A 57438-nucleotide genomic window follows, 5' to 3' on the forward strand; every position below is an offset into this window, starting at 1 on the left:
ACTGCCACGCACAACGAAATGTTCATGCAGCTTACCGACTTGATTATTGAATACTTTTCGAAAGTTTCGCACTACGATATGGGACCTTTCAGTGTAGAGCAGTGGGTCCAAAATCACTTGTCCATTGTTGATGCGTTGGAAAAGAAAGATGAGATCCTTGCCAAGCAGGTACTTCGCGATCACTTGGATAACTCCCGCCAATATTTGATAGATATCGATGGGGTCGTCTAGTATTTTTCCTATCAATCCTTCTTAAATGACTAATGGCTTCGCCCTTTGTGAAAAAAGAGCGAAGCCATTTGGTTTTTTGGAATTTATTAGATTTTTTATATTTTCTGCCTCGGTGCAGAATGAAACGGACTAGCGTAATGTCGAACGCTAGTCCGTTTTTGTTTGTTCATTTTTCTGCTTTATGAGCTGCTTTCGCTCGATATGGGCCACTCCCCATTGATGTAAGGTTTCCAACACCGGAGACAGGCTCATGCCGTATTCCGTGATGGAGTATTCCACTTTAGGCGGGATTTGCGGATAAATGACTCGTTTAACGATCTCTTCCTCCTCCAATTCACGCAGATGGAGCGTAAGCATCCTTTGAGTGATATCGGGCAGCAATCTTCTTAGCTCATTGAACCGCAAAGGTTTACCTTGAAGCAAATGATAAAGGATAATCGGCTTCCATTTGCCGACGATCGAATCCAGAGCCGCAACGAATTGACATTGGACAGGGTTCTTTTGCATACGTTGGCCTCCATTACAGTACCTTTTTTAATACTATAGCACATTAATGATCCTACTTACCATAAGTAAGTAAATATTATATGATCAACCTTGAAAGTGTACTTAATTTAATTACAGAAAGGAAGTTTTGATTATGGAAACTGTACTGTACATCACCGCTCATCCCCTTGATCCTCAGGAATCTTTTAGCCTCGCGGTAGGAAGAGAATTTATTGAAGCGTATCGTGAGGCAAATCCAACTGATGAAGTTGTTCATTTGGATATGTACAAGGAGGATATTCCGCAATTTGATGCCGATGTCTTACGCGGTTGGGGAAAACTTCGATCGGGTTCGTCTTTCGATCAATTGTCTGATGCCGAGAAATTAAAAGTAGCTCGTCTTGAGGCGATTGTTGATCAATACGTGGCTGCCGATAAGTATGTGTATGTTTCTCCTATGTGGAATTTCTCGATCCCACCGGTTTTGAAAGCATACACGGATGCGACTTCAATTCCGGGCAAGACGTTCAAATATACCCAAAATGGTCCTATAGGTCTGTTGTCCGGCAAGAAAGCCTTACACATTCAAGCTAGCGGTTCCGTTTATTCGGAAGGTCCTCTTGCTCCAATTGAAATGGGATACAGTTATCTTACTAAGGTTTTACAGTTCTATGGGATTCAATCTATTGAGGCCATTTTTGTTGAAGGAACGGCCTCATTAGAGCAAGCTCCAGCTATTAAAGAAAAAGCAATTGCAGCTGCTAAGGAATTCGCCAAACGTTTCTAATAAAGGGGCATTAAAGTTCTTTAACAGGCTGAGGGCGCTCAAAAGAGTGCCCTGTTCTGCGTTTATATCAATGCGCTGTTTCTGTTCGCCGGAAAGATTCACCCAATTAAGGTTCATTAAAGGTTCCAGCCTTATACTGCGTACAGGCAGATAGGGAGGCAAACGGAATGAAGAAAATAAATGATGTTAAGTTGGCGCTTGATGTTGTCATGGGCGTATTGTTCGTCTTGTTTTTCAACAAAAATGTGTTAGGCGGGTTAGCGTTTCATGAAATTGCTGGCCTCTTTTTTGCAGGCGCATACGTCACTCATATTCTTTTGAATTTGGGTTGGGTGAAGCGGGTCACATTAAAAATGTTCGATCGCAGATTGTCATGGAGAGTGCGCGGCAGTTATGCATTGAATTTCTTGTTGTTGGTGTCCATGACGTTCATCATCGTCAGCGGGATCATGGTTTCCCATGTGGTATTTCCGAATATTAACGTGGGCGATGAGGGTTGGTTTAAAATGACGCATATCTCGGTATCTTTCTTGGTGCTGGCGTTAATCGGGATCCATGTCGGGCTTCATTGGCAGTGGGTCGTGAACATGTGCAAGAAAATGACCAGCGTAAAGAAGAGCCGAGCTTGGATGCGGTATGTTGCTCAAGGCGTAACTTTAATCGTGTTGCTGTTCGGTCTATACCAAATCAATCAAACATCGTATGTTACTCATCTAAAAAGCTCGGTTTCGGCATTCGGGTGAACACGCAGCAAACAGGCATCGAAGGCAGGGAGTCTTTCCAAAATGGTGAACGAAGCGGAATGAATGGAGGGAGTCGTTCCGGCGGAGAAGGTCAATCTGGATTCCGTCGAGGGGGAAAGGGAGGTAACGTGAACGTGAACGTCGCGAACGTTATTTTGACTTATACCGGAATCATGGCCGTGTTCGTCATTGTAGCCTATTATTTGAGAAAATTGAGCTTATACCGTAAGAATAAGACTGTTGCAAACCCGAATTAAGGAACTGATAATACGAGGAGTGTTCATACATGAAAAACAAAAAGCTGAAAAGCATAAGCGCCATTACTTTGGCCGCATTACTTACCGTGTCCGCCGTGGGGTGCTCTAAGGCACAAGTCGGCAGCGAGGATGCTGCTGCAACCACTCAAACAGCAACTTCGACCGCGTCATCAAACGCAACGTCAGCAGCTGGAGCTTCCGTTCTGGACACATCGGAATTATTCAGTGATCGGGATTTAGAACAGTCGGCGGATCTTGCAACGGCAACGCAAATGAATTTGGTTAGCAATCAAGACGTGACACTGAATAAGGAAGGCGTTTATGTCTTAAGTGGCGAGGTGGAAAATGCGACGGTGGTGGTTGATGCTGCCGAGGATGCCAAAGTTCAAATCGTCCTCAACGGCGTCCGTATAACCAATGAAGATTCACCTGCCATTTATGTGAAAGCAGCGGATAAAGTATTCGTTACATCCACTGACAGTGAGAACAACATGGAGGTTTCCGGAAGCTATGTGGCGGATGGCGATACCAATTTGGATGCGGTCATTTTCTCAAAAGCGGATATAACCCTGAATGGAACCGGAACCTTAGAGATCGTATCGAATCAAGGTAATGGTATCGCTTCAAAGGATGATCTTAAAATTACCGGAGGCGTGTACACCATTCATTCATCTGCGGATGCTATAGAGGCCAATGATGCCATTCTTATTAGTGATGGAACGATTACAATTGATACGGATAAGGATGCCTTGCATAGCGAAAACGATGAGGATGGTTCCCTTGGAAATATCTATATAAAAGGTGGAGTGTTAAATATCACCGCTGCCGATGATGCCATCACCGGCAACAACGTTGTTCAAATAGATGGCGGCACCATTAACATTAAGACCTCTGAAGAAGGTATCGAGGCAAACAATATCAAGGTGAATGATGGTCAGATTACATTGTATGCGAATAATGATGGCATCAACGCCACACCAAAAGTCAATTCTAATGCAGCGATTGAAGTCAATGGCGGTACGATTGATGTAAGTATGGCTAGCGGTGATACGGATGCATTTGATTCAAACGGTGATATTTATATTAATGGAGGTACCATTAATGTAAAAGCAGCATCCGCCTTTGACGCGGATGGTACAGCTCAATTGAATGGCGGCAATGTCACGGTCAATGGAGAACAAATCACGCAAATCACGCAATCACGCGGGGGTGGAGGTCGAGGGGGAGCAGGCGGTGGTGGAAGAGTGCGCCAATAGTGTAGGAGCCAAGAAGCGCCCGAGAGATCCCTCGATGAAGAGGATCCCTCGGGCGTTTTTGCTGATCGCGAGACGAAACGAGATACTGTGTTTATAATTAAGCTAGTAGTTAATATTTGTAAGTTGATATTGTGAGCAAGGAGGAAGTCAATCGTGCTGTTTCGAAAAGCGATTACAACCGATATACCGCAGTTAATTAAATTTCGTAAGATATTGCTAGGTCATGAGGACAACAGCAGTATGGATGAAACATTCGGAAACTACTTTGATTCCTCATTATCGGACAAGTCACTCGTTGTATGGGTTGCCGATGATGACGGAGTAGTTGTATCAACAGTATGTTTTTGCTTATGTCGACTTGCACCGCGCTTTGAAAATCCTTCTGGATTAGTTGCATACATGGCTAATGTTTTCACAATCCCAAATTACCGTCGTCAAGGTATAGTATCCAGACTTATTAGTGAAGCCATAGACGATTTGAAGACGCAAGGAATTAGAAAAATTCTGCTGCATTCGTCTGATATGGCTAAACCGATGTATGAAAGTTTTGGTTTTGTTGAAGGAAATAACTATATGTTCATAAATATTTGATGCTAGATGTAGAAATCAGAGCAGCTGAATCGACATAATAACGAAACCAAATTCCAATAGGGTTAAGGAGGCTTTAGTGTATGAGTTATGTTGCAGACGGTGCTCGGAATCGATGCAGCTCGAATTGCGTCTGCCTTCATCACCAAGCCCTCCACCATGAGTCAGCGACTTACTCGGGCAAAAGCAAAAATTCGTGCCGAACGCCTCACTTTCGAAATGCCTGATGCAGAAGAGATTCCGGATCGTCTCGGGCCCGTTCTGGAGGCCATTTATGCTGCTTATGGGAGCGGGTAGGATGAGGCGGCTATTGCAGATTCGCCTCGCAGGGGATTGGCAGAGGAAGCCATTTATTTGGGAAAGCTGCTTCTCCAATTCGCCCCCCGCGAACCGGAGGTTTACGGTCTTCTGGCGCTTATGCTGCACTGCGAAGCGCGCCGCGAGGCGCGGCATGACGACGAGGGGAACTATATTCCCCTCTCCGAGCAAGATTGCGCGCGATGGGATCAACGCTTGATCATGGAGGCGGAGCGTTATCTGCATACCGCCTCGCAGGCCGGGGGAATCGGTCGCTTCCAACTCATGGCCGCGATTCAGTCGGTACATGCGCAGCGCTTATGGACGGGGCGTATCGAGTGGGCTGCAATTGCTCAGTTGTACGAGGGCCTCGTTCGTAAATACCCCGCGCTGGGAGCGTATGTCGGTCGAGCCGCCGCAGTCGCGGAAGCTTTTGGACCGGAACACGGCATTGCCTTATTGGAAGCTATACCATCTGAAGATGTTGTCAACTGCCAGCCCTATTGGGCGCTTTCCGGTCATCTGTACAAGCAGATGAATCGGCAAGAAGACGCCCGTTCTGCTTATAGCCGTGCTATTGGACTAAGCTCGGACGTTCCCGTTCGACAATTTTTAAGCCGCAAAGCTGCCGAGATCGAAATGCGGCAACGATAAGGGTTTTCGGAGGGCACCCGCTTAGGGTGCCTTTTGCTATTGTACCAAACTATCCAAATCCGGCTGCAATTTGTTCCGCAGAACATACAGCATGATAGCTCCAACAAGGAATGCGACGGCATCTGCAATGACGATCGACCAGACCACCCCGTGGAAGCCGTTCATTCGATTGGCGATATACAACACAGGAATTAGAGTAATTCCTTGAATAACTGACATAATAAACGCGGCGGTTCCTTGCGCGGTTGCTTGAAAGATTCCCGTAAACAACGAGGTCATTCCTGTAATGAACAAGGATAAGAACGTCACATGCAGAATGTAGCTGCCCATTTCAATTAATTTCGGGTCATTCGTGAATAAACCAATTAAGTGGTCGGAAATCAGATAGACGATAACGCCGAACACGACGGCTAACGCCACAATCGTTTTGATCGTGAATCCAATGGTATGCTTCATGCGTAATTTATTGGCTGTAAAAGAAAAGGCAATTAGCGGCACGACTCCCTCGCATAAGCCCATCAGAATAAACTCAGGAAATTGCAATAAACGCGATGAAATTCCGTACCCCGCTATGGCCTGATCCCCGTATTCGACAAGAAAATGGTTAAAGATGAGCGACATTGCACCCAAGAAGATACTCATAACAAAGACGGGAACTCCGATTTTGAATACATTGCTCAGAATGTCTTTGGTAGCCTTGAACCATTTTACGGAGACGGTTAAGAACTGGCTCTTATATCCCATATGGAAGGCGTAGAATGCACTTGCAGCCAAGTTAGAAATGACCGTAGCAGACGCAACGCCGATTACGCCCCAATGGAAGACGAAGATGACGAGTGCATCGAGAATAATGTTCACGATAACACTGAGAATCATACCGATCATCGACGTGATTGCTGCACCCTCCGAGCGCACGATATTCTCCAGCGTGAAGAATAATACGACGAATGGTGAACCGATAAGCATAATCGTGACATAGTCCTTCGTGAATCCGAAGGATTCAGGCGTTGCCCCCAGGCCGTGAACGATTGGATCGATCAACGGGAGGCCAACGGCCATCACGATAAGACCGAGAACTATGCTGCTGTAAAAGGCGAATGAAGACACGTGCTTTAGATCGTCATATTTTTTCTCTCCCAGCAACCGGGAGATGAATGTACCGCTGCCCATACCAATCAAGTTGCCTAGCGCCATAATCACCGCGAATAACGGCAAGGTCAGTGCGAGTGCGGTTAACATGGCAGTATTGTGGAGCGTACCAAGGAAATAGGCATTCAAGATGGAATAGATGACACTCATTGAAGTGCCTAGCATCATCGGTATAGCGAAGTGAGCTACGGCTTTTGCGATAGGTGCTTTTTCAAAGTAATGGAGGTTTTCTGCTTCCATGCGGGTCACCGCTTTCTTCGTTGTATTTTGGCCTTATCTAACAGCGTTAGATTGAACCTTACAGTGTTAGATGATATCATGACACTATGAACCTGTAAAGTATAAACTTACACTGTTAGATAAAAGGGCGGATACCGATGAAAAAGCAGCAGCCTCAGATTTCGGAGGATAAGATTTTGGAAGCTTCGTGGGCGCTTCTGGGGGAGGAGGGCATCGAGAAATTCAGCCTGAGACGATTGGCCGATCGGCTGGGAATTCAAGCTCCCTCTTTGTACTGGTACTTCAAGAGCAAGCAGAATCTTTACTACCGTCTGGCCAATCAGGTATCGAAAATGATTCTGGAGGAGTTCCACTCCGAAGGGGACTGGAAGGAGCAGATGACGGAGCTTGCGATAACGGTACGGAGTGTGCTCAGCCGGTATCCCTGCTCCACTCAGCTCATGATGTTGACATTGCCCCACGAGCCGGACATCATCCGGTTCACCAACCGTATGCTGCTCTGCATGGAGTCGACGCCGCTTGAGCAAGAGCAGAAATTACAAGCGGTTCTTACGCTCGCGAACTATGTCTTCTACTTCGTTCTAGATGATTATGAGCATCAGCGCAATGTGTCCGCTATCCTTAAGGAGCAGGGAGATAATCTTCCAAGCGGGGAGATGATCCACCTTCTGGATTCCATGAGCGAGTCGGAAGCGGGGCTATTCCGGAGGATGTACAAGAGCGGGCTGTTCGAGGTGATGGGGACCGACGGGGCGTTTGAGTTCGGCCTGAAGCTGATTCTGTTGGGGATTGAGCAGGTGATAAAGGAGCAGGAGAAGTAGTGAGGTTATGGGAAATATTGAATTTCTTTCATTTTCTCTGGTATTTTAACTATAGAGAGATGAGAGGGGTATACTTATGAAATTAGTGAAAACAAGAATTTCGCTGAGTAATAAAGCAGTAATACGAATAGGGTTCCTATATTTATTCACTTCGCTTTGTATACTGTGCTCGAATATGATCGATATTTGGATATTGGACGATGATTTATTAACCAATGATTCATTCCCAGACATTTTATATACTACATTTAACTTAATGGGGTTCTTCGGCTTAATTTTGGGGCTGTTTGCTCTTTTTATCATTCATCATAAGGATCTAGGCAAGTTAGGCTATGCATGTTATATACTTGCAGCATTGGGAACAATGCTTTATGCAGGTGACGCTTGGTTCGAAGCTTTTGTTATCCCGTTCTTATCAGATGAGATGCCTGGGCTCAAAGATATTGATCCTGGCATAAGCTTGATGGTTGGAATAGTAATAACCTTCTTAACATTTAGCATCGGTTGGATTACTGTGGGTGTAAGTGCATTCAGGGTGGGATTAATTCCAAAATGGATTTCTTCATTGATTATTATAGGTGGAATATTCGGTTTCAGAGCGCTGACGCCGCCATACTTCGTTCCATTAGCTATAGCAGTCGGAGCAATGGGCGTGTGGTTCTTACGGAGTAAATCTTTCACTAATAATCTCGCCGAAATTTCGAATGATACGGGTGAAGTATCGATGGTAGACATTTGAAGAAACGCAACGTATGCACCGAATCGCCAGCCTGTCGTGCAGATTATCCCACACCATCGCTCTCTAACAAGGAATAAAAATGGTCGCGGTCTTCGTCATCGAATTTGCCGAGCGTCCGTACCCTGACAAATTCATGTCCGCCATACATGTCTATTTCCTCGCCATACCTATTGTAGAGCGCGATCATATTGCCGTCCCGATTCATCTCCATGTACCCATAACATATTGCTTCAGGCGCTTTACCGTAAAGGAGCACATATCTGATTTTGTCCACTCTGTTCATAAAGCTCCTCCTTTTCTGTTTACCTGAAGGAAATTTTACGTGAAACCGGACGAATTGGAAAAAGCGATTTCGCTCTGTATATTCGGAAATTCATTCTTATATGGAAAGCATAAGGGGGGATCCACGTTATGTCGCTCATTCGCACATTATCTCTTGACGAGATGAGGTTTGGGTATTATGATAACGTGCCGGTCAACTCAACAAGGTAAATCAATATATGTCCGAGGATTTAGCCTGCTTGATCGAAATCTATTTCTTCAGGCAAGTGTGCTTCGACATATTCCATTGATATTGGAGGAGTAATAATGGGAAATACGGATAAGTTTGAAATGATAGCTAATACGTATGACACTCCTGAAAGAATCCACATTGCAAAGGTATCGTCGGATGCCATTCGTAACTATTTAGTTGACGCTAAAAGTAAGAATGCTATTGATTTCGGGTGTGGAACGGGTCTTGTCGGAATGAACCTGTTAAACGATTTTAATTCTATGCTTTTTCTGGATACCTCACCAAACATGATTAATCAAATACAGCAGAAAATTTCTGATTCTAATATTCAGAATGTAGATACCTTATGCTTTGATTTTGAGAAAGAAGGTCTGTCGGATTTACATGCCGACTATATTTTTATGGCCCAGGTTCTCCTTCATATTGAAGATGTTGAATTCGTTCTATCCAGGTTATTCGATGTTCTGAATGAAGGAGGACATTTACTAATCGTAGATTTTGATAAAAATGAAAAAGTAGCCTCAGATATCGTTCATAACGGCTTTAATCAAGATGAGCTAGCCGGCATTATGACTAAAATAGGGTATAGGGATATTCAATCCCATACTTTTTATAATGGAAGTAAACTATTCATGGGACAAGATGCATCCATGTTTATTCTTGATTCTCAGGTCAGGAGAGGTTGAAGTCAAATGGCAGCTAATTGGTGGTTGGCTCTTATTATTATGGTAGTTTTAAACGGAATTGTGGTTTGGAATTTTATAGTAGGGCAAGAACGCGTAAGCCGAAGGGCCAAAAAGTGGTTTTTTATCGTCGCGAATGTTATTGGGCTCTGTCTCGCTGTCTCTCAGTTTTTCTGGATGGATTTTTAGACTTGGATTGCCTTTGGACAGGGGGGCGACTCCCCTTGCTCCCGCCATATAAAACCACAACCGCATGAGGTTGTGGTTTTTGTTTTTTTCATAATTATTTTCATTTGTTTGAAGGGGATGTTTAGTCAAGCTAAACCAAGTCATTTTGGGTATATCGGAAGTAATAGCGGTAATGTATAATTATGGAATACATTAAGTATTGGAATAATTCTAGCGGGAGGTTTCTTTTGTGAGCAAAGGTAAAGGCAGCATTCTATTTCGTAAAGTAGGAGTAACTGTGCTGGTCATAGTGGGTATGACTCTCGCGGCAGGTGCGGGAGCCTACGCCGCAACGAAAATGACCTTGTTTGTAAATAATCAGAAATCGAAAGTAGATCCTGTATCCATTAAAGGTGTTACCTACGTCCCTCTACGTGCTGTCGCTGAGATGCTCGGTGCAAACGTCAACTACAATTCATCATCGAATTCGGTCGTTGTTACTAGCAAATCAGTAAAGCCTCCGCTCGGCGGTGACGGCAACAAAGTTGTGGGTTCAGTTAATGGTGTTTCCATTACGAAAAACCAGCTGTATGATGCAATGGCTGCAACTGCCGGGGAGCAAACGCTGAACAACCTGATTCAAGAAGAGCTTGTTAAGCAAGAGGCACAAAAAAAAGGGATTGTTATCAGCGACAAAGAGGTCGAAGCGGAAATTGCGAAAATCAAGAAGCGGTTCCCGTCCGAGTCGGATTTTGAAGCTGCTCTGCAACAATCGGGCTTGACGCTCGAAGATTTGAAGAAGCAGTTATCGATGCAGCTTCGTATTTTCAAACTTTTGGAGCCGCGTGTGAAAGTGACTGACGAAGAAGTTAAACAATATTTCGAGGCGAATAAAGCTTCCTTCGATCAGCCTGAGGAGGTGAGAGCTTCGCATATTTTGGTCTCAACGAAAGCAGAAGCTGACGAAATTATGAAGCAGTTAAAAGCGGGTGCGGATTTTGCGAAGCTGGCGAAAGAAAAATCAATTGATGAAGGCAGTAAGAATGCTGGTGGCGACCTTGGTTTCTTCGGCAAGGGGGTAATGGTCCTTGAGTTTGAGAAAGCAGCGTTCTCGCTTAAAGTCGGAGAACTGAGTGAACCGCTAAAGACGCAGTTTGGCTACCACATCATTAAAGTGACAGGCCGCAAGGAAGCGAAGGTGGCGACCCTTGAAAATAATAAAACGGAAATCCGGGGTCAGATTCTTCAACAGAAGGTTGATGAGCTTTCTGCTGCGTGGCTGAAAGAATTGAAATCCAAGGCTCAAATTACAAATACGCTTACAGTAAAGTAAGGGACATCACCCTTCTGCGAATTGAGGATTTGAACTCCCACGGCTCGCTCCCGCCATATCAATCCACAACCGCATACGGTTGTGGATTTTTTCGTTCCCGCGTACTACGACGGCACAAATGACGGCAACCTTGTGCATATGGAGCAGTTGACGGTAAAGACTACCCATGATATATTGTGCATGCACAACATACACAATTTTGTTAGGGGGTACGGTATGCTGGCAATAGACGTTCGAAATTTAAATAAGACCTATCAGGGCTTTCAGTTAAAAGATATATCGTTTCAGTTGGAAAAGGGCTATATTATGGGATTTATCGGTGCCAATGGTGCAGGAAAAACAACCACGATCAAATCGATCTTGAAAATGATTCATATCGATAGCGGCGAAGTACGCATTCTGGGCAAGAACATAGCCGAGCACGAAATCGAATTGAAGCAAGAAATCGGATGCGCGTTTGGCGGTATCGATTTTTATACTCGAAGCAAGATGAAAACGTTGACCGACGTCATTAAGAAGTTCTATAAGAATTGGGATGACGGGGCGTATTACAGCTATCTGAAAAGATTCAAATTGGACGAAAACAAAAAAATCGCCGAGCTGTCGACGGGAATGAAAGTAAAGTACGGCTTGGCTCTTGCCTTGTCCCATGGCGCGAAGCTTCTCATCCTCGATGAACCGACAAGCGGGCTCGATCCGGTCGCGCGCGACGATCTGCTGGATCTCTTCCAAGAGCTTGTCGCGGATGGCGAAATCAGCATTCTTTTTTCCACTCACATTACGTCCGACTTGGAAAAATGCGCGGATTTTATTACGTATATCGAAAACGGGAAAATCATCAACAGCTCCGAGAAGCACGAGTTCATGGAGTCCTATCGATTGCTGAACGGCAGCGTAAGCCAGCTGGATCAGGTGAAAGAGCGGTTGATTTCCTACAAGGTTAATTCGTTCGGTTTTACGGGATTGATTCATTCCAAGGATTTCATCCCCTCCTCCGACATCAAAGCAACTACGCCGAGCCTGGAGGACATCATGATTTATTTCGCGAAAAAGGAGGATACGAATGTATAACCTGGTGATGAAGGATTTGAAGTTGGGAGTAAACCCCTTCTTTTTCGTACTGCCTCTTCTGACAGGCGCTTTAATGCTTATTCCCAGTTGGATCTATTTTCTCGTTCCTTTGTACTTTTGCTGGCTCACGGTACCGAACACTTTTGCCGGACTGAAGGCTCAGAACGATTTGCTGTTTACCGCGATGATGCCCGTCACCAAAAGAGACATGGTGAAAGCTAGGGTAACCGTTCTAGTCATCCTTGAATTGTTGCATATGGCAGTGGCCATGATCTTTGGTATGCTCACGATTCGTCTGTACCCGGACATGATCTACTATTTCTTCGCGCCGCATATGGGCTTCTGGGGACTATGCTTTGCGATGATGGCGATCTTCAATTTGATTCTTCTGCCCATGTATTACAAGACGGCGTATAAGTACGGTAAGGCAGCGTTCGCGTCCATCGCCGCCGCTATGCTTTTTGCAGGAATGGCTCAGTGGCTGGGGATACGGAGTTCTTATGTGGCGGACATTTTCAATGGGACCGGAGCCGACAATACGGCGCTTCAAGCCTCCATCCTGATCGCGGGAATCGTCATATTCATTGTATTCACAATGATTGCTTATCGAATGGCGTTCAAACGTTTTCTGAAAGTGGAGATCCAATGAACATAGCCATTTCGAACACATCCGAAAAACCGATTTATCAGCAGCTCTTCGAACAAATCAGTGCCCAAATTCTGAAAGGCGAGCTGGAAAGCGGCTACTGCTTACCACCAATTCGCCAAGCAGCCCAGGAGCTTCGCATCAGTATCATCACCGTCAAAAAAGCCTGGGAAGAACTCGAACGATGCGGCTTGATCAACACGGTAACGGGCAAAGGATGCTTTGTCGCCGAATTCTCACCCGACGAGATGCTGCGAATACGCAACGAAACGATCTTGAAGCAGATGGTTAGCGATATTGAGTATTACAAGTCTTTTGGGCTTACTTTGGATGAGGTTGTTTCGTTGTTGCGGGGGGTTTATTAGCGGTTGTTCCGGTGACTAAGGGTGTTGTGGGAGGTTGGTGCGCACCTTTTAGCGTCTTAGGTAACTTTGCTTTGCGTTTAGCAGTAAAGAGGCAGATTCAGCAGCATGTTGCTCCTCCTGAGTAACGTACAAATATTAACGAAGGAGCATGCCTGGGCAGCTCCTTTTTCATTTTTCACCGATAGAGGCGTTGAGTTGAGTCTTATCATAAATGATGGCTAACTTTTTGGGTTAAGCCTTGTAGGGTTATACAGGCTGTTAGTTAATAAAATATTTTATCTAAGCTTAGAGTCTTCTCAGAACATGAGGAAACTCTTTCTTCTGTTTGTTTAGCAAAAGGTAATAAAATTCGGTTGCGTCGTTCCTCTTATCAAGAATAAGTTAGTTATGGCTTTATATAAGCCTTGTAAAGTATGAGTTTTCCAGTAATGAAGGAATATAAGGGATTTAGTCGAATAAAAGTACTATCTATAGATAAAATGGACTAGTTAGTTTTTGTATATGTTTATGAGAAGAGTTTAAAGGTTAGTCGAAACATAGCACAACTTAGAAAAGTTTATTCTTTAGGACGATTGGCACCGTTCATTGCTGCAGGAGGGAATTTATGGTTATAAAATGCGAAGTTCAGAATTTTAAAGGATTTACAAATAAGACTGTTATATTCAATTCGTTTTCTGTAGTGGTTGGGCAAAATAATATTGGTAAATCTTCTATTCTTCACGCCATATTACTGGGTCATGAGATCATAAAGAGGGGGATTACTAACACTCGTAGAGGATATGAGCTGAAAAATACTACTCTAACACTAGATGATCTTAAAATCATACCATTATCTACAGTAGATTCAATTTGGCTAAATAATAAATTTACACAGACAAATGAGGCGAAAATTAAATTATATTATACCGAGACCTCTTGGATAGAGGTTTCAATGACACGAGGAAAAAATAGAAATGTATCAATAATTTTTCAACAAGAAAATATCACTGATGAGCTATTAGTGGATTTAGTAAACGAATTAGCTCCATTTGCTTTGCTCGTTCCGGGTCTGGCAGGCATACCCTCTAAGGAAGCATATGTCGGTAAGTATTCTAGGACAAAGTCTATAACAGTCGGTGATGCTAATCTTGTACTAAGAAATGTTGTTGCATCACTAGGAATGAATGATGAAAAAAAGTTTGATTTTGAGCGGCTTCAATTAATCTTAAAAAAAATGTTCCCTGAACTAAAAAAAATTAAAACAGAATATAATGAGAAAATAAATGAGTTTCTTATTGTCGAATATGAAAGAGAAGGCTCAACTGAGCTCTTTGATATTGTTACTGCCGGGACGGGGTTTCTTCAATCCCTTCAAATACTGTCGTATATTTTTGAATATAAACCCAAAGTACTTCTACTTGATGAGCCAGACTCACATCTGCATGCAAACAATCAGGTTTTATTAATTGAGGAACTTCGTTCCCTTTCAAGAGAGATGGGGTTCCAAATAATTATATCAACCCATTCGAGGGAGATTCTTCAAGGCACTCCCCCAAATTCGATTGTATGGGTAAATTCAGAAGACACAGCTACTCCAGGAGTAGATGAAGGAACATTAGTTCAAGCTTACATAGACCTCGGAGGGTTAGATAAGCTAGATAAAATTAGATTAAATCAACATGCAGCTACGTTACTTGTAGAAGACGAGGATTTAACAGTATGGAATAAGCTTTTTGCCAAAAGACTTGGAGATGACTGGGAATCTTTTGTTTTGATTAGTACATTTAAAGGGAAGAGTAATAGAGTGGCATTATTCCTAACGAGTGAATTTTATAGAAAGCATTTTGCTACACGTAGAGTGGGGTTTGTAATCGACCATGATTACGATTCTGAAACAAAACTGCAAGAGTACTTTGATGAAGCTAACAGACAACAGATACAGCCCCATATTCTTAAGGCTCATGAAATTGAAAATTATTTTATTACTCCGGATGTTATCCGAAGAGCATTACTATCAAATGGGATTAGATTAGAGATTGATGAAGTTCGAGAAATCATTAACAGTGCGATTCAGGAAACTATTACTGATCATAAATATAAATTAATGGACAAGTTACAAATTGAAGATAGAAGAATTACACCATCATATGCGGATTCAAAAGCACATGAAATCATTGAAGAAAAGCTTAAGGATTTTGATGAAGCAATCTCATGGCTTAGAGGAAAACCGATATTAAGAAGAATACGAAGTCTAGTACAAGAAAAATATTCAAAGAACTTACCTGATAGCATATTAATTGATAGTTTATATGAAACAAATAATCCTGAAATACTTAGTATTTTTAACTGGGTGAAAGTTATAGAACCGGAAGCTGTTACTGCGAACTAATAAAGGGACATTTATTAACTACGAGGGAGACTGTAACTGAATATACAGTCTCTTTTTTGTTCATCGTTAGAGTGTTACGGTGACCGCATCACAAGTAGTCACACCTTTAGAGACAATTGCAGTAAAGATTGTGGGTTAGAGCAGTCTAGAAGAATAATAATAATATAATGGCGTCAAATAATTGACGTCCTCTTTTGCTTTGTGTTATTGTTGGCGCAAGAGGTGAATTACATGAGATTAGTAGATTTATTTGCAGGTTGTGGTGGAATGTCGCGTGGCTTCGAGAATGCAGGACATGAAGTGCTTGCTGCTTATGAATATTGGGATAACGCAATTGAATGTTACGTAGCAAATTTTGAGCATCCTGTTTTTCAACAAGATTTAAGTAATTACATAGAATCTGCTGAACAAATAAGTTTATTTCGACCTGACATGATAATTGGTGGTCCGCCATGCCAAGATTTTTCACATGCCGGGAAACGAACAGAAGGTGACAGAGCCGATCTAACGTTGTCATATGCAGAAATAATTAGTAGGGTAAATCCACGTTGGTTTGTAATGGAGAATGTGGATCGGTCAAAAAACAGTAAGGCATACTCAAGAGCAAGAAAGGCATTTAAAGATGCTGGCTATGGTCTAACTGAAAAAGTTTTAGATGCAAGCTTTTGTGGTGTTCCTCAAAAACGAAAACGTTTTTTTTGTATTGGCTTATTAGGCGCGGAAGATGGTTTCTTAGAAAATACCTTAACACAAAGATTATCCACCGAACCAATGACTATACGTCAATATTTTGCTGAAAGACTTGAAGTTGAATATTATTATAGACATCCTAGAAATTATAATAGAAGAGCCGTTTTTTCGATTGATGAACCGGCTCCAACGATACGGGGAGTAAATCGACCAGTCCCAAAAGGATACACAGGTCATCCAAATGATGTAGCACCTGTTACACCTGAACTTAGAGAACTTACAACACTAGAAAGAGCACAAGTGCAAACCTTTCCAATAGATTATAATTGGGTAGGAAATAAGACAACAATGGAACAGATGATAGGTAATGCCGTTCCTGTAAAGCTAGCCCAATTTGTTGGTGGGGCAATCAGAGCTTATGAAGAAATGCTTCAGCAAAATGCTGAAGTTGTCAGGGAAGGTGTTTTACATGGATGAACTACAGTTTGATGAATGGCTAAAGGGGAAATTCGGGTATGCTGAGAAATCAGCTAGAGATATCAGAAGTCGTGTAAAGCGAGCTAAGTATTTAGTAGATGTTTCGGCTAAGCTGTCTGATGAGGAAGTAATTTTTAAGTTAAGTCAACATCCAGAATTCAAAGATTTTAGTGTTTCTGTAAAATCCCAATTAAAACGAGGGGTGAAGCTTTATAGAGAATACGCACGTGAGAGTAGTAAGGAATATAAAACAAACGAAGGCTCAGATTAACTCCGAGCCTTCGTTTTTTTCTTCAAATAGATGTGCGGTAGTAAAATAAACAGACTGATCAAATCTTCTTTCAGGGCTTAAAAGTTTAACGCCACCATTTTGAATTATTTTTGTTAATACTTCCTTCTTGACTGCGGGGTTAATTCGTCGAGGGTGTTTCATGTAATCTCGAGTCATCTTTCCATTCAGAGCAAATTCTTTATCAGTTTGCAAGCCAAAAGCCATCTCAGTATAGATTTCTTCAATGTTGGCTTTACCACGTGTGGAGAGTTCATACAATATTTTGGCTAATCTAGCTGAACTCCTGTAAAATCTAGTGATTTCTTGAATGCCTTCAGATCTGTCGAGGAACGTTCTGCATAGAGCAAAATCACTCCATACAAATATATCAAATGCATCGTCACTTAGAGTGGGATTCACTCCATTTGTTTTCCAAATTGGTTGCATTAGAAAAGGTTTTTGCTTGGAATGATATGTCTTTTGAAAGTCATTTAATACACCAAGTAGATCAGTCCGCCTATTAAAAATTTCCTCGTGGTTACTCCAATTTCGAATTCTGTGGCAAACTGGTTCAAACATATCTCTAATTTCCCTTAAGACATCTTGGCATGAATGCACTATGCCTAACGCACAATACAAAGTTGAGGCGGGTCTAATAACCATTTCAGAGCCCCAGTTTGATTCAGGCTCTTTACCTGTTGTATTGTCAGGCAAAACAGTCAATTTTACTTCTAATGGTCGTAACCATTCATCTTCATGTTTTATTACTAGGTCAATTCCTTTGATGTCATTATAAGCAAACTCTTGGTACGGAGTGTATTTTGATTCAAAGTCAAATCTAAGTTGGTCATTTGGTAAACTAGAATTGAAAATTTCATCAAAAGATACTTCTTTACTTTGTACTTTAAGGTTTTCATCTAAATACAAATAAACTGCTTTTTGACCCTGATCTCTCATATAACAAGCTAAAGAAAGAGGAAATGCACTGTTAAACTGATTTTTTCCGAACAAGTCTTTGCCATGCCTATTTGAATTGGTAATACCGTATAGTGTTGGTTGTGTTCTATTCATCGTAACTTACCTCTCTGTTCATTCAGACTGGTTAAGGTAAGTTACCCTATTCGACATTTAGGATAAATTTCCTTCATTTATTGTGAATGGTGGCGATTTTCCCTGAAATAAGGATGAAGTTTGAAGAACTTCACTCAAGTCGTGCTTTCATGTGCATAGTGGTTGATCATTGCCATCGATTTTTTGAAAGGGATGCAAGAAAACTAGGTGTCGAAGCAGAGGAGCTAAGCATACTAAGTTGGAGTTACTCTCCGAGGGAACTCAACCGACGCACTTTTCTTCGTACACACCTCGCTACACACTCAAGGTTTAGTTTCAACTAAATCAATAATTTCACGAATATCGTGAATATCAAAGGCTTCAGCTATCTTTTCAATGTGATTGAAGTTAATGTTTTGACGTTTTTGGCTTGAAAGCTCACTAAGTGCGGCATGGCGAATATCTGTAAGTCGGGAAAGTTCTCGTAGGGAAATTCCATGCTTTTTGAGTAGTTCGGGTATTTTGATAACAACCTTTTCCCCCATTGTTCCCCCTGTGCCTCTAGTTTTTGTCTATACGCAAAAACGTACCACACAATAAAAAATAGGTTGGTACGTGTAAACGTAACAACCCTAAATTTACATATGAGATATGGACTGAAAGTGGTGATTAACGAAGCCTCCATAGGATGCTTGCGCATGAACTGCTCTCAAGATAAAGGCTACCATTTATCGGGATTGCCCATTCGATTTCAAATCAATAATTTCACGAATATCGTGAATATCAAAGGCTTCAGCTATCTTTTCAATGTGATTGAAATTAATGTTTTGACGCTTTTGGCTCGAAAGCTCGCTAAGTGCGGCATGACGGATATCTGTGAGCCGAGAAAGTTCTCGTAAGGAAATTCCGTGCTTCTTGAGCAGCATTGGAATTTTGACAACAACCTTTTTCCTCATTGTTTCCCCCGTATCTCTAGATTTATTTGACTATACGCAAAAACGTACCATATAATGAAATATAGATTGGTACGTATAAGCGTAACAATCTTGCATTTGTATGTTTACTCAAAGATTTTTTTCAAACATCGGGGCAGCATGATATTCTAGGAGGCTAAGAAAGGATGAGCCTATAGCAATACTTGGAGGTTGCCCGCCTAACGTTAGTTCGGAGGGTGGATTTCTGACTCGATCTACAATGGAGTCACCGGAGGATGTGCATAGGGTGTTCCGTCAATTTATTTCAGATGAGTTGTAGCGGGAGCATCTGACCCTGCTGTTTCTGGACACGAAGAACAGATGATTGCGATTCAGGTTGTCGCCGTGGGAACGCTGGACAGCTTGCTTGTCCATCCTAGGGAAGTATTCAAAACCACAATTCTGGCGAATACAACTCACATTGTTTTCATGTTGACTATAGTCTGTAGACCACTTGCCTCAGCAGAGGAAATAATAAAACTCAAGGAGTGATTGCCTTGAGTCTCGAAATCGTTTTTGGTAAACAATTTCCAAAAATACGTGAAAAACGCAAGCTTAGCCAAGAAGCATCGCGGAGGAACAACATGCTAAAGATAAACCACTGTATACCGAAACGGGTAGATGTAGTTAAAGTTAAATTGGTCCGAGAAAAAAGCTTTCTATCTCTTCAGAACGTGGGGTCGCCGGAAGAGGCTCATCAGCTGCTTCGTAAGTTTATCCAATTCGAATTGGATCGTGAGTATTTCCTGTTGCTTTGTCTGGATACCAAAAACAGACCTACGACGATACAAGTCATTGCGGTTGGGACACTGGACAGTGTGCTGATCCATCCAAGGGAAGTGTATAAGACAGCCATATTGGCAAATGCCGCATCTATCATATGCGCGCATTGCCATCCGAGCGGCGATCCCGAGCCAAGTCCCGAGGACTTGAAAATCACGCGAAGATTGATGAGAACAGGGACGATCATCGGTATATCGTTATTGGATCATTTGATTCTTGGCACGGACAATAACTATATTAGCTTTAAAGAAACAGGCTTGATGGAGCTGCAAAATCCTCCGAATTCGGGTAAATAACCTTTCGGTAATTGTTCGCCGATCATAGGGAATATTTCAGGTATAATAGGGTCAACAAACCTCCACCGCAAAGGGAGTGTCTGATGCTCATTCAACGATTTCCGCCCTCGCCAATTCTGTACCCTTATATTGACGGTATTCTTGTGCAGGAGGATTTTAGCCAGACCAATTTTGCCAATCGGAACCCTGTTAAGGTGTTGCCTACCTCGATGACGGTCATCGGTATTCAATACGGACAACCGATGAACAGATTGGAAAATAATGCTGCGGTGTCCATGGGCTCAAGCGGCATTACCGGCCTACATGCGACTGTGAAGGAATATGTCAGTACGGGCGCCATCGGGACGATTATTATTCCGTTCAAGCCCGGGGGCTTGTCCCATTTTACCAAGTATCCGCTTCACGAATTTCAGAATGTCGATGTGTCGTTGGAGCTTGTTTTTCCCGGTCGGAGCGTCCGAGAGATGGAGGAGAAGCTGATCGGCGCGTCTGGCGCGGAAGAGCGGGTCGGCATCGTGCAGCAATTTCTGATCGCGATGCTGCGAAGCAAAGAGGAAGATCGGCTGATAGCGCTGGCGGCACGTCAAATTATGATCCACCAGGGGGCCTTGTCGATTGAGAGGCTGGCCGCCCAATTGTATATGAGCAAGCGGACTCTGGAACGCCAATTTAACGCCTTGATCGGCGCGTCTCCGAAGCGGTTCGCGAGTATTGTTCGTTTTCAGCATACGATTGAGCTTCGCAATGCCGGTTACGACTATCTGGACATCGTTCAGGCATGCGGCTATACGGATCATGCGCATTTTGCCAAGGACTTCAGGGCGTTCGCGGGGTGCAGCCCCGAGCAGTTCTTCCGCAGCGAGGTTCAACCGGAGTTAAAAAAATCCTTCAACGAAAGCGAAGCCGCTTCCCGATCCAATCAGCATCTATACTTTTGACTTTCAAGCCCCCTATGCGTTTGCCCGGAGGGCTTATTTCTTGTTTGCCGAAGTTGTCGAGTTTAATAGAGATATGTTTATCTCCCTAAGAGATTAGAGTTCAAGGGGAGTTCAAATTGTAAATGAACTACAATGTTTTCCATTTTTGTGGTACGATTTTCGTAAGTGTGTGGGCGTTGCATTGGCAAACACACACGAATTCATATTGTCAGTGAACAACTTCGCAAATAAGACGTTTGATGAATTTATTGCTTGTTAAGTGTAGGAGGGGCATTGTTGTATGGTTAGGGGAAATAGATTGAAAAAACGGCGGTTATTAATATTAGCATGCGCATGCGTAATGATTTCTGGATGTACTACATCCAATGAAAACACAAACACTCAAACCAGTGGAAGTCCGGCTGCTTTATCAAGCCAAGTAAGTGATCCGAGCATTGCTGATATGACAAACGAAGATCTTGATGTCACATACAATGGAATAATATTAAACGATCAAATCCCATTTGAAGAACTAACATCTAAATTGCACCTTTCAATGGAGGAAAATAACGAGAGTATTACTACTAGGGTGGCCGGTGAAGCTAAAGGTAAAGATTACGCGTGGTATCAAGTTTCCTATCCGAATAAAGAGAATACGGATTTTATATTTGATTATTTATACAATGCTACCGATAAATCAGGGCGTATTGTGTCGATCAAATTAATAAAGGTGCCAACAAAACGAGGCATAAGTATTGGGGACTCATTGGAAAAAACCAAAGAAGCATACGGAAAAAATCTTGTTTCAGAGCCCGAAACGGAAACAACAAATAGCCTTGCTTTTTTAGTCGAGAACAAAGGAATTAGTTTTACATACGATAAAAAAACAGAAAAAATGGTCGATATATTCATTGATTACGATTCAAATAAAGCAATGGACGAAATGGATATTCCTAGCTTAGAAGATTAATTAAGCAGCGGCTAGACTATCTGCATGGAAGGGCCCCCGATGCGTTTGCCCGGAGGGCCTAGTTCTTGTTTGCCGAAGTTGTCGCATTTGTACAATGAGCTGTTCGGGGCAGGATGATAAGATCCGAATATCAACCAACCACCCCCAAAAAAGGAGCCACACCCCCTATGTCCAACCTTGAAGCACTGCCGATCGGCAAGGAATATCCGTTCGAGTCGCGCTATATGACGGTCAACGGCCATCGGCTGCACTATATCGATCAGGGAACCGGAGACCCTGTCGTGTTCCTTCACGGCAATCCGACTTGGTCGTACACCTTCCGCAATATCATTCCCTACGCTCAGAGCTCGAATCGTTGCATTGCCGTCGACTTGATGGGAATGGGCCGTTCCGACAAGCCGGATATCGGCTATACGTTCCTGGAGCAAGTCGATTATGTGACCCGGTTCATTGAGCAGCTGGAGCTTACGAACATCGTGCTTGTCGGACATGACTGGGGAGCGGCTATAGGGCTGCACTATGCGATGAATCATCCCGATAAGATAAAAGCGATAGCGATGCTCGAACCGCAAGCGTTGTACCCCAATCCCACTTGGTCGGACTTTTCCCCGCCGGAGGCGCAGCCTTTGTTCCAGACGCTGCGCGATCCGGAGAAGGGTTGGCCGTTCATGCGAGACAACAGCGTGTTTATTGAAGGAATGACGACTACGATCATTAACCGGGCGATCTCTCCCGAGGAGCATGAACAGTATCGGGAGCCTTTCCGCAACCCGGAGGAGCGGAAACCGATGTGGGTATTCCCGAACCAAATCCCGATTGAAGGCCATCCTCCTGAAGTCGTGGAAGCGGTGAATGCGCGCAACGATTGGTTTACGGCCTCCCCTATACCGAAGCTGTTGTTCTATGCGACACCCGGCTGCACCGTACGAGAGCCGCAGCTCGATTGGTGCCGGAAGCATCTGCATAACCTGACGCTCTGCGATATCGGGAAAGGGTTCCACTATTTGACGGAGGAAAATCCTCATGCGATAGGTCGAGAGCTGCGGCGATGGCTGGATCAAGTTAACGGCGGGGGCTGATTTCGTTCACCGGGCGGGGTATACTATTTACATTCCTGAAGCGGGAGGTGATACGGATGGCAATCAGAGATTGCCGGATTGGAACAGCCCCATGCAAAGCCTAATTAGGAGGCGATACTTTGCATGGCTGGCTAACCTTCCATCGCCGGTCGAATTGGCAGCTATCGTTTTCTAATAGATGGCTTTGCACCTTATTTTCTTTTGCATTATAAAAATAAGGGGCTGACGTCCATGTGTGAACCATTTATTAGAAACCATGAATATAACTTTATCAAAAAGCAGGCAGACTACGTGCTGTATGCGCTCCGAACGGTTGGCGACCCCAAAGTATTGGAGTCCGTTCGATTGAACGCGCAGGCCAAGGTGGCGGAGCTATTCCCGGACTTAAGAGACCATCGGAGAACGATGTTGGAATCCATCTCGGATTTGCGGACGGCGGAGGATTTTCAGAAGTATTTGCAGGCGCTTGAGCCGTATCTCATCGAGTTCCCTGCCATTACGAATAAGCAGATTCAGAAGCTCTTTCCGAAGAACAAAAAGCTGAAGCTGCCCGATCTCGCGCAGGTCGACTTCCGCTACGTTTCCTATTTGAGCTGGATCGATATTTCGACCAATAAAATGTTTATCGTGTACCCTGCTGCGGGCGGACAATTTGTCGGCTTGGAAGGCAGGTTTACGGCAAACAACAAAAAAAGCTACTGCTTCGCATGCAACAGAATCGAAGAATTGGCGTTGTTTTCGGCGGTATCCAAGAAGAGGCCCGCGAATGCTTCGCCCGACTATTACAAATCGGTCGGCAATTATATTTGCATGAACGGCCATGAGTGCAACAAGAACATGACGGACGTGTCATCGTTGGAAAAATTCATCGACTCGGTTCTCGGATAGAATCGAGAGCGCAACGCAAGAGGAGGGGCGGCTTCGGCCGCCTCTTTTTGTCGTATCAGAAAGAGCCGAGCTTGTCGCCGACCCAAACCGAGCCGGACTAACGCCGAATGATCGACGAACGACCCGCGCGCCAAGCCTAGCCCGACGTTCAACTGCAAAACATACCTTTATTTTGAGGGTAGATCGGTACGCTAGCGATATTACCTGCAAAAGGTACATTTACTTAAGGCGCTTTTAGCGTTCAGCACCGAAATGGAAAAAAATAACGGTGCTTTTTGCAGTTCAATCCCAGCGGTGCGGCTCTACGGGATGAATAGCGGTAGCTAGTGCAGTTAATCAAAAGCTTCGACGTACAAAGGACGCCGGTCGAGGGCGTATGTGCTTGCCGCTTTATTACAGCAAGATTCGGAAAGCTCATCTGAAGCCATTATGTTATCTTGTGTTCATGGCGCACGGAACGCCGCTAACAATCCGAATCAATAGGAAGTTTCTTGATGGGCGCGTAGATGTGGTAGGCCGAATCCAGATTGTGAACGTCATCGAAAAATTGAATAAGCTCAATATGCGAGTCGTCCGTTTCCTGCCTAGATACCTTCAAGAATCGGGCATAGTCGGTTGCAAGCACGTCGCCTATATCCAGGAGGTCGCCGGAATATTTGAACTTGGCGCAGAAGAGCTGCGGCACATCGACGGTAAAATAAAAGGGCTTTTCAATCTGAATGCCGGATGGAACCCCGAACAGAACCTTGAAGCAGGTCGAATCGGGCTGGCAGTTCGAATAGACGACATAACAGGGACCGTTTACCGTTGCATCAAGCTCGTTCAGCAGCATGTTGGAGTGGGCTCGAATTTTCGACTTGTAATCGTCCGTTGCCAGATCGACCTCGAAGGCTATGCCGCTCAATCGGACAGGTTCAAATTCCGTTAGAGTAAAATCCGTGACAATATCGCCGTTGATGTTTTTAATCGGCCTTTTGACGACAGCAGGCACTGGACTTTGGGCAATGCTCAAATGCCCCGCTCTTAGAGAGCTTGGAGCGATGCCGTATTGACGTTTGAAAGCGCGGGTGAAGGAGGAGGGAGTTCCAAAGTTTAGCCGGTAGGCTATATCGGTTAGCGGTAAACGATCGGTTCGAATGAGTTCAAGCGACGCGTTCAATCTTCGGGATAGGATGTATGGGTTTAAAGAACAGCCCATCATGGCGGAAAAAAGTCTGTGAAAGTAAAATTTGGACATGTTGGAGGCATTGGCTACAGACTCCAGCGACAAGGGCTGATCCAAATGGTTCTCAATATGGATTAAAGCATTTTCTACGACCTCATAATGGTTCATAATAACCCTTGTTATCTTTTTTCGAAATATTCAGTAATTATTATAACATTGGCGATTGGCCAAAGGAGATAAGGTTAATGACGCAACATAGAAGAAACGGGATCATTATCGGAATTTTTTATTTCGCAGCTGCGGTCACTTCCATCATTGCCGTTATTTTGTATGAGCCAATTTTGTCGGAGCAATGGGTTATGTCTGTGGCGAATGGGTTTAAAACGAAGGTTTTGCTAGGTGTCATTAACGATCTCTTGCTCATTCTGACGGCGGTAGGCACAGCGGTTATGCTATTTCCTTATGTTCGTCGTTGGAATGAACAGCTGGCGCTAGGATATTTATGTTTCCGATTCATGGAGGCTGTTCTGATTGCAATCGGCGTGGTGAGCATACTAGGTCTATTGCAGCTTAGTATACAATTTGAAGCAAACGGCTTGGCAAATCAAGAAAATGTTCGCGAGCTCGGCTACACGCTGCAAGCTTTTCATCGTTGGACTTCGATGTTAGGCCCGAATTTTATGCTGGGTGTCAATACGACAATGTACAGCTACTTGCTGTTCAGAACAGGCTTAGTGCCTAGACCCTTAGCGCTGTTCGGTATAATCACGGCTGTACTCGTATTCGCAGCAGGCCTGTTGGAAATGTTCGGTATTGTAGAGCCTCTATCTGCGGCAAAAGGACTGATCGCTCTCCCCGTCGGCGTCTATGAGCTGAGTTTGGCAGTCTTCTTAATAGGGAAAGGGTTTCGCAAGCCAAACCTCGAAAAGCTAATGCAAGTCATGTAAGGCGGCGGCTATGCCTATCAAAATAAGCTCTGATGCCGCAGTTATCGTACTGCAACATCGGAGCTTATTTAGGATGAGGCCGGTATGAAGCCTCATAAGCCGTATTCCTGAAGCTTACGGAATAAGGTGGCTCGCCCGATCCCCAAGAGCTCGGAAGCTTTATCCTTCGATTCGCCTCGCTCTTTTACAACGATAATGGCTCTTCGAATCGCTTCCTTCTCCATTGACCGCAAGTTTAGATCCCCGTCCGAAAGCAAATCCAGCGAATGATAGTCGATGTCCCTCAAATAGGCGGGCATGCTCGCTTTAGTTAGCTCTTGATTGCTTTCAATGTTCACTGCATATTCGATAACGTTGGATAATTCCCGAATGTTTCCCGGCCAATGGTACGAGACCAATGTTTTTTGAAACCCGTCGTCCATGGAGCGGAACGTTTTGCTGTTCGCGCGGGCGTGTTTGTTCAAAAAATACCTGGCCAAGGGCAAGATGTCTTCCCGCCTGTCTTTAAGGGAAGGTACGAACAAGGGGATAACGTTGAGCTTATAGAAAAGATCCTGCCGGAAAGAGCCTTGGGCTACGAGGTCTTCGAGATTCTTGTCCGTAGCGGCAATGAGGCGCAATTCGAGCGGAATGGGCTTCGCGGAATCTTCCTTCCGAATAGCTCGTTCCTCCAATACTCGCAATAGCGTCAGCTGCGCGGACAAGGGCATCTCTGCAATATCGTCTAAAAATAACGTTCCCCCGCCAGCTCGCTCCAATGCGCCGTGGGCAGCGTGCTTGGTTCCTCTCACAGGCTCTCCGAACAATTGGCGTTGAAGCGCATCTTCGGACAATACGGCACAGTTCAGCGTAATAAACGGCTTGTCCCGCCGCTCGCTGAAATAATGGATGCTTTGCGCGAAAAAATGCTTGCCCGTGCCGCTTTCTCCGTGAATCAATATCGGGGAGCGGCTGTTGGCCGTCTTGCGCATCAAGTCCTTTAGACCGATGATCGCCTGGTTTTTTCCTATAATTTCCTCAAACCCGAGGGCCGAGCCCTCCGTGATTTGCGATGCGGCTGTAGCGATTTGTTCGGGATCCTGAAGGACGATAACCGTGTTCCACTCTTGCTTCCCGGCGTCCAGATGGTGGTAGTTGACGTATAGCTGCCGATATCCGTTCTTCGTCAGGAGAAATAGAGTCTGACCGATCGATTCGCCGGCTCCCGAGCTTTTCGTTCCGAGGTTCTTGGGGAACTGCGCAATCAGATCGGAGTCAGGGTAATCTTCCTCGCCGAGATGGAGCAGCTTTCTGGCGGCAGGGTTAATAAAGTCGCAGCGGCCTTCGCGGTCGATCATGACGATTCCGTGGTCGAGGTAATGGATGAGCGTCGATATTTTCTGCTTAATCAGCAGTTGCTCTTGGTAGTATTGGTGCTCGATCATCTTGGAGGCGATGAGTGCGGCCATTTGTTGAAGGAAAGACAAATTGGCCGGCAAATCCGCAAACAATCGCTCTTTCTGTTCAGGCTGAAGGGCGATTAATCCAATCACGCCGATGGTAGAATCTTCAACCTTAATGGGACAACACACTTCCCCCAGCTCCGGGCATTTGCCGAAATGCAAGCAAGGCCGGCACAGCTCATGATGTCCCGGAGCCTCTATGATGACAGGCTCCCCGGTATCCATACAGCGTCGATAGACATAATCCTCGTCGCGCATTTCCTGCCACACATTGGATTTGATGGCGCCCGTGCCCGCCACTCTGAACAATTGCCGGTCGGCGACTTCGACTTCGATCTTCAGAGCGGAGGCGATCGCGACCACTACCTGCTGGATCGAGTTTTGAATGGATTTCAGTTGCACCTGATCGCCCCCTTCGACTCTTTTGTGTAATAAAATATAACACCAATACTAATTCGATACAAGGCAAACGAAGGGTAAAAGTCCCGCTAAAGTCTCATATAGATACCGGATATCATAAAGAGACTTTCGTAAAACCCTTTAATATCAAGGGTTTATAGCAAAATTTTGGTCAAGTTAGTATCGAATTGATACTTGTTCGGATGGAATTCGAGGCGTATATTTAACGTCATATTAGTTGACGTAAACAAGCCTGCAATCGTCAAAAATTTATAAATTTAGCATAGGACAAGGAGTACCTCACATGATTCATTCTTTAAAAACGGTTGTTAACCCGAGGGTGAATAAAGACTCGAAAGCGCGAATTGCCGAGCTATTCGGCGACGAGGAGATCGGGAAGGCTGTCCGTTTCCATCGAAGCTTCCCGCAGTACGAGCCGACGCCTTTGGTCTCTTTAAGCCAACTGGCGCAGCGTTTGGGAATCAAGGGTGTCTATGTGAAGGACGAGTCCTTCCGGTTCGGGTTAGGCTCTTTCAAAGTGCTTGGCGGATCTTATGCGATTGGTCGTCTTATCGCGGAGAGAGCGGCGGTGGATTCGGGGAGCATGACATTCGAAGAGCTGAAATCCGATGCGGCCCGGGAGAAGGCGGGGGAAATGGTGTTCGCCACGGCTACTGACGGCAATCACGGAAGAGGCGTAGCATGGACCGCGTCGCAGCTTGGTCATCGGTCTGTCGTCTACATGCCGAAGGGCTCTTCGCTAACAAGATTACAGCACATTCGGGACGCTGGGGCGGAAGCGTCGATCACGGACTGGAATTACGACGATAGCGTGAGAATAGCGGCTTCGGAAGCGGAGAAGTACGGTTGGGAAGTTATTCAAGATACTTCATGGGAAGGCTACGTGGAAGTGCCGCTTCACATTATGCAAGGCTACGCGACGATGGCGCAAGAAGCGTTAAGCCAATTGCAGGAAAGCGAAGCTGCCGGTCCGACCCATGTGTTCGTGCAAGCGGGAGTCGGCGCGCTGGCGGGAGCTGTAGTAGGCTATCTGAACGCAGAGATGGAGAAGTCCCCGACCGTCGTTATCGTGGAGCCGAACAAGGCGGATTGCTTGTACCGTACTTGCAAAGCGGACGATGGGCAGCTTCATCGAGTGGAAGGGGACATGGACACGATCATGGCCGGACTAGCCTGCGGAGAGCCGAATCCGCTCGGATGGGAGGTGCTCCGCGAATATGCGGATGTGTTCGCATCCGTGCCGGACGGTGTAGCCGCATTGGGAATGAGAGTGCTTGGCAATCCGCTCCAAGGCGATCCAAGAGTGATCTCGGGCGAATCGGGGGCGGTGACGGCGGGGCTGCTGAGCATGGTTATGGAAGACGAAAATTATGCCCGGATTCGAGAAGAGATCGGGCTCAATGCGGATTCGGTCGTCCTTCTTTTTAATACGGAAGGAGATACCGATCCCTATATGTACCGCAAGGTTGTCTGGGACGGGTATGGCAAGGTGCCGAAATCGGATGGAAGGGGGGAGCAGCAAGGATGAGCATAGAGCTAATTTTGCAGTCGGCCGAACGGTATCGCGAGGACATGTTCCGATTTCTGAGGGACATCGTTGCGATTCCGAGCGAAAGCGGCCGTGAAGGACGAGTCATTCAACGAATCAAGGAAGAGATGGAGAAGGTCGGTTTCGATCGCGTTGAGATCGATCCAATGGGTAACTTGCTTGGCTATATTGGGCAAGGTTCGACCTTGATCGCCATGGATGCTCACATTGACACCGTTGGGGTCGGCGATCCCGGCAATTGGGACTTCGATCCCTACGAGGGCTGCGAGGACGACGAGATTATCGGGGGAAGGGGGACAAGCGACCAGAAAGGCGGCATGGCCTCCATGGTCTACGCTGGAAAAATCATTAAAGAGCTCGGTCTGGAGGGCGACTATACGCTGCTCGTTACCGGTACCGTGCAGGAAGAAGATTGTGACGGTTTGTGTTGGGAATATATCATTCGGGAAGACAAGATTAAGCCGGATTTTGTCGTATCCACGGAGCCGACCTCTTGCAGAATCTACCGCGGCCATCGCGGCCGGATGGAGATCAAAGTCAGCACGGCCGGTATTAGCAGCCATGGCTCCGCTCCCGAGCGGGGAATTAACGCGATCTACAAGATGGCCCCGATTGTTGCCGAGCTGCAGCAGTTGAACGAGCGATTGGCCGATCATCCTTTTCTAGGCAAAGGAACGTTAACGGTATCCGAGATCGCATCGACCTCCCCCTCGAGATGCGCCGTTGCGGACGGCAGCACCCTATCGATCGACCGTCGGTTAACGATCGGCGAGTCATGGGAAGAGGCTCTGGAGGAAATCAAACAATTGCCTTCCGTTGCCGCTGCGGGAGCAACCGTGGAAATGTTCGATTACGTCAAGCCTTCCTATACCGGCTTGCGGTATCCGAAAGATTGCTATTTTCCGGCATGGCTGCTGGAGGAGGATCATGAGGTTTGCCGCACGTTGGAGCAAACGTACGTCTCGTTGTTCAAGGAACCCCCATTATCGACAAGTGGACCTTCTCGACCAACGGAGTAGCTATTACGGGACTTCATGGCATTCCTTGCATCGGCTTCGGACCGGGCAAAGAAAGCGAAGCCCATGCCCCGAACGAGAAAACCTGGAAGAACGATTTAATCCGCTGCGCCGCCATGTATGCTGCAATTCCCGGTTATTATATGCAAAGTCTTCATAAAAACCAACCTAGCTCCTAAGGAGAGTCGATTATTATGACAAAAAAATCAATGCTAGTTGCCGCTCTTGCTCTGTCCGTCTTCGCTGTAGTCACCTTGGCCGGTTGTTCCAGCAATAGCGACGGCAACAGCAATAACGCCGCTGCCTCTGGGTCTAGTCCCTCGCCTACGGTCTCTTCGCCGGTGGCCGGCAAGCAGTATATCATCGCGACGGACGCGACCTATGCGCCATTCGAATTCAAGCAGGGCGATAAGTATGTGGGAATCGACATCGATTTGCTGGACGCCATTGCCAAGCTTGAGGGCTTCACTTATGAGCTGAGGCCTATGGACTTCAAGGGAATTATTCCCGCTATTACGTCGAATCAGATCGATGCCTCGATTGCGGGCATCACGATCACGGAAGAACGGAGGAAGACGATTGACTTCTCCGAAGGCTATTTTGAGTCGGGAACTTCGGCTGTCGTTCACAAGGATAATACGAGTATCGAGTCCGCAGAAGATTTCAAAGGTAAGACGTTCGCCGTCAAGAAAGGTACGGTAGGGGCGAAGTATGCGGAAGAGCACAAGGAAGAGTTCGGCGCGACGATCCAATATTTCGACGATACGCCAACCGCTTTCCAGCAAGTGGAGAACGGTAATGCGGATATAGGCTTCGAGGATTACCCGGTTATTGCCTACATGCTGTCGGTTAACAAGGATTCCAAGCTCCGAATTGCGGTTCCGAAGCTTGCTGTCGAGTATTACGGATTCGCCGTTAACAAAGGCAAAAACCAGGAATTGCTCGCTGCGTTTAACGATGGCTTGAAGAAGCTGCAACAAAACGGAGAATACGATAAGATCGTCGCAAAATATTTGGGCGAAAACAAGTAAGGAACGAACCTATTTGGCAAGGAGGGTTAAAGCATGTGGGATTTATTCGTCAGTAGTTTTCCCAGCTTGATGGACGGCATGCTCATGACCTTGAGAATCACGGTAGTGGCCCTTTTGGCCGCTTCCGTGATTGGCTTTATCATCGGTTTGATGAATATTAGTCATTTCAAAGCTCTGAGAGCGGCGGCAATTGCCTACATCGACTTAATTCGGGGCACACCGTTGATCGTTCAAGCATTCTTCATATATTTCGGTCTGCCGAGCGTCTTGGATTTCCGCATTACTGCACTCACCGCGGGTACAATTGCGCTCAGTCTAAATGCAGGAGCGTACATGGCCGAGATCTTCAGGGCGGGCATTCAATCGGTAGATAAGGGACAGATGGAAGCCGCGCGCAGTCTGGGTCTGCCTTATCGCAGAGCGATGCTGAAGGTCATTATGCCGCAAGCGATCCAGCGGATGATTCCGGCTATCTTAAACCAATTTGTCATCTCTCTTAAAGACACGTCGATATTGTCCGCCATAGGCATACGCGAATTGACGCAGAGCGGCGAAATCATCATCGCAGGGAATTACAAATCGTTCGAAATATGGGGCATGGTCGGGCTGATGTATTTTGTCGTCATTACGATGCTGTCTTACGTATCCCGAAGAATTGAGAGGTATTACCGCCTATGATACAAGTGACGAGTTTATCGAAAAGCTTTGGCAAAACGAAAGTGCTGAAAGAGATCACATTAAACATCAACAAGAGCGAGGTCGTTTGCATCATTGGGCCCTCGGGCTCCGGTAAGAGTACGCTGCTGCGTTGTATGAACAAGCTGGAGAACCCGTCAGACGGCGACGTCGTCGTGAACGGCCGAAGCTTGATAGATCGAAAAGTCGATATTAATAAGCTGCGGGAAAATATCGGAATGGTGTTTCAGTCCTTTCATCTCTTTCCGCATATGACAGCGCTGGAAAATGTCATGCTTGTCCCCGTCGAACTGAAGAAGGCGACAAAGTCTCAGGCCAGGGAAAATGCGCTTCGTCTGCTGGGGAAGGTCGGGCTGAAGGATAAGGCGGACGAATATCCGGATCGTCTGTCCGGAGGTCAGAAGCAGAGGGTGGCCATAGCCCGGGCGTTAGCGATGAATCCGGATATTCTGCTCTTCGATGAGCCGACATCCGCACTCGATCCCGAGATGGTGGGCGAGGTGTTGCAGGTGATGAAGGACCTTGCGCAGGAAGGGATGACGATGGTCATCGTTACTCATGAAATGGGATTCGCCCGGGAGGTTGGGGACCGCGTTATTTTTATGGACGAAGGAGCTATCGTGGAGGAGAATACCCCTGCAGAGCTGTTTTCGAATCCGCGTAACGCGAGAGTCCAGGAATTTCTCAAGAAAGTGCTGTAAGCTTGCCCTTGAGGGGTATTGCTCCTTTAATTAAGAAGTAATTTCATCGTTAACATGATAGCGTCCCTTTGGTATTACCAAGGGAGATCCCGAAAGGGGATCTTTGATCACCGTGCAATCAAGCCCGAAAATGTCTTTAACCAATGCGCGAATGATTTCGAACGATCTGCATATAGGAGAGGATTCGAGCCGATAGCACAAACGATGTTTTTTGAGATGGGGACAGCTCCCGTAACGAATGGTGTAAATGCCAATTTTGTACGAGAGATGATTCCTCATCATGAGGGTGCCGTACGAATGTCGAATAACGTTCTTCAGTTCAATATCTGTCCAGGGCTAAAGCTTATTCTTTATGCAATCATAACTACCCAATGCGAGGGCATACGTCAATTGAAACACCTCTTGAATCACCTCGATAATTGCTAATCTAGCCGGCATGCTTTAAAATGCAATTATTTAGGAGTGCGAACACAATCACATACTATTTGGAAACAAACGCGCTGTATAATCTTGCAAACCAATTAGAATTAATACGCCCGAGAGGTATAAAGGCATACACTTCCTTCTTCACGGTTCTTGAGCTTTTGGCTGGAATTGTAGATACAAACTCATACATAAAAAGAAAGTCTATTTTGAATAAATTACATAAGTCAAAAATAGATATTCATTGGAAGACCCCAACCAAAGTGCTGTATGATTCTTTTGGCTTACCTTACGACGATAGTATAGATATTAGAATTGTAGAAGACATGTATATGAGGGTATTAGAGTCAGACTCCTATGATGAATTTATAAGAGCGGCAGAAAAAGGGGGAGACAGTGGAAAAATACAGTCCTATGATAAGACATTGTCGAATTTTGGTGTAGAAACATCAAAATTATTTATTGATTCTTTTTCTAAGAATAACTCAAAGGATAGGAAGAAAGAATACAGGAAAGCAATGTTCGAAGATAAGCTGCTGCATGCGCAGGCTCAAGTGAATAGTGAGATTCTTGTCAGAGAACACATAATAGATATGACAGGATTTAGTCCGGCAAATGAGTATGAGCAGTATATTAAAGTTGCTATGGCGTATGATCGATCTCTAAAAGTGTATTTTTATGCGGAGGCTTTTCATCGATTGCTGAGTACAGTCAAAGGAGAACCCTATGGTAAAAATGATATAGCCGACCATTTTCACCTCTTATATATCAGTGGATCGACTGCGATTGTATCCGATGATGGCTTGTTAACGAGTCTTGCCGAAGGCAGTCGAATTTATGTCTGCAAAACGGCTGCAGAGTTTCGAAAAATGATAAACGAGGCTTAACCATACGACCGTCTCTGAGGCCAAGTGACTCTTATTGCTGAACGGACAATATATGTTTCAAGGAAAATGAAAGGAGCTGCTGCGGCAGCTCCTTTCATTTTCCTTTCATAGCCTTTTGTTAAAATTCCAATGGAGAAAATATTACCGAAATAGGTTTGGAACAAAGGAGCGAATACATCTTGTTATCGTTTAAATGGAGAACGAGGATTAGCCTTGTTATGAGCCTCGTATTGATGCTTGGCTGGCTGGTTCCCTACGGCTCGCATTCCGCTTATGCGTCACAAGAGGGAGTTCGAAGCACGGAAGGAATACGAATGGCCGCGGGAGCTGCTCACTCCCTCTTGTTGAAATCCAATGGTACCGTCGTCGCATGGGGCGCCAGAAGTAACGGTCAATCGACCGTGCCGGGGGATCTGACGGATGCGATAGCCATCGCTGCCGGAAACTATTTTTCGCTCGCTCTGAAATCGGATGGCACGGTCGTCGCATGGGGCGACAACGGATATGGTCAGACCGCCATTCCAGATGAAGCGGCAACGGGCGGAGTCGTGGCGATTGCCGCAGGAGGCTCTTATTCGCTTGCGCTCCTGTCGAATGGAACGGTTATAGGATGGGGGGACAATAGCAAGGGTCAAAGGTCTGTGCCGGCAGGCTTGACGGATGTGATAGCCATCGCCGCCGGAAACGAGCACTCGCTCGCGCTGAAATCGGACGGTACGGTCGTCGCATGGGGAGACAGCAATCAGGGACAAACGACAATACCCGCCCAATTGGCAACAGGCGGAGTGGTGTCGATCGCCGCAGGAGCCTATCATTCGCTCGCGCTGAAATCGGACGGTACGGTCGTCGTTTGGGGACTCAACAATCAGGGACAAACGACAATACCGGCCCAATTGGCAACAGGCGGAGCGGTGTCGATCGCCGCAGGAGGAGATTCTTCGCTTGCGCTGAAATCGGATGGCACCGTCGTCGCATGGGGGTCTCAGGGTCAAACGGCTGTGCCTGCTGGTTTGACCGATGTGGTGTCGATGAGTGCGGGATGGTCTCATTCGCTCGCGTTAAGATCGGACGGCACGGTCGTCGCATGGGGAGACAATAGCGAAGGTCAGACGACGGTGCCTGCGGGTCTTTCTTCACCAATCAAGGGGAAGAACATCGCATCCGGAGGAAATTCTTCCATAGCGCTGAAGTCAGATGGTACCGTGATCGGCTGGGGGAGCACCGGCAGCGGTCAACTCAACATACCGGCGGGCTTAAGCGGAGTGGCGGCAATCGATAAAGGAAATCTTCATGGGCTTGTACTGAAATCGAACGGTACTGTGGTCGCTTGGGGATACAATTATGATGGTCAAGCGACGGTGCCTGCGGGCTTAAATGGCGTTGTATCCATCGCCGCAGGAAATGCTTTTTCATTAGCGCTGAAGTCGGATGGCACCGTGGTCGGCTGGGGTATAATCTGAATGGTGAAACCAATGTGCCAGTGGGCTTAACGGGAGTAGCGGCGATTGCTGCGGGAGATCATCATTCGCTCGCCTTGAAATCGGACGGCACCGTGGTCGCATGGGGAGCAGTGCCGATGGTCGAAACCATGTGCCCTCGGGCTTAGATGGAGTAGTGGCCATCGCTGCTGGAACTGCCCATTCGCTAGCGCTGAAGTCGGACGGCACCGTAGTCGGCTGGGGGTACAATACTAATGGTGAAACCAATGTGCCAGCGGGCTTAACGGGAGTAGTGGCGATTGCCGCGGGAGCTGCTCATTCGCTCGCCTTGAAATCGGATGGCACCGTAGTCGCCTGGGGGAAAAGTGACGTTGGTCAAACCAACGTTCCGGCAGATTTAGACGGAGTAGTGGCGATCTCTGCAGGCTATAATCATTCGCTTGCTTTAAAAGCAGACGGCACCGCGGTCGCTTGGGGACTTAATGGTAATGGTCAAGCTAATGTACCCGGGAATGCAAAACTGAGCGATCTTACGCTGCAGCAAGGGGACTTTACGGAATCCTTTCAGCCTTCAGTCACGGCCTACACGTATTATTTTGACGGGCATTCGCTGTCCAGTGTCGATGTTACGCCGACGCTTGCGAGCGGAGCCCGGGCAGGTATATACATGAACAATGAGTTGCTGCCCAGCGGCGGCACGAAGACGATTAACATAGCGGGAGCGACTACGGATACGGTTATTCCGGTTCGTGTCGAGCCCTACCTGCTGTCTGGCCAAACCTATACGATTACGTTAGCGATCGACTCTACGGACCCGGCCGTGTTGTTTGGCACTAACGGACGGGCAACGGCAGCGACATCCGCAGCAACCAAAGTAACGGTCACCGATACGCAAAGCGGAGTCGATGGCAATTCCTTGCAATATGCGTGGACGCAAAGCACAGCCGTTCCGACTGGAGGATGGGCAGCTTTCAGCAATGAGGATACGTTAAGTCGGACAAGCGGCGACGGCAACTGGTACCTGCACATTCGAGCATCGGACGCGGTAGGGAATGTTGTAGATGCCGTATCAAGTCCCTATGTGCTGGATAACACCGCACCGACAGCAACCGTATCCAGCTCGGCAAGCGGCACGGTAAACGCCTCATTTCCTGTAACGATAACGTTCAGCGAAAGTGTGAATGGTTTTACGGAGGCAGATCTTGAGGTCGCAAATGGCACAGCGTCGAATTGGGTTTCCGTGACCGCGGCGACCTACACGGCTACCATTACGCCAACAATGAGCGGTCAAGCCGTGACTGTAGCGGTTGACGCAGGAGCGGCAACGGATGCAGTGGGACACGGCAATACAGCATCCAATACGCTCAGCTTGCTGTACGATACGACGAAGCCGATAGTTGCCTTTGGCGGCTTCACCGATCATCAGCGATTCGCCGCACCGCCAGCGGAAGCTTCCGTTACCGTCAGCGAAGCCGTCTATTGGGTTGCGGGCGGCGCTCAACTTACTTCTGCCAATGCGCTGCCCCTGATCAGCATGACTAAGGACGGCGGAGCATTCTCCGCCTATACGCCAAGCTATGACGAGCCTTCACGAACGTTCACCTTAAGCTTTAGCGGCACGCTGGATGATGGCGTATACGAGGTTAACGTTGCCGGGGACGCGGTCGAAAATGCCATCCACAATACGCTTGACGCGGCAAGCGCAAGCTTTGTCGTAGCTATGCCTGTGGTTGCGAATATTTCGGCTAGCCCGACCGGCTTACCGCGCGCCGGAGGCAATGCAGCAGTTACCATTACAGGCGCCAACCTAACCGGACAGACGGTGAAGGTATACGTGGATGGGGTCGAAGCTGCCACAGCGACCGTCGGCAGCGACACAAGCGCGACCGCAACCGTTTCTCTTCCGCGAAACGCCGCCCTTACCGTTCGAAGCTATCTTTTAACCGTTTATCTAAACGGCGCGGAAGTTGCAAGCCTATCTTCTACGGTTACAGTGGCCGCAGCGCCGCCGCCGACAACAACGATAAACCTCTCTAGCAATTCGGAGCTGGCTAAATTAAATGTAAATGCATCCGGAAAGCCGCTCGGATTATCGCCGGAGTTCAAGCCCGAAACGACGGAGTATACGGCAGAGACGGATGCGGAACAGATCGAGCTGCGGGTCGCTCCCGCTCATTCCAATGCGATAGTTACGCTGTTGGGAACACGCATAGGGGAGACGACAGCCGTTCCTCTGGCTATGGGAGCCAATGTTCTTACGATCACAGTTCAAGCTGAGGATGGAACCGTCAAGACGTATACGCTAACGATTAATCGTCTTGCCAGCGGCGAAGAAGAGTCCTCAGCACCTGTATGTGCATTTACGGATATTGAGAAGCACTGGGCCAAGCCGGCTATTTGCGAAGCGGCAGAGCTGGGGATCGTGGAGGGAGTGGATGCACACACCTTCGTGCCGAACGGCTATATTACTCGGACGGAATTCGCCGTCATGCTGCTTAGGACCCTTCAACTCCCGATCCGTAACGAGTCGAGCGAGATGTCCTTCAGCGATAGGACAAGCATCCCCGAGTGGGCGCGGCTGTCAGTCCAGACCGCAGTAGCCGAAGGAATTCTCGAAGGATATTCCGACGGGACATTGCGGCCAACGCGAACGATCAACCGGTCGGAGCTGGCTGCGATGGTCTCCAAGGTAATGAAGTGGGAGGCTGGCAATGCGGCAAGCCCCTTCTTCGCTGACGATGCCAGAATTCCGGTCTGGGCTAAGGCTTATGTCGAGGCGGCCCGCGTGCACGGGATTCTGGTAGGACGAGCAGGCAATCAATTTATACCGAATGGATTAACAACAAGAGCCGAAGCTGCCGTCGTTCTTTTGCGGCTTTGGAAAGCTCTTCACTAACCCCATAGAGCGTAGATTCAGGCTGATCCGTACTGTCATTCTTAATGACGATGCGGGTCAGTCTTTTTTGTCGAATTGTCGTATACTATATGGAGAGAAATAATGAAAGAGTAACCTCTCATGCCAAACCTAAAGGATCTGCCTGATGAATTCCACTGTAGAGCTTGTCTTTATGATTGCTTCGTTGATTATGATGGGCGTCATCTTATTTTTTGTATACGGGTTTAGAAGGGAACGCGGAGTACGCTATCTCATTGGCGTGATCGTGTGCCGGATTATTTATTCAAGCGGGATCATTATGGAGAGAAGCAGCGATTTATTGGATGAAAAGCTGTTTTTCCGTCATATTCAGAGTACGGCGATGAACTTAATGGTGCCTTTTTTTCTCCTGTTCGTCTATCAGTTGATCGGTCGCGAAAAATTAGTCAAGCCGCTATGGAAGATCATGCTGATCGCGGTATTTGCGCTCTGGTCGCTGCTGTCGTGGCTCGATCCCGAGCTTCATGCGATCTATCGTACGATTCAGCTCGATAACGGCCATTTAATAACGACGAGAACCCCCTATTCGGTCGCTTTCTCGGTTACTTGTTACGGCATTTTGGCTGTCTGTCTTTATTTTCTTTTTCAGTATATACGGAACATCCGCAGCGATTTTCGCAAGCCGGGGATGTGGGTTCTGCTGCTGGCCTCCTTGCCGATCGTGCTTGAGATTGCAAAGCTCGCGAACCCCGTATCGTCGTCCTGGTTGCTTCCGTTTTCGGTTTATTGCGGATTTACAGGGACCGTGATGCTGGCGATCACTTTGCGGATCAAATTTTTCGCTACCGTTCCGATTGCCAGAAATATTGTGATGGATACGCTTCAAGAAAGCATGGTGATAGCGAATGCTTCAGGGAAGATCATCGACAGCAATAAAAGGGCTTCCGAATGGTTCTCAGAGATAGGGTACGGAGCTGTTGACGGTCGGAATATCGCGGAGTTATTGGCGGCTTGGCCGGAATGGCATAAGCTGTGTACGTCTATGCAACAGGGCCGCGTAGAGATCGACGCATGGCTGGATGGAGAAAGAAAGATCTATAGTGTGAACGTATATCCGTTACGTATCCTGCGTAAGCAGGGGCAGGGCAGCATCTCTCTTATCGTCGATATTACGGAGAAGCAGCGGCATCTGGAGCAGATTGCACAGCTCAACCGGTTGAAGGATCAACTGATTACAATCGTGTCGCACGATATTCGCAGTCCGCTGGCGGCGCAGTTTCAACTCGTTGAATTGCTGGAAGAAGATAGAGAGAGCTTCGGTGCGGATCATCGGGAAATCGTCGAGATGCTTGGCAGCCAAATTCGGAATACTCTCGGTATGACTAATAATTTGCTAGAGTGGTTCCGCAGCCAGCGGGAAGACATGACTCTTCGTCCACAGTCACTGGAGCTAGCTGAAGTTGTGGAGGAGTGCTGTCAGGTGCTGCTTATTAACAGCGAGGCCAAACAGATAAGCGTGAATAACGGAATTGGCTTAGGCACCCGCGTATATGTGGATCGGGAAGTGCTCGGATTAATTATCCGAAATTTGTTGTCCAATGCTATCAAATTCACCGGACTGGGGGGAAGATAGATGTGCATGCCCAGTTGTCGGGGGATACGGTAACCGTATCCGTTCGAGATAACGGGGTAGGGATGGAAGAGGAACAGCTTCGTCGGTTATTTGGCGGGACGCCGCTTCACTCATTGGCGGGCACCTTGGGAGAGAAGGGTGCGGGACTTGGACTGCTCGTAAGCCGGCAGTTCGTCGAGCGAAGCGGCGGGAGCCTATGGGCGGAAAGCAAAGCCGGACAAGGAAGCGCATTTTACTTCACGATGAGGGGCGGAGCAGAGGGGTGAGAGTTCTCATAGTGGACGACGAGCCCGCCATGCTGCTTGCTATGAAGCGATTGCTGGCCAGTATGGATGGCGTGGAGCTTGTTGGGAGCTTCCGAAGCGCTCAAGAGGCGGCAGACTTCGTTCGGGACGGGGATGTGGATCTCGCGTTTTTGGACATTCAGATCGGCGCGGACGACGGATTGGAGCTGGCTCGCAGCTTGCGTTCGGTTCGTGCGGATCTTGACATCGTGTTTACGACTTCTCACGCCGAATATGCGATGGATGCCTACGATGTTTATCCATTGGACTATATGGTTAAGCCGATTTCCCGAAAGCGACTGAGCCAGACGATCGCCAGAGCGGCTGCCAGACGCAGCGCTGCTTCCGACGATACCGGCGGCCACGAGCCTAATCGGCTGACGGTTCGGGGACTGGGCTGCTTCGAGGCCAGCAGCAAGCAAGCGGGAGTCGTGAAATGGATTTCCAAAAAAAGCACGGAGCTGTTCGCCTATTTGCTCGTTAATCGAGGCCGCAGTGTGAGCAAAGACCGAATTTTGGAGGCTGTATTTCCGGGGATGCCTCTTAAGAACGCGGAAATCTATTTGAATACGGCAGTCTATCAGCTAAGAAAAGCGTTGTCGGCTCACGGTTTCAAGGAGATCGTCGTTTCAGCGCAGGAGCAGTATCGTGTTGACTTGGATCAGGCCGATGTGGATTTTATTCAATTTGCGCAGGGCGCGGAGCAATTGTCCGAAATCAACGAAGCCAATGAAGCGGACGCAATCGAGCTGGAGAAACAGTTTGCAGGCGACCTGTTCGAGGACAGATCATTTGAGTGGGCGACTATGGAACGCGAGCGGTTGGCGATATTGTACGTTTCCTTAGCCAAGCGCCTGGCAGACTGGCTGCTGGCACAGAAGAGGTATCGAGAAGCGGCGCAAATGGCGAGAAGAATGGTATCCCGTAATGAATTTGAAGAAGAGTCCAATCTGTTGCTGCTGAATATACTCGGAGCTATGGGAGACAGGCAGGAACTATACAATCATTATGAACGCTATACGAAGTGGCTGCTTCAAGAGCTCGGCGTGCAGCCTTCTGAGGAATTTCGCCGGATTTATGAACAATATCGATGAGCGTCCTCTACGCTGATCGGGTATTTTTTGTCGCGTACGAGCCTCGCACCATTATCAGGCTGGGTAGGGGAGCGTCGCTGTGACGATAGTGCCGAGGCCGGGCGTGCTGTCAATCTTCAAGCCGAAAGGCTCGCCGTACTGCATGCGCAGCCGATTGTGCACGTTAATGAGACCGATTCCGCTCCTCAGCTCCCATTCGCCCGGACGCTCCAATTGCAAGCGGACGTCCGAGCTCATTTTGTCGGTAAGCTCCGCAAGCTTCTGCTGCGGGATGCCGTTGCCGTCGTCTTCCACCGCAAGCACTAGCATATGTCCCGCTATCCGCCCGGTAATCCGAACCGTTGTCCGTTCCTTGCGTTCCTCGCAGCCGTGAATGACCGAATTTTCCACAATCGGCTGCAGCAAAATAGCGGGAATGAGAAAATCGTTAAGCGCTTCGTCAATCGAGATTTCATACCTCAGTCTGTCTCCGAAACGACTCTGCTGGATGCCGAGATAAGCCTCCAACAGCTCGATCTCTTTGCGCAGCGTAATCGTCTGATCGATGTTCGCGTAGCCGCGCAGAATAAGGCTCAGCTTCTCCAGATTGTCCGTCGCCTGCTCCGGCCGTCCCACTTGAATCAACGCGCCGATCGTATGGAGCGTATTGTAAATGAAATGCGGCCTGATCTGGCTGACCAAGGCTTGGATTTGCGCTTCCTTCTGAAGAAAGCGGGTCTCGAAAATTTCCTTGGTCAAGCGGGTATTCTCCGTGAGCATCTCCTGAATCCGTTCGATCATGGAATTGAACGACGCCCCCAAATAAGCGAGCTCGTCCTCCGATTTGCTGTCCGGAAAATGAACGGACAGATTGCCCAGCTTCACCTGCTTCATCAGCGAGACCATCTGGAAGAGCGGCCGCAGAAAGACGCGCATCATGAAGAACAGCACGGCGCAGGCCAGCAGCGCGCACCCGGCGGCGATGACGATCGTGAAGTTCCTCGTTACGATGGCGCTCTTGTTCAGCTCGTTCACGGAATTAACGGATATAACCGACCACCCGGCCCGGGTAATCTCCGAAGAGGCGACGAGGTAGTTCTCTCCGTGTTCCTTGAGATGGAATCGGGATGCGTCGCTGCTCCGAACCGCTTCATACAGCGTTCCGGTATCGACCTCTCGAATGCTTGAATAGATCACATTCCCATTCCGGTCGGCAATGAGGAGGCCGCCGCGATCGCCGAGGTTAACCTTGTCGCAGATATTCTCGATGCCCGAGTAATTCGCATCCACTTTAATAATTGCCAGCGGACGGGTCGTATCCTTGAGACTCCGCAATTGCTTGACGACGGAGAACACCTTCACATGGGGATTGGACTTGATCGTCGTCTGGGCGGGCAGGAAGGTAGGCTTCTGAGTGTTTAAAGCGTTCTTGTACCATTCCTGTTCGCGAAAATCGGGGTCGAGCGGCTCCACATTCACGGCGCGGCCGTTCGTGTAGACGTCGGTGGAGGTAATGATGTACACCTGGAGAATGTCCAGCCTCGGCGTCACGATCATCTGATTAAGGAAATCCTCGACCTGTCTCTCCCGCTTGAGCTGCTCGTACTCGGATTGAGGAGCGGGGGAATCGAGCAGCTGCAACACTTGAAGATTGTTGTAGGGGGATAGGGACAGACGGAACAGGTCGTCGATATAATTGTCGATGTTAAGAGACAGCTGATCGAGAATTTGTTGGGTGCGTTCGTTGGACTGCTTCTGAAAATCGAGCGTGTAGCGATTGTAAGACAGCAGGGACACAACCGAAATGGCGACCAGAAAAAGCACGATAGTCGTCCCCGTCAGCTTGATCTTAATGCTTTGCCTCTTCAACGCATCGAGCTTTCTCCGCTTGCGCCCCATTTTGCCTAACTCCCCTTGTCTGTTTTGCTTCTAGCGAGAAGGGTATTCTCCCGGTGTAACTCCGAAGTGCTTTTTGAATACGTAGCTGAAATGCTTGACGTTCGCGTAACCGGTACTTTCGGCAATCTCAAAAATTTTTGCATCCGGCTGCTCGGAGAGAAGACGCGCGGCATTCTCCATTCGAACCCGGGTCATGTATTTGATGTACGGCATTCCGACATGCTTGTGAAAAGCGGTGCTGATGTGCTGCTGCGACAGCTGGAACGTGTCCGACAGCAGCGAGAGCGAGATCGGCTTGGCGTAGTTCTCCTCGATAAATCGGCGTATATCGTCTACGATTCTCGGCTCGTTCGCATCGGCAGACTTATCGGCCGCTGCGGTCGGAGTCTGCAAGGTGTCAAGCGCCGCTTGGTAAGCCGCGTTCGCAGAATCAAGCGTCTGCGTCGGCGCGTCCGACGGCAGAAGTCCGTCCAGCGTCTGCCAAGCTCTCTTCCATTGCTCGGGCCGCCGCTCTTCCGATCCTCGCTCCAGCTCGCGAAGCAGGAAGGCGCCGAAGCTGTAGACGTAATTGGCTGGCGCGTCGTCCGGCTCGGACAGAAGCTCGGCAAGCAGGGGGCCACCCCGAAGCCGCTTGTCCGCAAAGGGATCGTTGACGATTCTCTTTACGATCTGCAGCAGATCGTCTACGGTATCGGCGACGGCGGACTCCGGGCCGTCCCCGAATTCGTACAGCGTGTTGCCCCCGGAACGGAACCGCCGGTAGGAGGCGGCTAACGCCGACTGATACGAAGCATCGAGCTGAAGGACGTCCTCGATTCGGACGCCGAGTCCGCCGGTCAGCGTAAGGCCGGTCGCAGCCTGCATATTTGCGTTTATTTGTCCGTAAAGCTCCCGCACTCGGGTAGCAGCTCGCTTGTTTCCGTACCGGACAGCAGGACGGCGGTTCTCTCCCGATCGTCGAACGTCGTCCAAGCCAGCTCGCAGCCTTCGGCAGTTTCCGAGGCGATCTGGTTCAGAATGTAGTGGAAGACGGAAGTCTCCTGATAGCCGATGCGTTTGTCGCGCAACGAGCTCTCGTCAATCTCAAGCAGCAGTAGATGCCCCTCCCCTTCGAAAAGAGGAATCTTCATCCGGTAGGTTAGCGGGAACAGCGTGCCGATTTCCGCTTGCGAGCCTGCGATCAGAGCTTGCAGGAGCCGTCGGGCCACCTGCTTCCGGCCTTCGTCGGAGAGTGCGCGGAGACCCCGAAGAGCCGATTCGTCTGAACGAACCTGCTCGAAATGATCGGCTACCTGAGCCAATACGCGGCGCATGGCTTCCCGGGCAAGCGGCTTGAGCAAATACTGCTCGGCCTTGTATTTGAGCGCCTGCCGAGCGTATTCGAATTCCTCGTAGCCGGATAGGATGACGATTCGCATGCGCGGATATTTCGCGTACGCTTCCCGGCACAGCTCAAGCCCGTTCATGACAGGCATCTTGATATCCGTAACGAGCAGATCGACCTCCCGCCGCGATAGAAAATCAAGCGCTTCCCTGCCGTCGACCGCTTCTCCGGCAATGACAAAGCGGGAATCCAAGGCGGGAATTTGCATGCGGAGAAACTCCCTCTGAACATCCTCGTCTTCTACGATTAATACGGAATACAAGCTCATCTCGCGCTCCTTGTAAGTGAATACTTGTAGTATACCAAACTTCCGAAAGGGGATAAGGGAAGCAGAAAAAATCGACCCCTCCGGAGAAAAAAACGGAATTTCGTCGCATTCGATCATGATCTATGCTAAGAACAGGAGCCGGGAAGTTAGCAACGCCATATCGTGCCGGCCATCCGCTATCATATTAGAGGGGTGCATGCAATGAATAAGAAATGGATGTCGATGGCAACAGCGACCGTCGTCTTCTCCGTCTTGCTTGCGGGCTGCGGAGGGAACAACGAAAAGAGCTCGCCTTCGGCGGAGGCTCCATCTTCCGCGAACGCAAGCGAATCTCCGGCAGCGGAGACCGGCAAGCCGGTTAAGCTGACTTTGCTGAACGGTACCGTTGAAGCGGTCGATTGGCTGAACGAGCAGATTAAAGCGTTCAGCGCGGCAAATCCGGGCATTACGGTCGAGCAGGAATTCCAGAAGACGGCGTCCGATGTGCTGAAGGTGAAGATCGCCTCGGGCGATGCGCCCGACATCGTTGCGCTGGCGCAGGTTCCGCAGGAATTTTACGATCAGGATCTGTTCCATGACTTCTCCGGCGATTCCGCGATTTGGGACAGGCTGACGAACCCGACCATCAAGCAAAGCATCGCCGATACGAACCGGTCCGACAAGCAGTTCTACCTGCCCATGACCGTCTCCTATACGGGCTTGTACTACAACAAGGACATCATCGCCGAGCTGGGCATTCAAAGGCCGGATTCATGGGAAGCGTTCTCCCAGGCTCTGAAATCCGTGAAGGAAAAGAAAAGCGAGCTAACGCCGCTGTACTTGGGAGGCAAAGATTCGTGGACGCTCGGACAGCTGGCGCAATTCCTGCCGCTCGGCAGCATCCAGCAGTCTCTCGGAATCGAGGAGGCCAACAAGGCATTCGTCGCTAACGATGCGGCCAAGCTGGAGCTGGATAAAGCCGATGGACGGCTTGAGACTTTCGCCAAAGCGATTATGGATTTGAAAAGCGCAGGCCTTATTAACAAAAATGCGGCATCCGCCTCCTACGATAACCAGTTGGATGCGATCTCTAACGGCAAAGCCGCGTTCGTTATTCAGGGGATGTGGGCGCTTGGAGACATCCAGAAAAAGAACCCGAATGCCCCAATCGGCTTCTGGCCGATTCCGGCACTTGTTCCGGGCGACAAGCCTTACATGATCGGCGGCGCGGACGGTGCGGTTTCGGTATCCGAGAAGTCTGCCAACAAGGAAGCGGCGCTTAAATTCGTCGAATTCCTCATGAGCCCGGACGTGCAGAAGTCGTACTCTACGTTAAGAAACTCTCCAAGCGTTTATAAGGACGCTTCGGCTGATTGGTCGATTCTCAGCAAGGATGTTGCAGAGGATCAACAGGTCGCGTTCGTCGCCTCTCGTTGGCCTTGGACGCCAAGCGGCTACAATTCGGACGCCATCGGACGCACCGTGCAGGAGCTGCTGGTCGGCGCCTACAAGACGCCTGCGGATTTCGCCAAGACGTTCAAAGAGAATTGGGACAAAGGCTACACGGACGTCGCCAAGTAAATCAGCCCCACGATACAGCAGGAATGCAGGTTCGGAGCATCGGATCGATGAAGTCCGAGCCTGCATTCGACTTCCGAGGTGAGCAAGCATGACCCGTATTGTGCGCAGCTTGAACGCGCGTCTCCATCTATTCATGGCTATTCCGGCCCTCGCGCTGTTTGCCGTCTTCTTCGTTACGCCCTTGGTTCGGGGCATCAACATTAGTCTGACGGACTGGAACGGGCTGACACCCGACTATCATTATATCGGCCTGGACAATTTTATCGAGTTCTTCAAGGACGACAGGGCGATTCACGCCCTTCGGGTCACTCTGATTTTCGGTCTGATCAGCCCGGTTCTTCTGTGCGCGATGGGCTTGTTGTATGCTTTGCTGCTTGACCGTCCTCTGGTCGGGCGCGGCTTCGTCCGCACTTTCGTCTATATGCCGGCTATTATTAGCCCGCTCATTATGGGGTACGTGTGGCTGCTGCTCATTAATTCGGAGAATGGCGCGCTGCTGGAGGTTCTGGAGATGTTTCATCTGGAATCCTGGTACAGAGATTGGTTGGGCTCGCCGGATCAAGCGTTAGGGGTCATCATTGCGGTCAATCTATGGCAGTTCGTCGGGTATGCGATGATCATTTTTCTGGCCGGTCTGCAAGGCATCTCGCCGGAAGTGATCGAGGCAGCCAAGATGGACGGCGCGGGCTACTGGAAGACGGTGCGCTATATGACGATTCCGCTGCTCATTCCCGCCATACGCATCAATGTCATAACGAATCTGATCGGCTCGCTGGCGGTGTTCGATGTCATCTCCGCCTTAACGGACGGAGGCCCCGGCTATTCGACGGAGTCCATGAGCATTTTCATCATGCGTTCTTCCTTCAACGGTCATACCGGCTATGCGACGGCAGTGGCCATTATCATGTTCATCGTTATTCTGATCCCGGTCGCCGCGGCTTTGAAGTTGATGCAAAAAGCCGATTACGACAATTAGGGAGGGAGGGTCCATGAGAAAAGCATCTTTGTACGCCGTATTGGTTGTTATGGCCCTTATATCGTTGATTCCGTTCTATGTTCTGGTGTTTACAGCTTTTTCTCCGTCCTCCGTTAGTCTGGCAGACAGCGGGCTGCTGCTTCGCCACTTGGAGTGGGGGAACCTGTCCGACACTTGGAAGCAGTCCAAGCTGGGCAACGCTATGCTGAACTCGGCCATCATTATGGCGGGAAGCGTCGGCTTGTCGGTCATCGTCTCTGCGGGAGCGGGCTATGTGTTCGCCCGGATCGGCACTTGGTACAACAAGCTGAGCTTCAATATTCTGCTATTCAGCATGATGATTCCCGGCATTATCAATACGGTTCCGCTGTATTCTCTCATGAAGTCCATTCATGGCATCAACACCCATTGGGCGATGATCCTGCTGCTGGCGACCGGGTTTATTCCGCAGTCTGTATTTCTGTACACGAACTTCATCCGCACCTTGTCGAAGGAGATCGAAGAGTCCGCCGTCATCGACGGCTGCACGCTGTTCGAGGCGTTCTGGCGCATTTCGTTCCCGCTGCTGCTGCCGATTACGTCGACGCTGATCATTTTGAATTCCATCAATGCCTGGAACAACTACGCGCAGTCCGTGTTCTTCCTGCAAAGCCAAGCGCGGCAGACGGTGCCGCTCGCGATCGGCCGGTTTGTGCAAACCTACGGAGCCAACTATACGCAGATGGCCGCCGCAGCTCTCATAGGGATGCTTCCCGCAATCGCTATCTACTTCGTGTTCCAACGCTATTTTGTCAAAGGAATATCCGCGGGGGCCGTCAAAGGATAAGTGGCCCGACGCTTCGCGCATAAAGAACGCAAGAGGAGAGAACGGGCATGATTAAAGATATTTATCCATTAAAAGCGCAGTATCGAAGCGGGGAACCGATTTCCGTTGCGCTGGAGCTTGAGAACTCGGGACCATCCGCCGCCGTATGGCGAGCCGCGATCAACGTTAGTCGGCTGGAACGCTTAACGCAGCAACGGGTTGAAGAAGTCACGTTAGAGGGCGGGGAGAGCCGCACGATAACGCTGATGCTGCAAGGCTGCGAAGCGGAATTCGACGGGTTCGGAGTCGACGTCGATCTGCTCGGGAGCGAAGGGGGCGTTCTTCATAGCGCCTCTACGTCGTTCGACGTCGTCTCGGATTGGCGCAGGTCGACTCGCTACGGGTTCTTGAGCGACTTCAACGCGCGGGAGAGCGGCGACGAGGAGGATGTCAAATGGCTGAACAAGCTCCATTTGAACGTTGTCCAATTTTACGACTGGATGTACAAGCATGACGATCTGGTCGCCGACAAGAACGAGTACACGGATCTGATGGGCCGGGAGCTAAGCTTGGACGTCGTGAAGGAGAAAGTCGATCTCTGCCATCGATATGGAATGAAGGCGATGGCATACGGAGCTATCTATGCGGCAAGCAAGCCGTTCGCCGAGCTTCGTCCGGACTGGGTGCTTTATCAGAGCGACGGCAAGCCCTACGACTTTATCGATATTTTCACAATCATGGACATTACCGAAGAGAGCCCGTGGCATCGGCATATTATTGGCGAGTACAAGAGAGCGGTGGAGCTTGTCGATTTTGACGGCATTCATATGGATACCTACGGTTTTCCGAAGACCGGCAACTCGATCAGGGATGGACAAACGAAGACGGTCCGGCTTGACGAGCATTTCGCGAAGCTGATCGACAATACGAAAGCCGAGCTGTCCCGCAGCAAGGACGACATCGGCCTCATCTTCAATAACGTCGGGAACTGGCCCGTGGCGCCGGTGGCGAGCGCGGAGCAGGATGCCCTGTATATCGAGGTCTGGAAGCCCTACGAGCGTTATCATCACATCCGTCAGGTGCTTCAATGGGCTCAACACACGGGCGGAGGGAAGCCGGTCATTCTGGCTGCTTACCTCAAGCCGTTCCGCACCGAGACGGACCCGGAGCGCGCAAGATTCGCCGGTCTTCTGTTGACGGCGGCAATTGCGGCGCACGGCGGCTACCACTTGCTCGCAGGTGAGAATTCTGCGGTACTGACACAGGCCTACTACGCGGATTATACGACGGTAGGGGAACAGTTCCGAAGCGAGCTGCGGCGTTATTATGACTTCAACATTCGTTACGCCAATCTGCTCTATGCCGAAGAGTTGAAGGACGTGTCCATGACTCACGCCGACGGGGACAACCTGGAGTATGTATTCGACGGGCTCGCTTACAGCACGTATGGAGAAGCGGGAAAAGTGTGGACGGTCATCAGAGAGAGCGAGAGCCGCAAGACGATCAGCTTCATTAATCTGACGGGCAATGACGAGGATTACTGGAACGAAGGCAAAAATCGGCCGGAACGGCTGACGGACATCAAAGTTCGGATTTTGCTGGAGAGCGAAGTCGCCGGAGTCTTTCTCGCCTCCCCGGACGACAATCTGGGCCGAGCGCGTCCGCTGCCCTATGTAGTGACGAACAGCTTGCGAGGCCTCACGCTGGAGCTGATGCTCCCCGCTCTGGAAGTGTGGAGCGTGCTGTGGATCGATCTGAAGTGAGGAGAATGACCGCCGGGGTTCTCCTTGTCGGAGGAGCAGGTCAAAATAGGCTATCGAGAAAGCGTCCTTAGCGGGACGTTTTCTTTTTTTGTCGGGTTCTCGGATTGAATAGGAAGGATGCGAAAATTTTGGACAAAATTATAAACAATATACCAAATTGTTCATTTAGTTGTGGCAGTATATGAGCTATTTTTATGAATAAAAAAGACAAAGGAAGGATGCGCACATGGTGAATGAGTTATTTCAAAAGGATATTATGTTAGAAAATAAGATAGTTCGAATAGTGCCTTTTAATGAGTCATACGAGGATGGCTTAAGGAAGGTTATATTTGATACGGAGATTACACAGTATACCGGGAATCACATTTTAACCGAGGCGGATTTAAAAGAATATACAGCAGGAACGATCTCGAGTCGCAAGGATGGGGTCAGATATCCTTTTATCGTTATCCATAAGGAATCAGGGCAAGTTGCTGGAGCTACAAGTTTTGGAAACCTGGTATTTCAAAGCAAGAGGCTTGAGATCGGTTGGACCTGGTATGGAAAGGCATATCGAGGAACCGGAATAAATAAGGCTGCTAAATTTGAATTGCTGAATTATGCTTTCGAGAGCCGTGGCTTTAATCGTGTCCAACTCAGTGTAGATACCGAGAATATACGGTCGCAGAAGGCGGTGCTTAAGCTCGGAGCGAAACAGGAAGGCGTAATTATGTGAATGCAAAAGGCGAGCCTAGAGATGACGTATACTTTAGCATCATTAAGTCGGAGTGGGCAGAAATTAAAGCCAATGTTTTTAAAGAGTTTATATAGGTTTCCTGTCTTAATTGCTTACGGGCAATAAGTAGGGTTTTTGTTGTTTGGTGTCGAAGTTATTCCTATATCTCTTTCTCTTGTCGGATGGGTATGGAGGCTTGCACATGATTGTACAAACGAAGATTCACATCCCGCAAGTGCGGCACGCCTTGGTCGTTCGCCCGGAGCTGCTTCGGTTGCTGGACGAGGGTATGCATGCGAAGCTGACGCTCGTATCCGCTCCGTCCGGTTACGGGAAGTCGACGGCGCTTAGCGAATGGGCCTTGCAAAAGGGGAAGCTTGTCGCATGGGTCTCGCTGAGCAAGCAGGACGACGATTGGATCGCGTTCTGGGAAGCGGCCGTCGAGTCGATTCGGAATCGGGTGGACGGCTTCGGCCGGACGGTATTCCCGTTATTAGCCGAAGGGCCATCCTCGTCTTCCGTTTCGAGGGAGCCAGCGATGACGGCTCTGCTGAACGAGCTGGAACGATTGCCCGAAGAACTGGTCATCCTATTCGACGACTTCCATCTGGTTACGGTCCCGGCCATCCACGATTCCATGAGCTACTTGATCGAACACCTTCCGAATTCGATTCATTTATATATCGCAAGCCGTAACGATCTCCCTTTTCCGACGACCAAGTGGTTTGCGCAAGGCGAGCTGCGGCTGATTATGACCGAGCAGCTGCGATTTCGGCCGGAGGAAGCCGCGGATTTCTTCCGGGAGACGACGGAATTGCGACTGACGGTCGATCAGCTCGACCTGCTGTACGGCCAGACCGAAGGCTGGATTACCGGCTTGCGGCTTGCGGCGCTCTCTATGAGACGGAGCGGCGACGTGGCGGAATCGATCCGCCGATTCAGCGGCCATCAGCAGCACATTGCCGATTATTTGCTCCAAGAAGTCATTCGCGATCTGCCGGAGGCGATTCGCGATTTTTTGCTGCAAACGTGTATGTTAAGCCAGATGAACTATGCATTGTGCGAGGCGGTAACCGGAATGGCGGGAGCTCAGCGGCAGCTGGAACAATTGGAGAAGCTGCAGCTTTTTATCGTGCCGCTGGACGAACAGCGCGAATGGTATCGGTATCATCATCTGTTGTCCGACTTTCTGCAGGCGATGCTTGCGCGTAACGCGCCCGAGTTGTGGGAGCGGGCGAACGTGCGCGCCGCGCAATGGTTCGAGAATCAGGGCTTCGTCCAGGAGGCGGCCGAGCATTATTTGGCCGGGAGGCAATATGAGGACGTCGTTCGCCTGATCGAGACGCACCTGAACGAATTTCTCAGCGGGGGCAAGAATGTCGCGCTCGCTCGCTGGGCCATGCAAGTACCGGGGCCGTACTTATCGGACAGGCCGCTTGTCGAGCTTTTTTATTTGTACGCTATGGTCGGTACCAGGCAGTTCGAAGACGTTCCGGATCGCGCGGAACGTCTTCGCATTCGGTTCGAAGCGCTGGCGGACCGCATGGACGCGGCCGTATGGCGAGGCATGATGGGAGAGATCTATTATATTTGCGCAACGGCCGCCTATATCGCTAAAGACCTTGCAGGCACGGCGGACTACTTCATCCGAGGAGACGCGTATGCCCGCGAGAACAGCTTTTTTCTGCAAGGCGGCAATAACAAGCACTATTCGGTCGAAGAGTTCAACGACCATCTGAGTTACGTGAATGACTACAACGGTGCGGCTCTATTTTTGACCCGGATGATAGACCATTGGCGCGGTCACGCGAACCATCCGTTTGCGACGCCGATGTACGCCTCTTATGCCAAGCTTTTGTATGAATGGAATCGGCTTGACGAAGCGGAGGAGTGGATTAACCGCATCATGCATGCGGATAGGTTCGCGCCGATTACGAGCAATCGGTTTCAACTCGTTGTGGCCGCATCGAGAATCCAACAAGCGAAAGGAAATGGACGGGAAGCCGCGTCTATGCTCGAAAGACTGAAGCTCATGATCGATTCTCCCGATTATGCGATATTCATGCGCAAGATCGAGGCGGAACAGGCCAGCCTGGCGATTCGGCAAGGTGACCTCGAGTCCGCTCGCCGGTGGTCGACGGAATGCGGACTGTCGCACGAGGACGAAGCGGCGTTGGGCAAAGTATCCGAACAGTTGGCACTTGTTCGCGTCCTTGCCGCGGACGGGCTGCTCGAGCCGGCGCTGTCTCTTGGGGAGCGACTTTATCGGATGCTCACGAAGGAGGATCGATTGCGGGATCGCATACACGTTCTGATTTTGCTCAGCATGACTTTGCATAAGGCCGGCCGGAGGGAACAGGCGCTGGAGAAATTGGGCATCGCCTTGCGTCTCTCCGAACCTCAAGGGTTCGTTCGAAGCTTCGCGGATGAAGGCTCTGCGATGGCGGAGCTGCTATCGACGATCGGGGAAAGCACGGCGAATGAAGCCCGTTATGCCAGACAAGTATTGCGAGCATTTCCGGTAGGACGTTCATCTTCGCGGACAAAGATCCGTTGTTTCGGTCGGTTGCGCGTGGAGACGAAGAGCGGAGAGACGCCTAAGTGGCGAACCTCCAAAACCGAGGAGCTGATGGCGCTGCTTCTCCATCACCGAGGAGAAGCGGTGAGCCGGGACCGGATTCTCGATACCTTATGGTCGGAAGTGGATGTCGAGCGGGCAGGAGGTCAGTTCCATACGACGACGCATTATTTAAGAAAAGCGTTGCAACGGATCGGACTTGAGGGCCTCGTTCAGCATGCGAAAGGCGGCTATCGAATCGAGATGAGCCGATTGGACTGCGATCTCGACGAGTGGGATCGTTTGCGGACCTCCGCGATACAGGCGGAGGACAACGAGGTAAGCCAAGAAGCCGCCGAGCTCATTGACTTATACGGAGAGGGCTATTTGGCGGGGCATTCGTACTCATGGGCGGAGCCTATGCGCATTCGCATCCAAAGCGAGTATGTCGGCCTGCTGATTGACCTCCAGGAACGGGAGGAGAAGCGGGGACGGTACGATGCCGCCGCGGAGCTATTGCGTCAAGCGCTCTCGCACGATCCGCTGAACGAGCGCCTTCATGAGCGGCTCATTCGCGTATTGGTGTTGGCGGATGACCGAGTATCGGCCATGAAGCAGTACGAGACGTTAAGGACGATGCTGCAAGCCGAATTCGGAATGGGGCCGAAGGAAGCCGTTAGAAGGTTGCTTGAACTTGTTTAGGAATTGTTGAGTCCCGATGTTGTATTGTGTAGAAAAATGATGAATTTTGCATACGAAGGGACGAATCCGATGAAAAGAAAATTATCAGGTTTGGCGTTGGCGGTACTTGTGGGCTTTAATGCAGCCGCGTGCTATCCGAATACCGCAGCAGCAAAGACGTCCGCGGACTTTACCGACCTGAAGGATCTGGACGCAGCGACGAAAGCCAAGTTCGACGCCCTGATCAGCGCGGGCGTCTTCGACGGCGTCAGCGATACGAAGTTCGGGCTTAAAGACGAGATGAACCGCGCCCAGTTCGCGAAGGTGGCTGCGTTGATAACGGGTATAGAAGTTAATAAGGATCTGAAGACGTCCAGCTTCAGCGACGTCCAAGCGGATGATGCCGCCAACGGCTACGCATTGCCCTACATCGAAGCGCTCAAAACTGCAGGCATCACGGCGGGCTATGGCGAAGGGACGTATAATCCGGCAGGCAAAGTCACCAAAGAACAATTGGCCGCTTTTTTGGTTCGGGTGTTAGGCAAGGATGCGGACGCCAAAGCGATGACGGGCGACGACACGACGGTATCCAATTGGGCGCAGGGATACGTCGCCGCGGCATTGGAGCTTAAATTGTTGGACAACGGCGCGGACGGAAAGTTCGGCGGTAAAGCCAACGCAACGCGAGATCTGCTTCTTACGGGCGCATACGAAGCCAAGCAACAGTACGTTCCTCCCGGGAAAGTGTCGGTTGCGGGAGCGACGCAAGTAGGCGTGAGGAAAATCAGCGTGAGCTTCAATAAAGCCGTCGACTCCTCGCAGATCACCCTTTCCGTCAAGAAAGGGGGCAGCGCTGCCGGCGGTGCGAACGTTGCGTGGGCTGCGGATTATAGAAGCGCGACGCTGACCTTTAACGAAGATTTGAAAGAGGAACAAATAGAAATCGCAGTGACGGGCTTCGATCCCTCGGTTTGGGAAAGAACTTCCGCTACCGTAACCGCGACGCCCGAAAAAATCGTGAAAATCGAGTTTACGTCCGCCGGCGACACGATTGCCCGCGCGCGCGCGGTCGCAATTCCGTTTAAGGCGACGAATCAATTCGGCGAAACTCCTCAGGATTCGACGAAATTCAAATTCTCGGTAAGCTCCGGCGTCTCCGCCACGATCGCTTCAAACACTATGGCTGTTGAAGTGAATACGCTGTCTAAGGAGACGGGAGATCGAATTTCCGTCTCCGTGACGGAACAAGTTAGCGGAGTTCAAGTCACCAGAGTGTATACGGTTGGTGCTGCTTCGGAAGAACCTCCGGTCATCATCAGTACGCCAAGCGCGGTCGCGAAGCCGACGGCGGATGTCGCGAGCGGCGCCGTTGCGATCGGAACGAGCGTAACTCTAAGCGCGGCGTCGGGAGCAACGATTTACTACACGACGGACGGCAGCACGCCGAGCGCTTCGGGTGGCACGGAATACAACGAGCCGATCCCCGTCACGCATGCGATGACGATCAAAGCAATCGCGGTAAAAAGCGGCATGACGAACAGCGGCGTATTGACCTTGAGCTATACGATTCTCTCGCAAACGGAAACGCCGACGGCGAATGTCGCGAGCGGCGCCGTTGCGATCGGAACGAGCGTAACTCTAAGCGCGGCGTCGGGAGCAACGATTTACTACACGACGGACGGCAGCACGCCGAGCGCTTCGGGCGGCACGGAATACAACGAGCCGATCCCCGTCACGCATGCGATGACGATCAAAGCAATCGCGGTAAAAAGCGGCATGACGAACAGCAACGTATTGACCTTGAGCTATACGATTCTCTTGCAGGCGGCAATGCCGACGGCCGATGTCGCGAGCGGAGAGATCGGTTACGGAACGTATGTCCATTTGAGCGCGGCATCGGGAGCGACGATTCGTTATACGTTAAACGGAAGCACGCCGACGGATGAAATCATGGACATGAATAGCTTTACGTATAATGAAGGTTCGCCGATCTACGTCGTGAACAATATGACGCTCAAAGCCGTCGCCTTCCAAGCCGGCGTGGCAGCCAGCGAAGTGTTAACGTTGAATTATACGATCAATCCCAACGCGCAGCCGATCGCCGTAACCGGTCTGACCTATATCGGCGAATCGGAGGAGAAAAGCCTTCTGAAGGTGACGTTCAGCAAGGCCGTGGCTTCGACCTCGGCGGCAGAGAGCGCCAACTACGAGGTCTGGCAAGGAATGGGCATATCCATGATGCCGGTATCCGTGATTTCCGCGACCCGGGGCGGTGTCGGCCATGAGAACGAAGTTACGCTGGAAGTCGACAGCTTGACGGGCTTAGGACCGGGTACACCAATTCGCGTCGTAGTGTCCAGCGTCCAATCCGCCGACGATTCGAGCGACACGATTCAAAACGGTAATCATACTAGCGAATTCTATTGGTCGTACGATTGATTGTAAATCATCGAAGGGGCTGTCCCAGAGGTAAGTTTTGGCTCACTTTGTGGGTAGCCCGCTCGTTAAAGAGGGAAAAACACCTAAAAAAGGCGGTGCAAGGGAGGGTATCCCTGCACCGCCTTTGCTCGTTTTTGGTCCATTGCCGCTTTCTTCAACAAATCATGAGCAAGCGCAAGCCATCCAACTCGTACCACTGTTGCGCGCTCGACCGCACTCCCCGCCGACCGTTAAGGTGAACCGTACCCTAAGTGACGGAGGACGCGAGATACCGACAGGCCGTACACGTTCTACACAATAAAGTCTCCCTATTGTCAAATCGATGCAATGGGTCTATAATCAAATTGCAACCGGTTGCAATTTTGTTTTGAAGGAGTCGGAGAATGACTAAATTAACGATTCAGCAAATTGCTGATATCGCGGGGGTGAACAAAGCGACCGTATCCCGCGTTCTGAATGGGAACATGAATGTCTCTCAGAAAACACAGGAAAAAGTCGAAAAAGTCATTCGGGAGCACAATTACGTGCCCAATACTATTGCCAGAGGTCTTGCGTTCAATAAGACGTTCACCATGGGTTTCTGTCACGACTACACGGATAAACGGGCATTCGCGAACCCCTTTTTCTACAAGATGCTGCAAGGGATCGAGAATGTAGTCTACCGTAACGATTATTTGTTCCTAATGATGAGTCATCCAACCGGCCAGCAGAAAAAGTCGATGTTCGAGCGCATGGTCAGCGAGCAGCGAGTCGACGGCATCATCCTGCCGAGCACGCTGCTGAACGATTCGAGCTTTCAATTGCTGACTGCAAACCGGATGCCCTTCGTTGTATTGGGCGAAAAGGAGTTCGCGCACCGCAACGTCCATTGGGTCGATGTCGATAATGTCCAGGCGGCAGAATCGCTGACGGAGCGATTGATCGGGCTGGGCCATCGCAGAATCTGGATCTTCGCAGACCGGGCAAGCATCGAAAGGGACAAGTTCATCCAGGATCGGATCGCCGGCTACAGCAATGTG

At 48.9% G+C, this 57438-nt stretch carries 57 protein-coding genes and 2 pseudogenes (2 of these 59 running past the window's edge); 45 read left to right on the forward strand and 14 right to left on the reverse strand.

Annotated elements, in window-relative coordinates; genetic code table 11:
* Positions 1 to 231, forward strand: partial view of a FadR/GntR family transcriptional regulator gene (locus tag D3H35_RS24850; protein ID WP_119151826.1) — the 3' end only. The gene continues 471 nt to the left of window position 1, outside the view; only the last 231 of its 702 coding nucleotides appear in the window; the start codon falls outside the window, past its left edge; it ends in the stop codon at positions 229 to 231.
* A gap of 147 nt (positions 232 to 378) precedes the next feature.
* On the opposite strand, the gene D3H35_RS24855 is transcribed toward D3H35_RS24850, so the two are convergent.
* Positions 379 to 738, reverse strand: coding sequence for a winged helix-turn-helix transcriptional regulator (locus D3H35_RS24855; RefSeq protein ID WP_119151827.1), 360 nt, complete (start codon positions 736 to 738; stop codon positions 379 to 381).
* Positions 739 to 871: 133 nt separating this feature from the next.
* Here D3H35_RS24855 and D3H35_RS24860 point away from each other — a divergent pair, with 133 nt between their 5' ends.
* The 6 genes from D3H35_RS24860 to D3H35_RS24880 all read left to right on the forward strand — a co-directional run bounded on the left by D3H35_RS24860 (position 872) and on the right by D3H35_RS24880 (position 5299).
* Positions 872 to 1504: an NAD(P)H-dependent oxidoreductase gene (locus tag D3H35_RS24860; RefSeq protein WP_119151828.1), complete on the forward strand. Its 633-nt coding sequence runs from the start codon at positions 872 to 874 to the stop codon at positions 1502 to 1504.
* 167 nt (positions 1505 to 1671) lie between these two features.
* Positions 1672 to 2247, forward strand: a complete 576-nt coding sequence (locus tag D3H35_RS24865) for a DUF4405 domain-containing protein (RefSeq protein WP_119151829.1) — start codon at positions 1672 to 1674, stop codon at positions 2245 to 2247.
* Between the two features lie 134 nt (positions 2248 to 2381).
* Positions 2382 to 2504 (forward strand): hypothetical protein, encoded by a 123-nt coding sequence (locus D3H35_RS33680; RefSeq protein ID WP_267901438.1) that lies wholly within the window; start codon positions 2382 to 2384, stop codon positions 2502 to 2504.
* A 29-nt stretch (positions 2505 to 2533) separates the two neighbouring features.
* Complete coding sequence (locus D3H35_RS24870; protein ID WP_119151830.1) at positions 2534 to 3760, forward strand: carbohydrate-binding domain-containing protein; 1227 nt, start codon at positions 2534 to 2536, stop codon at positions 3758 to 3760.
* Positions 3761 to 3913: 153 nt separating this feature from the next.
* Positions 3914 to 4351 (forward strand): GNAT family N-acetyltransferase, encoded by a 438-nt coding sequence (locus D3H35_RS24875; protein ID WP_158594252.1) that lies wholly within the window; start codon positions 3914 to 3916, stop codon positions 4349 to 4351.
* Positions 4352 to 4657: 306 nt separating this feature from the next.
* Positions 4658 to 5299, forward strand: coding sequence for a DUF6596 domain-containing protein (locus D3H35_RS24880; protein ID WP_325050154.1), 642 nt, complete (start codon positions 4658 to 4660; stop codon positions 5297 to 5299).
* Between the two features lie 36 nt (positions 5300 to 5335).
* On the opposite strand, the gene D3H35_RS24885 is transcribed toward D3H35_RS24880, so the two are convergent.
* Positions 5336 to 6688: an MATE family efflux transporter gene (locus tag D3H35_RS24885; RefSeq protein ID WP_119151832.1), complete on the reverse strand. Its 1353-nt coding sequence runs from the start codon at positions 6686 to 6688 to the stop codon at positions 5336 to 5338.
* A 137-nt stretch (positions 6689 to 6825) separates the two neighbouring features.
* On the opposite strand from D3H35_RS24885, the gene D3H35_RS24890 reads away from it, so the two are divergent.
* A complete protein-coding gene (locus D3H35_RS24890) occupies positions 6826 to 7509 on the forward strand; it encodes a TetR/AcrR family transcriptional regulator (protein ID WP_119151833.1) in 684 nt (227 codons plus the stop codon).
* A 76-nt stretch (positions 7510 to 7585) separates the two neighbouring features.
* The gene (locus D3H35_RS24895; RefSeq protein ID WP_119151834.1) at positions 7586 to 8248 is read left to right on the forward strand and encodes a hypothetical protein; all 663 of its coding nucleotides are present in this window, start codon (positions 7586 to 7588) and stop codon (positions 8246 to 8248) included.
* A 43-nt stretch (positions 8249 to 8291) separates the two neighbouring features.
* On the opposite strand, the gene D3H35_RS24900 is transcribed toward D3H35_RS24895, so the two are convergent.
* A complete protein-coding gene (locus D3H35_RS24900; RefSeq protein WP_119151835.1) occupies positions 8292 to 8531 on the reverse strand; it encodes a hypothetical protein in 240 nt (79 codons plus the stop codon).
* Positions 8532 to 8836: 305 nt separating this feature from the next.
* Between D3H35_RS24900 and D3H35_RS24905 the strand changes: the two genes are divergently transcribed.
* Entirely contained in the window at positions 8837 to 9448 is a 612-nt protein-coding gene (locus D3H35_RS24905; RefSeq protein WP_119151836.1) for a class I SAM-dependent methyltransferase, read from the forward strand.
* Positions 9449 to 9496: 48 nt separating this feature from the next.
* Here the strand turns inward: D3H35_RS24905 and D3H35_RS30935 are convergent, their stop codons facing one another.
* A complete protein-coding gene (locus D3H35_RS30935) occupies positions 9497 to 9778 on the reverse strand; it encodes a hypothetical protein (protein ID WP_158594253.1) in 282 nt (93 codons plus the stop codon).
* Between the two features lie 85 nt (positions 9779 to 9863).
* Between D3H35_RS30935 and D3H35_RS24915 the strand changes: the two genes are divergently transcribed.
* The 7 genes from D3H35_RS24915 to D3H35_RS31460 all read left to right on the forward strand — a co-directional run bounded on the left by D3H35_RS24915 (position 9864) and on the right by D3H35_RS31460 (position 16834).
* Positions 9864 to 10946, forward strand: coding sequence for a peptidylprolyl isomerase (locus D3H35_RS24915; RefSeq protein ID WP_119151838.1), 1083 nt, complete (start codon positions 9864 to 9866; stop codon positions 10944 to 10946).
* Between the two features lie 216 nt (positions 10947 to 11162).
* A complete protein-coding gene (locus D3H35_RS24920) occupies positions 11163 to 12017 on the forward strand; it encodes an ABC transporter ATP-binding protein (protein ID WP_119151839.1) in 855 nt (284 codons plus the stop codon).
* The gene (locus D3H35_RS24925) at positions 12010 to 12666 is read left to right on the forward strand and encodes an ABC-2 transporter permease (RefSeq protein WP_119151840.1); all 657 of its coding nucleotides are present in this window, start codon (positions 12010 to 12012) and stop codon (positions 12664 to 12666) included. Before D3H35_RS24920 ends, D3H35_RS24925 begins: the two co-directional genes overlap by 8 nt.
* On the forward strand, positions 12663 to 13028 hold the full coding sequence (locus tag D3H35_RS24930) for a GntR family transcriptional regulator (RefSeq protein WP_119151841.1): 366 nt from the start codon (positions 12663 to 12665) through the stop codon (positions 13026 to 13028). The genes D3H35_RS24925 and D3H35_RS24930 overlap by 4 nt, the downstream gene beginning before the upstream one ends.
* Positions 13029 to 13632: 604 nt before the next feature.
* Positions 13633 to 15396 carry an AAA family ATPase gene (locus tag D3H35_RS24935; protein WP_119151842.1) on the forward strand — a complete coding sequence of 588 codons (1764 nt, stop codon included), beginning with the start codon at positions 13633 to 13635 and terminating at the stop codon, positions 15394 to 15396.
* Positions 15397 to 15627: 231 nt separating this feature from the next.
* Positions 15628 to 16563, forward strand: coding sequence for a DNA cytosine methyltransferase (locus D3H35_RS24940; RefSeq protein WP_199728596.1), 936 nt, complete (start codon positions 15628 to 15630; stop codon positions 16561 to 16563).
* On the forward strand, positions 16556 to 16834 hold the full coding sequence (locus D3H35_RS31460) for a hypothetical protein (protein WP_199728597.1): 279 nt from the start codon (positions 16556 to 16558) through the stop codon (positions 16832 to 16834). The genes D3H35_RS24940 and D3H35_RS31460 overlap by 8 nt, the downstream gene beginning before the upstream one ends.
* Here D3H35_RS31460 and D3H35_RS24945 read toward each other — a convergent pair.
* The 3 genes from D3H35_RS24945 to D3H35_RS24955 all read right to left on the reverse strand — a co-directional run bounded on the left by D3H35_RS24945 (position 16826) and on the right by D3H35_RS24955 (position 18840).
* The gene (locus tag D3H35_RS24945) at positions 16826 to 17905 is read right to left on the reverse strand and encodes a HindVP family restriction endonuclease (protein ID WP_119151843.1); all 1080 of its coding nucleotides are present in this window, start codon (positions 17903 to 17905) and stop codon (positions 16826 to 16828) included. The genes D3H35_RS31460 and D3H35_RS24945 overlap by 9 nt on opposite strands.
* 302 nt (positions 17906 to 18207) lie before the next feature.
* Complete coding sequence (locus D3H35_RS24950) at positions 18208 to 18429, reverse strand: helix-turn-helix domain-containing protein (RefSeq protein WP_119151844.1); 222 nt, start codon at positions 18427 to 18429, stop codon at positions 18208 to 18210.
* 183 nt (positions 18430 to 18612) lie between these two features.
* Positions 18613 to 18840: a helix-turn-helix domain-containing protein gene (locus tag D3H35_RS24955; RefSeq protein WP_119151845.1), complete on the reverse strand. Its 228-nt coding sequence runs from the start codon at positions 18838 to 18840 to the stop codon at positions 18613 to 18615.
* A 339-nt stretch (positions 18841 to 19179) separates the two neighbouring features.
* On the opposite strand from D3H35_RS24955, the gene D3H35_RS35020 reads away from it, so the two are divergent.
* The 6 genes from D3H35_RS35020 (at position 19180) to D3H35_RS24985 (ending at position 23791) form a co-directional block, all read left to right on the forward strand.
* Positions 19180 to 19350: a JAB domain-containing protein gene (locus tag D3H35_RS35020; protein ID WP_119151846.1), complete on the forward strand. Its 171-nt coding sequence runs from the start codon at positions 19180 to 19182 to the stop codon at positions 19348 to 19350.
* A gap of 5 nt (positions 19351 to 19355) precedes the next feature.
* Entirely contained in the window at positions 19356 to 19937 is a 582-nt protein-coding gene (locus D3H35_RS24965; RefSeq protein ID WP_233568129.1) for a JAB domain-containing protein, read from the forward strand.
* An 83-nt stretch (positions 19938 to 20020) separates the two neighbouring features.
* Entirely contained in the window at positions 20021 to 20875 is an 855-nt protein-coding gene (locus D3H35_RS24970; RefSeq protein ID WP_119151847.1) for a helix-turn-helix domain-containing protein, read from the forward strand.
* A gap of 280 nt (positions 20876 to 21155) precedes the next feature.
* Positions 21156 to 21824 (forward strand): hypothetical protein, encoded by a 669-nt coding sequence (locus D3H35_RS24975; protein ID WP_147355933.1) that lies wholly within the window; start codon positions 21156 to 21158, stop codon positions 21822 to 21824.
* A 167-nt stretch (positions 21825 to 21991) separates the two neighbouring features.
* Complete coding sequence (locus D3H35_RS24980) at positions 21992 to 22903, forward strand: haloalkane dehalogenase (protein WP_158594254.1); 912 nt, start codon at positions 21992 to 21994, stop codon at positions 22901 to 22903.
* A 231-nt stretch (positions 22904 to 23134) separates the two neighbouring features.
* A complete protein-coding gene (locus D3H35_RS24985; RefSeq protein ID WP_119151850.1) occupies positions 23135 to 23791 on the forward strand; it encodes a FusB/FusC family EF-G-binding protein in 657 nt (218 codons plus the stop codon).
* A 463-nt stretch (positions 23792 to 24254) separates the two neighbouring features.
* On the opposite strand, the gene D3H35_RS32895 is transcribed toward D3H35_RS24985, so the two are convergent.
* Together D3H35_RS32895 and D3H35_RS33685 are read right to left on the reverse strand one after the other, a co-directional pair.
* Complete coding sequence (locus D3H35_RS32895; RefSeq protein ID WP_233568157.1) at positions 24255 to 24803, reverse strand: hypothetical protein; 549 nt, start codon at positions 24801 to 24803, stop codon at positions 24255 to 24257.
* An 18-nt stretch (positions 24804 to 24821) separates the two neighbouring features.
* A pseudogene (locus D3H35_RS33685) lies at positions 24822 to 25124 on the reverse strand (helix-turn-helix transcriptional regulator); the annotation flags it as partial.
* 77 nt (positions 25125 to 25201) lie between these two features.
* Between D3H35_RS33685 and D3H35_RS24995 the strand changes: the two are divergent.
* The gene (locus tag D3H35_RS24995; RefSeq protein ID WP_119151852.1) at positions 25202 to 25903 is read left to right on the forward strand and encodes a DUF4386 domain-containing protein; all 702 of its coding nucleotides are present in this window, start codon (positions 25202 to 25204) and stop codon (positions 25901 to 25903) included.
* 92 nt (positions 25904 to 25995) lie between these two features.
* Here D3H35_RS24995 and D3H35_RS25000 read toward each other — a convergent pair whose 3' ends face one another.
* The gene (locus D3H35_RS25000; protein ID WP_119151853.1) at positions 25996 to 27747 is read right to left on the reverse strand and encodes a sigma-54-dependent Fis family transcriptional regulator; all 1752 of its coding nucleotides are present in this window, start codon (positions 27745 to 27747) and stop codon (positions 25996 to 25998) included.
* A gap of 301 nt (positions 27748 to 28048) precedes the next feature.
* Here D3H35_RS25000 and dpaL point away from each other — a divergent pair, with 301 nt between their 5' ends.
* From dpaL to D3H35_RS25025, 5 genes are all read left to right on the forward strand, one after another.
* Entirely contained in the window at positions 28049 to 29293 is a 1245-nt protein-coding gene (gene dpaL / locus D3H35_RS25005) for a diaminopropionate ammonia-lyase (RefSeq protein ID WP_119151854.1), read from the forward strand.
* The gene (locus D3H35_RS25010; RefSeq protein ID WP_199728598.1) at positions 29290 to 30333 is read left to right on the forward strand and encodes a YgeY family selenium metabolism-linked hydrolase; all 1044 of its coding nucleotides are present in this window, start codon (positions 29290 to 29292) and stop codon (positions 30331 to 30333) included. The genes dpaL and D3H35_RS25010 overlap by 4 nt, the downstream gene beginning before the upstream one ends.
* 191 nt (positions 30334 to 30524) lie before the next feature.
* Complete coding sequence (locus D3H35_RS25015; protein ID WP_119151855.1) at positions 30525 to 31361, forward strand: transporter substrate-binding domain-containing protein; 837 nt, start codon at positions 30525 to 30527, stop codon at positions 31359 to 31361.
* A 33-nt stretch (positions 31362 to 31394) separates the two neighbouring features.
* Entirely contained in the window at positions 31395 to 32039 is a 645-nt protein-coding gene (locus tag D3H35_RS25020) for an amino acid ABC transporter permease (protein ID WP_119151856.1), read from the forward strand.
* On the forward strand, positions 32036 to 32758 hold the full coding sequence (locus D3H35_RS25025; RefSeq protein ID WP_119151857.1) for an amino acid ABC transporter ATP-binding protein: 723 nt from the start codon (positions 32036 to 32038) through the stop codon (positions 32756 to 32758). The genes D3H35_RS25020 and D3H35_RS25025 overlap by 4 nt, the downstream gene beginning before the upstream one ends.
* Positions 32759 to 32788: 30 nt before the next feature.
* Here the strand turns inward: D3H35_RS25025 and D3H35_RS32905 are convergent.
* Positions 32789 to 32914 (reverse strand): annotated as a pseudogene (locus D3H35_RS32905) (ABC transporter ATP-binding protein); the annotation flags it as partial.
* Positions 32915 to 32974: 60 nt separating this feature from the next.
* On the opposite strand from D3H35_RS32905, the gene D3H35_RS35025 reads away from it, so the two are divergent.
* The 8 genes from D3H35_RS35025 (at position 32975) to D3H35_RS25065 (ending at position 41393) form a co-directional block, all read left to right on the forward strand.
* Positions 32975 to 33184, forward strand: coding sequence for a DUF305 domain-containing protein (locus D3H35_RS35025; protein ID WP_411675172.1), 210 nt, complete (start codon positions 32975 to 32977; stop codon positions 33182 to 33184).
* Positions 33185 to 33243: 59 nt separating this feature from the next.
* A complete protein-coding gene (locus D3H35_RS25035; protein WP_147355934.1) occupies positions 33244 to 34068 on the forward strand; it encodes a hypothetical protein in 825 nt (274 codons plus the stop codon).
* Positions 34069 to 34286: 218 nt separating this feature from the next.
* Positions 34287 to 35528 carry a hypothetical protein gene (locus D3H35_RS25040; protein WP_199728600.1) on the forward strand — a complete coding sequence of 414 codons (1242 nt, stop codon included), beginning with the start codon at positions 34287 to 34289 and terminating at the stop codon, positions 35526 to 35528.
* A 20-nt stretch (positions 35529 to 35548) separates the two neighbouring features.
* Complete coding sequence (locus D3H35_RS35030) at positions 35549 to 35674, forward strand: hypothetical protein (RefSeq protein WP_411675173.1); 126 nt, start codon at positions 35549 to 35551, stop codon at positions 35672 to 35674.
* A gap of 8 nt (positions 35675 to 35682) precedes the next feature.
* Positions 35683 to 38403, forward strand: a complete 2721-nt coding sequence (locus D3H35_RS25050) for an S-layer homology domain-containing protein (protein WP_199728601.1) — start codon at positions 35683 to 35685, stop codon at positions 38401 to 38403.
* A 145-nt stretch (positions 38404 to 38548) separates the two neighbouring features.
* On the forward strand, positions 38549 to 40015 hold the full coding sequence (locus tag D3H35_RS25055) for a sensor histidine kinase (protein WP_119151862.1): 1467 nt from the start codon (positions 38549 to 38551) through the stop codon (positions 40013 to 40015).
* Positions 40016 to 40017: 2 nt separating this feature from the next.
* The gene (locus D3H35_RS25060; RefSeq protein ID WP_158594256.1) at positions 40018 to 40281 is read left to right on the forward strand and encodes a sensor histidine kinase; all 264 of its coding nucleotides are present in this window, start codon (positions 40018 to 40020) and stop codon (positions 40279 to 40281) included.
* Positions 40278 to 41393 carry a response regulator gene (locus tag D3H35_RS25065; RefSeq protein WP_119151864.1) on the forward strand — a complete coding sequence of 372 codons (1116 nt, stop codon included), beginning with the start codon at positions 40278 to 40280 and terminating at the stop codon, positions 41391 to 41393. Before D3H35_RS25060 ends, D3H35_RS25065 begins: the two co-directional genes overlap by 4 nt.
* A gap of 54 nt (positions 41394 to 41447) precedes the next feature.
* Here the strand turns inward: D3H35_RS25065 and D3H35_RS25070 are convergent, their stop codons facing one another.
* From D3H35_RS25070 to D3H35_RS25080, 3 genes are read right to left on the reverse strand one after another with little or no spacing between them, the layout of a single operon-like run.
* Positions 41448 to 43271: a sensor histidine kinase gene (locus tag D3H35_RS25070; RefSeq protein ID WP_119151865.1), complete on the reverse strand. Its 1824-nt coding sequence runs from the start codon at positions 43269 to 43271 to the stop codon at positions 41448 to 41450.
* Positions 43272 to 43301: 30 nt separating this feature from the next.
* The gene (locus D3H35_RS25075) at positions 43302 to 44168 is read right to left on the reverse strand and encodes a helix-turn-helix transcriptional regulator (protein ID WP_119151866.1); all 867 of its coding nucleotides are present in this window, start codon (positions 44166 to 44168) and stop codon (positions 43302 to 43304) included.
* On the reverse strand, positions 44144 to 44917 hold the full coding sequence (locus D3H35_RS25080; protein ID WP_158594257.1) for a response regulator: 774 nt from the start codon (positions 44915 to 44917) through the stop codon (positions 44144 to 44146). The genes D3H35_RS25075 and D3H35_RS25080 overlap by 25 nt, the downstream gene beginning before the upstream one ends.
* Positions 44918 to 45124: 207 nt before the next feature.
* On the opposite strand from D3H35_RS25080, the gene D3H35_RS25085 reads away from it, so the two are divergent.
* From D3H35_RS25085 to D3H35_RS25120, 8 genes are all read left to right on the forward strand, one after another.
* Positions 45125 to 46483: an extracellular solute-binding protein gene (locus D3H35_RS25085; protein ID WP_119151868.1), complete on the forward strand. Its 1359-nt coding sequence runs from the start codon at positions 45125 to 45127 to the stop codon at positions 46481 to 46483.
* A gap of 88 nt (positions 46484 to 46571) precedes the next feature.
* On the forward strand, positions 46572 to 47459 hold the full coding sequence (locus tag D3H35_RS25090; RefSeq protein WP_119151869.1) for a carbohydrate ABC transporter permease: 888 nt from the start codon (positions 46572 to 46574) through the stop codon (positions 47457 to 47459).
* Positions 47460 to 47472: 13 nt separating this feature from the next.
* Complete coding sequence (locus D3H35_RS25095; RefSeq protein ID WP_119151870.1) at positions 47473 to 48285, forward strand: carbohydrate ABC transporter permease; 813 nt, start codon at positions 47473 to 47475, stop codon at positions 48283 to 48285.
* Between the two features lie 47 nt (positions 48286 to 48332).
* On the forward strand, positions 48333 to 50027 hold the full coding sequence (locus D3H35_RS25100) for a glycoside hydrolase family 66 protein (protein WP_119151871.1): 1695 nt from the start codon (positions 48333 to 48335) through the stop codon (positions 50025 to 50027).
* A gap of 226 nt (positions 50028 to 50253) precedes the next feature.
* On the forward strand, positions 50254 to 50742 hold the full coding sequence (locus D3H35_RS25105; RefSeq protein WP_233568130.1) for a GNAT family N-acetyltransferase: 489 nt from the start codon (positions 50254 to 50256) through the stop codon (positions 50740 to 50742).
* Positions 50743 to 50944: 202 nt separating this feature from the next.
* The gene (locus D3H35_RS25110; RefSeq protein WP_119151872.1) at positions 50945 to 54001 is read left to right on the forward strand and encodes a BTAD domain-containing putative transcriptional regulator; all 3057 of its coding nucleotides are present in this window, start codon (positions 50945 to 50947) and stop codon (positions 53999 to 54001) included.
* Between the two features lie 69 nt (positions 54002 to 54070).
* The gene (locus D3H35_RS25115; protein ID WP_158594258.1) at positions 54071 to 56419 is read left to right on the forward strand and encodes a chitobiase/beta-hexosaminidase C-terminal domain-containing protein; all 2349 of its coding nucleotides are present in this window, start codon (positions 54071 to 54073) and stop codon (positions 56417 to 56419) included.
* A 383-nt stretch (positions 56420 to 56802) separates the two neighbouring features.
* Positions 56803 to 57438 carry the 5' portion of a LacI family DNA-binding transcriptional regulator gene (locus D3H35_RS25120; protein WP_119151874.1) on the forward strand. It continues 342 nt past the right edge of the window, so only the first 636 of its 978 coding nucleotides appear in the window; the start codon lies at positions 56803 to 56805; its stop codon lies beyond the right edge, outside the window.

The sequence above is a fragment of the Cohnella faecalis genome, from assembly GCF_003570905.1.
Lineage (GTDB): Bacteria > Bacillota > Bacilli > Paenibacillales > Paenibacillaceae > Cohnella > Cohnella faecalis.

Excerpts from the sequence above, each read along its gene's own strand:
- D3H35_RS24930 (WP_119151841.1), top strand. The coding sequence starts at position 12,663 with ATGAACATAGCCATTTCGAACACATCCGAAAAACCGATTTATCAGCAG.
- D3H35_RS24855 (WP_119151827.1), bottom strand. The coding sequence starts at position 738 with ATGCAAAAGAACCCTGTCCAATGTCAATTCGTTGCGGCTCTGGATTCG.
- D3H35_RS25085 (WP_119151868.1), top strand. The coding sequence starts at position 45,125 with ATGAATAAGAAATGGATGTCGATGGCAACAGCGACCGTCGTCTTCTCC.
- D3H35_RS24895 (WP_119151834.1), top strand. The coding sequence starts at position 7,586 with ATGAAATTAGTGAAAACAAGAATTTCGCTGAGTAATAAAGCAGTAATA.
- D3H35_RS35020 (WP_119151846.1), top strand. The coding sequence starts at position 19,180 with ATGATTGCGATTCAGGTTGTCGCCGTGGGAACGCTGGACAGCTTGCTT.
- D3H35_RS24975 (WP_147355933.1), top strand. The coding sequence starts at position 21,156 with ATGGTTAGGGGAAATAGATTGAAAAAACGGCGGTTATTAATATTAGCA.
- D3H35_RS35025 (WP_411675172.1), top strand. The coding sequence starts at position 32,975 with ATGGGGACAGCTCCCGTAACGAATGGTGTAAATGCCAATTTTGTACGA.
- D3H35_RS24950 (WP_119151844.1), bottom strand. The coding sequence starts at position 18,429 with ATGGGGGAAAAGGTTGTTATCAAAATACCCGAACTACTCAAAAAGCAT.
- D3H35_RS24900 (WP_119151835.1), bottom strand. The coding sequence starts at position 8,531 with ATGAACAGAGTGGACAAAATCAGATATGTGCTCCTTTACGGTAAAGCG.
- D3H35_RS24865 (WP_119151829.1), top strand. The coding sequence starts at position 1,672 with ATGAAGAAAATAAATGATGTTAAGTTGGCGCTTGATGTTGTCATGGGC.
- D3H35_RS24925 (WP_119151840.1), top strand. The coding sequence starts at position 12,010 with ATGTATAACCTGGTGATGAAGGATTTGAAGTTGGGAGTAAACCCCTTC.
- D3H35_RS25020 (WP_119151856.1), top strand. The coding sequence starts at position 31,395 with ATGTGGGATTTATTCGTCAGTAGTTTTCCCAGCTTGATGGACGGCATG.
- D3H35_RS25040 (WP_199728600.1), top strand. The coding sequence starts at position 34,287 with ATGAGCCTCGTATTGATGCTTGGCTGGCTGGTTCCCTACGGCTCGCAT.
- D3H35_RS24940 (WP_199728596.1), top strand. The coding sequence starts at position 15,628 with ATGAGATTAGTAGATTTATTTGCAGGTTGTGGTGGAATGTCGCGTGGC.
- D3H35_RS25090 (WP_119151869.1), top strand. The coding sequence starts at position 46,572 with ATGACCCGTATTGTGCGCAGCTTGAACGCGCGTCTCCATCTATTCATG.
- D3H35_RS24885 (WP_119151832.1), bottom strand. The coding sequence starts at position 6,688 with ATGGAAGCAGAAAACCTCCATTACTTTGAAAAAGCACCTATCGCAAAA.
- D3H35_RS25115 (WP_158594258.1), top strand. The coding sequence starts at position 54,071 with ATGAAAAGAAAATTATCAGGTTTGGCGTTGGCGGTACTTGTGGGCTTT.
- D3H35_RS24970 (WP_119151847.1), top strand. The coding sequence starts at position 20,021 with ATGCTCATTCAACGATTTCCGCCCTCGCCAATTCTGTACCCTTATATT.
- D3H35_RS25095 (WP_119151870.1), top strand. The coding sequence starts at position 47,473 with ATGAGAAAAGCATCTTTGTACGCCGTATTGGTTGTTATGGCCCTTATA.
- D3H35_RS25055 (WP_119151862.1), top strand. The coding sequence starts at position 38,549 with ATGAATTCCACTGTAGAGCTTGTCTTTATGATTGCTTCGTTGATTATG.
- D3H35_RS25010 (WP_199728598.1), top strand. The coding sequence starts at position 29,290 with ATGAGCATAGAGCTAATTTTGCAGTCGGCCGAACGGTATCGCGAGGAC.
- D3H35_RS25110 (WP_119151872.1), top strand. The coding sequence starts at position 50,945 with ATGATTGTACAAACGAAGATTCACATCCCGCAAGTGCGGCACGCCTTG.
- D3H35_RS25025 (WP_119151857.1), top strand. The coding sequence starts at position 32,036 with ATGATACAAGTGACGAGTTTATCGAAAAGCTTTGGCAAAACGAAAGTG.
- D3H35_RS25100 (WP_119151871.1), top strand. The coding sequence starts at position 48,333 with ATGATTAAAGATATTTATCCATTAAAAGCGCAGTATCGAAGCGGGGAA.
- D3H35_RS25105 (WP_233568130.1), top strand. The coding sequence starts at position 50,254 with ATGGTGAATGAGTTATTTCAAAAGGATATTATGTTAGAAAATAAGATA.
- D3H35_RS24980 (WP_158594254.1), top strand. The coding sequence starts at position 21,992 with ATGTCCAACCTTGAAGCACTGCCGATCGGCAAGGAATATCCGTTCGAG.
- D3H35_RS24995 (WP_119151852.1), top strand. The coding sequence starts at position 25,202 with ATGACGCAACATAGAAGAAACGGGATCATTATCGGAATTTTTTATTTC.
- D3H35_RS25015 (WP_119151855.1), top strand. The coding sequence starts at position 30,525 with ATGACAAAAAAATCAATGCTAGTTGCCGCTCTTGCTCTGTCCGTCTTC.
- D3H35_RS24905 (WP_119151836.1), top strand. The coding sequence starts at position 8,837 with ATGGGAAATACGGATAAGTTTGAAATGATAGCTAATACGTATGACACT.
- D3H35_RS24955 (WP_119151845.1), bottom strand. The coding sequence starts at position 18,840 with ATGAGGAAAAAGGTTGTTGTCAAAATTCCAATGCTGCTCAAGAAGCAC.
- D3H35_RS25070 (WP_119151865.1), bottom strand. The coding sequence starts at position 43,271 with ATGGGGCGCAAGCGGAGAAAGCTCGATGCGTTGAAGAGGCAAAGCATT.
- dpaL (WP_119151854.1), top strand. The coding sequence starts at position 28,049 with ATGATTCATTCTTTAAAAACGGTTGTTAACCCGAGGGTGAATAAAGAC.
- D3H35_RS24890 (WP_119151833.1), top strand. The coding sequence starts at position 6,826 with ATGAAAAAGCAGCAGCCTCAGATTTCGGAGGATAAGATTTTGGAAGCT.
- D3H35_RS24870 (WP_119151830.1), top strand. The coding sequence starts at position 2,534 with ATGAAAAACAAAAAGCTGAAAAGCATAAGCGCCATTACTTTGGCCGCA.
- D3H35_RS24920 (WP_119151839.1), top strand. The coding sequence starts at position 11,163 with ATGCTGGCAATAGACGTTCGAAATTTAAATAAGACCTATCAGGGCTTT.
- D3H35_RS24945 (WP_119151843.1), bottom strand. The coding sequence starts at position 17,905 with ATGAATAGAACACAACCAACACTATACGGTATTACCAATTCAAATAGG.
- D3H35_RS24935 (WP_119151842.1), top strand. The coding sequence starts at position 13,633 with ATGGTTATAAAATGCGAAGTTCAGAATTTTAAAGGATTTACAAATAAG.
- D3H35_RS31460 (WP_199728597.1), top strand. The coding sequence starts at position 16,556 with ATGGATGAACTACAGTTTGATGAATGGCTAAAGGGGAAATTCGGGTAT.
- D3H35_RS24985 (WP_119151850.1), top strand. The coding sequence starts at position 23,135 with ATGTGTGAACCATTTATTAGAAACCATGAATATAACTTTATCAAAAAG.
- D3H35_RS24860 (WP_119151828.1), top strand. The coding sequence starts at position 872 with ATGGAAACTGTACTGTACATCACCGCTCATCCCCTTGATCCTCAGGAA.
- D3H35_RS30935 (WP_158594253.1), bottom strand. The coding sequence starts at position 9,778 with ATGACTTGGTTTAGCTTGACTAAACATCCCCTTCAAACAAATGAAAAT.